We start from the raw sequence: 55,387 nt of genomic DNA on the forward strand, positions 1-55,387 counted from the left end.
GTGGGATGGTTCGAGCCTCGGCTGCTACTCCGATGGCGAGGCCTCTCTGCCGATCCGCCGGGAGCTGGAGCGCGGCCGGACGCTGACCTCGATGCTCGGCTACACGCTGACCTACAACACCCTCGATAACAACAAGAACCCGACCGCTGGTCTGCTGATCGATTTCAGGCAGGATTTTGCCGGCGTCGGCGGCGACGTCAAATACCTGAAGACGGCGCTCGACGCGAAGTACTATCAACCACTGGTCTCCGACATTGTCGGGCTGATCCATCTGCAAGGCGGTATTCTGAACAATGTCGGCGCCTATGCCGGACAGAACGGAATCCGCATGCTGGATAACTTCCAGATGGGACCAAATCTGGTGCGAGGCTTCGCGCCGTACGGCATCGGTCCGCGCGATATCAATTTCCTGAGCACGAGGGATGCTTTGGGCGGCACCAAGTACTGGGGCGCGTCGGTCGAGTTGCAGATGCCGTTCTGGTTCATGCCGAAGGAAGTGGGCTTGAAGGGCGCCGTTTACGCGGATGCCGGCTCCCTCTGGGGTTACCAGGGACCGACGTCGTACGCACTGACCAATGAAATCAATGCGCCCGGTTGTGTGCGAAGCACGTCGAGCACCAGTCCGGGTACCTGCGCGGGTCTTCAATTTGACGACACCAATGTGATCCGAAGCTCGGTCGGCGTCGGCTTGATCTGGCAGTCTCCGTTTGGCCCGCTTCGCTTCGACTACGCCGTGCCGATCACGAAGGGCCAGTACGACCGCGTGCAGGAGTTCAGGTTTGGCGGCGGAACCACGTTCTGAGCGTGACCACTGCGCGAACCGCGACGGATGGAATGACGCAACCGGCATTCTTTAAGCGGCCGCCGCCGCTGACTTTGGCGGAGATAGCCTCATCGACGGGAGCGCAGTTGGTCGATGCGTCCCGGAGCGACCTTCGGATTGTCGGCTTGGCCTCACTCGATCAGGCCGGCCCTATGCATCTCGCGTTTTTTGACAACCACAAATATACCGCGCAACTTGCGGCGACGAAGGCGGGTGCCTGTCTGGTAGGTCCGCGTTTCGAAGCTGATGTTCCGGCTCATGTGGCGGTTCTGCGTTCGAAAGCTCCGTTTCGTGCGTTCGTAAGCATCGCTCGTGATTTTCATGACGATGTGTTGCGACCGCAGTCCTGGTTTGATAACGCGGCTATCGCTGAATCCGCCGTCATACATCCGTCTGCGCATCTCGAAGACGAAGTCGTGATCGATCCGTTGGCGGTGATCGGTCCGGAAGTGCAGATCGGGACTGGTTCGGTTATCGGTTCTGGTGCTGTGATTGGCCCAGGCGTCCGGATCGGCAGAAACTGCAACGTCGGTGCAGGAACGACGATTCAGGCTGCCTTTATCGGCAACAATGTTCTCATCCACCCGGGCTGCCATATCGGGCAGGACGGTTACGGTTTCATTTTCTTTGGCTCGGAAGGTCATGTGAAGGTCCCGCAGACCGGACGCGTGCTGATCCAGAACGATGTCGAAATCGGCGCGGGTACGACCATTGACCGCGGCAGCCTGCGCGACACGGTTATCGGAGAGGGGACAAAAATCGATAACCAGGTTCAGGTCGGGCACAACGTGACGATCGGCCGGCGTTGCCTGCTGGCGGCGCAGATCGGCCTGGCGGGCAGCCTGACGATCGGCGACAATGTGGCGTTGGGCGCCAAGGTCGGGATCAACAACCACCTTCACATCGGTGATGGCGCGCAGGTCACTGCCATGAGCGGGGTCAAGGACGATATCCCCCCGAACGGTCGCTGGGGCGGTTATTTCGCGAAGCCGACCAAGCAATGGTACCGCGAACTCTTTGCAGTGGAGCGCCTGGCGCGCAATGGTGCTCCTAATGCCGGATCGGCCAAAGCCGCTCCGAAGGATTGAATTACCGAATGAAGGATCGAGGTGCTGAGTAATGGAGTCGCCGGTCAGGTTCGAGCATGTGGACATTGCCACCATTCTCAAGACCCTTCCTCATCGTTATCCGTTTTTGCTGATCGACCGGGTTCTCAATATTCGGGCCGACCATAGCGGGGTCGGCGTGAAGAACGTCACGGTCAACGAGCCTGCGTTCCAGGGGCATTTTCCGGAACGACCGGTTTATCCGGGAGTGCTTATGATCGAGGGGATGGCGCAGACGGCGGGCGTCATCGGCATTATGTCGGTGGAGGGCACGGAAAAGCCGCGCGCGGTTTATTTTCTGACGATCGATAAATGCAAGTTTCGCAAACCAGTCATGCCCGGCGATATTGTCGAGTATCACATGCGCAGCATCGGGCGCCGTAAGACGATGTGGTGGTTTCACGGCGATGCCAAGGTGAACGGCGTGGTCGTCGCCGAGGCGGACGTCGGCGCGATGCTGACCGACTGATGGGCAGGATCGATCCTACCGCCCGGATTGAAGCTGGCGCCGTGATTGGAGAATCGACCGAGATTGGGCCGTTCTGCACGGTTGGTCCCCACGTCGTCCTCGGTCCGAACTGTCGCCTGATCTCGCATGTGTCCATCACGGGACACACAACTATCGGGGCCAATTGCACGATCTATCCGTTCGCGGCGCTTGGTGGCGCGCCACAGGATATGGGTTATGGGAACGAGCCGACGCGCCTTGAGATTGGCGATGGCTGCACGATCCGTGAAAGTGTGACGATGAACGTCGGCACACCCAAGGATGTCGGCGTTACACGCATCGGCGCGCGTGGGTTCTTCATGAGTTACAGCCATGTCGGCCACGACTGCCAGGTCGGCGATGACGTGATTTTTGCCAATTCGGCAACGCTGGGCGGACACTGCAAAGTCGGGGATTTCGTCTATATCGGCGGTCTTTCTGCCGTGCATCAATTCGCACGTATCGGCAGGCAGGCTATGATCGGCGGCCTCACGGGCATCCGTGGCGATGTTATTCCCTACGGCTTCGTCAATGGCCAGCATGGGCATCTTGAGGGCCTTAACGTTGTCGGCATGAGACGCCGCAAGTTCACCCGCGAGCGTCTCGTCAAGGTCAGGTCGTTCTATCAGGAACTGTTTTACGGGCCGGGTCTCTTTGCAGATCGTCTCCAGCGTGTCCAATCACATGCGTCAGACGATCCTGCTATTGCGGAGATACTGACGTTTATTGGCGAGGATAAACATCGTCCTCTCTGTCTGCCGGAGGGCGGCGCGAACAGATCTGCATAGCGGAGTCGGCGTGTTAGTCATGACTGATCGTGTTTCGGGTATTTCCTCGCCGATCGGCTTGATCGCCGGCGGCGGAGTATTGCCGTTCGCGGTTGCCGATTCGCTGACCGCGCGAGGTCTCAAACCCGTCTTCTTCGCGTTGAAGGGCGTATGCGACCCGGAAAAGGTGTCGCATTTCACACATCACTGGATCGCGGTCGGCCAGATCGGAAAGGTTGTGCGGCTGTTGCGCGCGGAAAACTGCCGAGATCTGATTTTCATCGGGACGCTGGTTCGCCCGGCGCTGTCGGAGATTCGCCTGGACTGGGGAACCGTCCGGGTGATGGGACATGTTTTGGCGGCGTTTCGGGGTGGCGATGACCATTTGCTGTCAGGGATCGGTCGCATTCTGGAACGCGACGGTTTTCGAATGGTGGGGATCAAGGACATCGCGCCGGATCTGCTGATGCCTGCCGGATGCCTGACCCGGAAAACGCCGGATCAATCCGCGGCCAGTGACATAGCCAAGGGGCTGGACATGCTGCGCGCCCTCAGTCCCTTCGACGTCGGGCAGGCTGTCGTTGTAATCGACGGTCATGTGGTCGGCGTGGAGGGAATCGAAGGAACGGACGCGCTTTTGGCTCGTATCGCCCAACTGCGTGCCAACGGACGAATCCGTGCCAGGGCCCAGCGCGGCGTGCTCGTAAAGGCACCAAAGCACGGACAGGACTTGCGCTACGATCTGCCGACGCTAGGTCCGCAAACCATCAAAAATGCGGCCGCCGCCGGGCTAGCCGGACTGGCCGTTGTCGCCGGGAATACGCTCGTCGCAGAACCACAGGCGCTGGTCGGCGAGGCGGACGCATCAAACCTGTTCGTTGTCGGGCTGTCTGCATAATGCCGGACAAGGCGTCAGCAGATCACTCCCGAAAAATATTTCTCATTGCAACGGAAGAGTCCGGCGACCGCCTCGGCTCCAGCCTGATGAAAGCTTTGCGGCGGCGGCTCGGCGACACTGTGCGGTTCGAAGGCGTCGGCGGTCAGTCAATGGCGCGCGAAGGTCTCGTGTCGTTGTTCCCGATCGAAGATCTGTCGATCATGGGATTCGCGGCCGTGGTGAAGCAGCTTCCCATGATCCTGCGGCGGATACGCGAGACAGCGGATGCCGTTATCGCGGCTGCGCCGGACATGCTCGTCATTATCGACAGTCCCGACTTCACCCACCGCGTGGCGCGACGCGTGCGCGCCCGGCGGCGCGGCTTGCCGATCGTGGATTACGTCTCCCCCTCGGTGTGGGCCTGGCGGCCCGGCAGGGCGCGGGCCATGCGTAGCTATGTCGATCACGTATTGGCGCTGCTACCATTCGAACCGGAAGCGTATCGCAGGCTTGAAGGTCCGCCCTGCACCTATGTCGGCCATCCGCTACTCGAGCAGGTTGGAGTGCTGCGGCCGGACGCCGAGGAACGTCGGCGGCGCGATGCGGTAGCTCCGACGCTTCTGGTATTGCCCGGGAGCCGGCGTAGTGAAATCCGCCATCACCTCTCCGTCTTCGGCGAGACCATCGAGGTGTTGCGACAGAGCGCCCCCGAGATCGATGTAATTTTGCCCACAATGCCGCATCTCGTCGACGAGATCACAATAGCCGTCGCGAACTGGCCGCGTCGGCCAAGGATCCTGGTCGGCGACGATGACAAGCGCGCCGCGTTTCGCGCGGCGCGCGCGGCACTCGCCAAGTCAGGCACCGTGACGCTCGAGCTTGCCTTGGCCGGCGTTCCGATGGTTGCTGCTTACAAAGGGGGCAGGGTGGAAGCGTGGATCGCGCAGCGCGTCGTTCGTGTATCATCGGTCATTCTGGCCAATCTCGTGATCGGTGAGAATGTCATCCCGGAATTCCTCCAGGAAAATTGTACAGCCCGGAATCTTGCGCCGGCGCTGCGGGAGGTTCTGACAGATTCACCGATGCGGCAGCTTCAGCTCGAGGCTTTTGCCAAGCTCGATACGATCATGTCCACAGGGCAGCGTTCGCCGAGTGAGCGCGCGGCCGATATCGTGCTCGAGGTCATACGGGAGTCGCGCGGGCGGAAACGGTAGAAGACTCCAGCTTTTGGATTTGACGCGTTTTCTTCACGCGAACCGGATTCCACTTCGCTCGAAAACTACTTGCGGTTGGCCATGTCGATGTAATCGCGCCGGGTCGCGCCGGTATACAGCTGCCGTGGGCGACCGATCTTCTGCTGCGGATCCTCGATCATCTCGCTCCACTGGCTGATCCAGCCGACGGTGCGCGCGACCGCGAACAGCACCGTGAACATCGAGGTCGGAAAGCCCATCGCTTTCAGAGTAAGGCCCGAATAGAAGTCGACGTTGGGATACAGTTTGCGATCGATAAAATATTCATCGTTCAAAGCGATCTTTTCGAGCTCCAGCGCTACCTTGAGCATGGGATCATTGCCATGACCCGTTTCGTTGAGCACCGCGTGACACATTTTTTGCATGATCTTCGCGCGGGGATCGTAGTTCTTGTAGACCCGATGTCCGAATCCCATCAGCCGGACGTCGCTGTTCTTGTCCTTCACCCTGTCGATGAATTCCGGAATCCTGTCCACGGTTCCGATTTCAGAAAGCATGGTTAGCGCCGCCTCGTTGGCGCCGCCGTGTGCGGGTCCCCACAGGCAGGCGATGCCGGCGGCAATGCACGCGAATGGATTCGAACCTGAGGAGCCTGCGATGCGCACGGTCGATGTCGATGCGTTCTGCTCGTGGTCAGCATGCAGAATGAAGATCTTGTCGAGCGCGTTCGCCAGAACAGGGTTGATGTTGTAGTCCTCGCACGGCACGGCGAAGCACATATAGAGGAAGTTCTCGGCAAAGCTCAGGGAGTTCTTCGGATAGATGAACGGCTGGCCGATCGTATATTTGTAGGCCATCGCAGCCAGTGTCGGCATTTTCGCGATCATACGCATGGACGCGACCATGCGCTGCTTGGGATCGTTGATGTCAGTGGAGTCGTGATAAAAGGCGGCAAGCGCGCCGACCGCAGCCACCATGACCGCCATGGGATGAGCATCGCGGCGGAAGCTTTGGAAGAACCGCGTCATCTGCTCATGGACCATGGTGTGGTGGATGACACGCTTGTCGAAATCGCTCTTCTGCGACGTCGTGGGCAGCTCACCGTAGAGCAGCAGATAGCAGGTCTCGAGGAAATCGCCTTTTTCCGCGAGTTGCTCGATCGGATAACCGCGATATTCGAGTACGCCTTCGTCACCATCGATATAGGTGATCTTGGATTGGCAGCTGCCGGTGGACGTGAATCCCGGGTCGTAAGTAAACAAGCCGGCCTGCGCGTAAAGCTTGGCGATGTCGATGACATCCGGTCCGACCGTGCCACTCAGGACGGGGAACTCGTAACTCTTATTCTCGACCGTCAACGTTGCGGTTTTTGTGCTCGTTGCGTTCATCGTGAAGCCCCCCCGATGAGATCGTTGCGGATCGCCTGGTCTCTCGATGAGGAGACTAGTCGGCCGTTACAAAGCGCCGCGCAAAGGGGTATCGTATTGCTATGTGCACCGCAAGATCGCCAAAAATCGGATGGTGGGCGTTACGGTGAACTTTGATCGCCAAGCCGAGCCAAACACGTCTCTTTTCCGAGCGTAGCGAGGACGTCGAATATGCCGGGCGATGTCGTTCGACCGGTCAACGCGATTCGAAGCGGCTGCGCGATAGCGCCGAGTTTGAGATTGTTTTGTTCAGCAAAAGTCCGCATCGCGGCTTCGGTCGTTTCCGCGCTCCACGAAGTAACCGATTCAAGGACCGCGCGAAGCCTTCCGATCAGTGTGCGTATCTCCGGCGTCAGCAACGCGGCGGCTTTGGATTCCATCGTCAAAGGTCGATCTGCGAAGATAAATCGAGCGCCCTCGATCAATTCGATCAGGGTTTTGGCCCGCTCTTTGAGTCCCGGCATCGCGCGCAGGAGTTGCGCTCGTGTAACCTCGTTGAGTTTCGGCTTGATGTCCGTTCCGCGCGGAACGTAATCGAGCGCATTCTCGAACAAGGTCACCAGAGCACGATCGTCACAACTGCGAATATAATGGCCGTTGAGGTTTTCGAGTTTGGCAAAGTCGAAGCGTGCAGCGGAGCGTCCAATGGCAGACAGATCGAACGCGTCGATCATTTCCTGTGTGGAGAAGATCTCCTGATCGCCATGGCTCCAGCCGAGCCGAACCAGATAGTTGCGAAGTGCCACCGGTAAATATCCCATCGCGCGATAGGCATCGACTCCCAAGGCGCCGTGACGCTTGGAAAGCTTCGAGCCGTCGGGGCCATGGATAAGCGGAATGTGGGCCATCGTCGGGAGAGACCATCCAAGGGTATCGTATATCTGCTTCTGGCGGGCTGCATTGATGAGGTGGTCGTCGCCGCGAATGATGTGTGTCACGCCCATGTCGCGGTCGTCGACAACGACGGCGAGCATGTAGGTCGGCGTGCCATCGCCGCGCAGCAGCACGAGGTCATCGAGGTTCTCGTTCTGCCAAACAATGCGTCCCTGAACTTGATCCTCGATCACGGTTTCACCGGTCAGAGGCGCCTTGAGGCGAATGGTTGGCTTGACGCCTGGCGGTGCTTCGGACTCGTCGCGATCGCGCCAACGGCCGTCGTAAAGCTTGGCACGACCTTCGGCCCGCGCCTTCTCGCGCATCTCGGACAGCTCTTCCGGCGTTGCATAACATCGGTAAGCCTTGCCTTCGGCGAGCAACTGCTCAGCGATCTCGCGATGGCGCGCAACGCGGGAAAACTGGTACACGACTTCGTCGTCCCACTCGATACCCAGCCACTTCAGCCCGTCAAGGATCGCATCGATGGCCGCCGGCGTGGAACGCGCGCGATCGGTGTCCTCGATCCGGAGCAGCATCATGCCGCCGTGCTTGCGCGCATAGAGCCAATTGAACAGCGCAGTTCGCGCCCCCCCGATGTGAAGAAAGCCGGTCGGTGACGGGGCGAAACGGGTGACGACGGGTGCGGTCATTTTTGGTGGATCTGACACTTCGGAAGAGGGTATCGGGATTCGCATGAACGGCTAACTGGCCTGCTTCGCGGCGTCAATGTAGTGAAGGGATATTTTGTCCGTTTCTATCTCTACGCGGAACGCCGGGACGGCGCCGTTTCCCAGTTTGCCGGTATCTCAGCCCTTGGCGGCTGCGCGTGGATTTGGCACATAGGCCCGGAGTGAAAGGCACACAATGACCGACGAATCGACTGCGGAAGCGGGCCGGGATTTCATACGCGATATCGTGGCCGCTGACCTTGCGTCCGGAAAGCACAAGAGCATCGTCACCCGGTTTCCGCCGGAGCCGAATGGCTATTTGCATCTCGGGCACGCCAAATCGATCTGCCTGAATTTCGGCATTGCCGATGATTTCGGCGGACGTTGCCATCTCCGCTTCGACGACACCAATCCGACCAAGGAGGAGCAGGAATACATCGACGCGATCCAGCGCGACGTCCGCTGGTTGGGCTTCAATTGGGGAACACACCTCTATTATACCTCGGACTATTTCGAACAGCTCTACGCCTGGGCGCAGCACCTCATTCGCGCAGGAAAGGCCTATGTCGACGATCAGACACAGGAGGAGATCCGCCAGGCTCGCGGTACGCTGACCGAACCTGGCAGACACAGCCCGTTCCGCGACCGGCCGACTGATGAGAATCTTGACCTGTTCGCGCGGATGCGGGCCGGAGAATTTCCCAATGGCGCGCGGGTACTGCGTGCGAAAATCGACATGGCGTCCGGCAACATCAACCTGCGCGATCCCGTGCTCTACCGGATTCTACACGCCCATCATCCGCGCACGGGAAACACGTGGAACATCTACCCGAGCTACGATTTCGCCCATGGACAGTCCGACTCGATCGAACACATCACGCATTCCGTCTGCACGCTGGAGTTCGAAGATCATCGGCCACTCTATGACTGGTTTCTCGACAATCTTCCGGTGCCGTCGCGACCGCATCAGTACGAATTTGCACGGCTCAACGTCACGTATACGCTTTTGTCGAAGCGGGTGCTGACCGAACTGGTTCGCGGTGGTCACGTTGCGGGCTGGGACGATCCTCGCATGCCCACGCTTGCGGGCCTCCAGCGGCGCGGTGTGCCGGCTGAGGCGCTGCGAGAGTTCATCAAGAGGATTGGCGTTGCGAAAGCGAACAGTACCGTCGATGTCGGAATGTTCGATTTCGCCGTTCGAGAGGCTCTCAACAGGAACGCGCCGCGTCGCATGGCCGTGTTGCGTCCACTCAAGGTCGTGATCGAGAATTATCCGGAAGGCCAGAGTGAGGAGCTTGAGGCAGTGAACCATCCCGATGATCCCTCGCAGGGCACCCGATGGATGCGGTTCGGGCGCGAGATTTATATCGAGCAGGAAGATTTCATGGAAAATCCGCCGAAGAAGTTCTTCCGCTTGTCGCCGGGCAAGGAAGTGCGGCTGCGATATGCGTATTTCATCACATGCCGCGATGTGGTGAAGAACTCCGCGGGTGAAGTGCTCGAACTCCGCTGCACCTACGATCCGGCGACCAAAGGTGGCAATGCGCCTGACGGCCGAAAGGTGAAGGCCACAATGCATTGGGTGAACGCGGCGGACGCCGTGCCGGCCGAGATCAGACTTTACGGTCATCTGTTCGATACCGAGCAGCCCGACGCGGCGAACTTCGTATCCCAACTCAATCCGCAATCGCTTCAAACTCTGTCCGGCTGCATGGTTGAGCCCGCTCTCGCCCGAGAGGATGACGGAGGTTCAGTGCAGTTCGAACGGCAGGGCTATTTCTGCCGGGATAAGGATTCGTCTCCCGGCAGCCTTGTGTTCAACCGGACGGTCGGCCTGCGCGACACCTGGGCCAAGGTTGCGGCGACCGGCTCCTGATTTCGCCGGTATTCCGTATCCGTTCCACTGTTCGCCGTGCAGCCTCTTCCGCTAGCATCGCCGCGAGGGCGTGAAGGGGCAGCCGGATGGCGGAGCGGGGCAGGGCTCGCGATCGGAGGGGAGGGTACGCAGGAACGTGGCCGACGCGGCAAGCCGTCGCTGCTCCTTCACAAACGCCTTCGGGCACCTTACCGGCAATGGTGGCGCGGCTGCGAGCCTGGGCTGGCGCGGAAGCGGCAGCCGGCCAACTCTTGCCGTGGGTACCGGTGGCATTTGGCACAGGTATTGCGATCTATTTTTCGGCCGATCACGAGCCCGTTCTCTGGGTTGTCTCCGCGACCGCCGTAGCTCTGTTTGTGGTGGCGCTGCTCTTGCGCCGGCATCGGATGTTTGCCGCCGCTGTCATGGTCGCGGCGGTCGCCGCAGGATTTGCCGTCGCCACGATCAAGACGGCCCAGGTTTCCCACGTTGTCCTGACGCGGCCGATGTACACGCCCTTGCTCCAGGGCTTCGTCGAAACCAGCGAGGTGCGCGAGCGGACCGATAGATTTGTTCTGCGCGTCGTTCGGATGGATAATCGGCGGTCGCACATCAAGCTCGATCGCGTGCGGCTGTCGGTCAGGAAGGGTGCCGCGCCCGCCGTTGGGAGCTTCGTGGAGTTGAAAGCGCGATTGCAGCCGCCGCTTACGCCTGTACGGCCAGGAAGCTACGACTTCGCCCGCGATATGTATTTTCATGGCATTGGCGCGTCCGGCTTCGTCATGGGCACCATCAAGACCGTGAGCCCTCCGCATGGTGGTGGGCTCGCGTTGCGCTATGCCGCGCTGATGCAGGAGTTGCGCGATACCATCGACGCCCGCATCCGTCTTGTTCTCAGCGACGACTCGCGGGCCATTGCCACCGCGCTTCTGACCGGACGGCGCGACGCCATCACGACGCCGGTTAATGAGGCGATGTTCATTTCGGGATTGGGCCATGTGCTTTCGATTTCCGGCTAGCATATAGCCTAACGCGTCACGAATATTCAGGGCGCGTCATAATCCGCAGATATCAATGGCTTAGCGGGTATCAGCACGTGACTGTTCGTGTCGCGAAGGGCCACAATTGGTCATTCTAGGCGTCCCAGATGCTTCCCATATGCTTCCCCGCGGCCGATAAGGACTGCTTCCCATGATCGCTATTGCGAAAGGTCAAAGGTGGACTGACGCCTCCGTCCGGAAACTGACGGCGCCAGTCGGAGCGGCCGACTACATTCGCTGGGATCCCGAGCTTCCCTCATTCGGAGTGCGCCTACGGCGCGGGAAGGCCACCTACGTCGCGCAATACCGGATTGGCCGGAAGCAGCGCCGGGAGAGCCTCGGTGATGTCAGGAAGGTCAATCTGGCGGATGCCAGGCAGGCGGCGCGGACGCGATTTGCCCAGGTTGTGCTAAATATCGATCCAGGCGCGGCGCGGACCCGCCTGAAGGCTGAGCAGACCGCGGCTAGGGACACTTTCCTGCAGGCCGCCACGGACTACTTGGCAGCCCGAAAACCGAAAATGAGGCCGAACACCTACGTCGGGGCGGATCGGTACCTGATCAAGCATTGCGTCCCGCTGCATAAAAAGGGCGTGTCAGCGGTCACCTTTGAGGACATCGCCGACCTGATCCGGGACTTGGTGAAAGAACGTGGGGAGACGTCGGCCGCGCGAGCCCGCAGTACGCTGGGGGCGTTCTTCAAGTGGGCCATGCAGCAAGGTCGAGCGAAAGGCAATCCCACGATCGGCACCGCAAACCCGCTCGAAGGCAGGGAGCCGCGGGACAGGGTTTTGAACGACGACGAAATCAGGCTGATCTGGCATCATGCCGGAGAGGATGACTTCGGTCGGATTGTTCGGCTGCTCTTTTTGACCGGTTGCCGGCGCGACGAAATCGGGTGTCTCCGGTGGCCGGAAATCGATCTGGTTGCCGGCAAGATCACGCTGCCGAAGGAGCGGGTAAAAAATAAACGCGCTCACGTGCTGCGGTTGCCGACCACGGCGCTCGATATACTGACGGCAGTGCCGCGGAGGTTTGCTCGGGAGATGGTCTTCGGTGGCGGAGAGAACGGCTTCTGCGCGTGGAGCTACAGCACCATCCGCCTCAATAGTGCCATCACAACGACGATCGGGAAGCCTCTGCCGCCGTGGCGCTTGCATGACATTCGCAGGACTGTGCGAACGCGCCTCGGCAAGCTTGGCGTGCTCCCGCACATTGCTGAGCTGGTGCTAAACCACGTTGGTCACAAATCAGGGATCGGCGGCATTTACGATCGTCATTCCTATGAGGTCGAGATAGGTGAGGCGTTGCGGATTTGGGAGGCACATCTCATTGAGATTGTGGGCTCGGTCGATAACGTGGTTTCTTTGCGGCGTAGTGAGGTCTGACTATGCTTGCACCACCCATCGGTTTTATTCCCCTCAGAGTTGCCCTCGACATTATCCGGGCTAAGCTTCCGCCAAAGGTCGATGCCGAGCGCGAGATCGCGGAAGCTTGTCACGGCGGAAAGCTGAAAGCGGCCTATCGCACATGGGACGGCGGCGCCGATGATCTCGATCCAAAAATTTGGTGGCGTCAGCGTTGGCGAGAGTTTTTCGAGCACGGGACCGTAGATCTCGAGTTGCCACTGATTGACGAAAATGGGAGGCCCATGCCCGATGGGCGCACCGGCAAGTGGTTCACCGCGAAAGGGTGCACAAGGGAAATTTTTATCACCAGCGATAGTCTCGCTGCGTTCCTAGCTGAAATTCCACCGCTACCGCCAATCGACAGCCCGAAAGCAAAACGAGGTCCCAAGGCCGGCACGCTAAATCGTGTGGTGGCCGAGATGCAGCAAGATTTGATGGTCGGGAAAATTACGGTTGATGGCCTAAGGGCCGAGCCGGAGAAGGCGCTCGCAGCTCGCTATGGTGGCGTGTCTCGCGACACAGCGCGAAAGGCGCGGATCTGCGCGACCTCTGGAGCCGTGTCGAAACCTGCCCGCAAATAGTCGGCTAACGACAAATAGCGACACTCGGAAATCGCTGAATACTCCCTCAGCATCTTAGATGCTCAAGGAGAGTGTTTCGTGACTGACGACCTCGCGTTATCTGACCTCCGGATTTTGTCTTTTGATGAATGGTGCCGCCTCAACGGCTTTAGTCGTAGCACCGGCCAACGCTTGATGCGGGACGGCAAGGGACCAAAGTTCGTACGAATCTCAACCCGCCGCATCGGAGTTGCCCTCGGCGAAAATCGCCGCTGGCTCGCGGCGCGGTCTGAAGAGACGGCGGCTTGATCATGGGAGCCCGCAAACCCGAACTCGCTGAGCCGGTCGTGGTCAATCGGTTCTTTTCGAATCGCCGCAAAGACGTGATCACCACAACGCTTCAGTCCTATAAGGGATGCAACTTAATTGACCTTCGCAAGTTCGTCGCGAATCGCGAAGGGATCTCAGTCCCGACATCGAAAGGAATCACCGTCAAAGTTGCGCGCCTGCATGATCTTAAGAAAGCGATCGATGCAGCGGTGATTAAAGCAACCGAGCTCGGTCTCCTCGATGACAGCGAGGCCGAATAATGGATGCGGCAGCCGAATTTGGTCAGGCAGCCGCTGTCCTGCGTTGGTTCACTGACATGCAGTGGCTCGACAAACGCATCGCTATCGACTGCCTGCAAGCGCTTGCGGAGTCCGCTGGTGTTGTCGACGAACTCGGTCATGACGAGGTGCAGCGTCGAGTTGCTGATGCTTTCGCGCCGACGGAGATGATGGAATTCGACTGCGACGCGCTACTCGTCATGCAGTGGAAGTTGGCCGACCCGCGAGACCGCTGGCGGCGCCCCGGCGAGTTGCCGGAGAACCGCAAGACTTTGCCGGCGAAGTATCGGACGCCGCAATCGACCGTCGACGCGTTCAAATTCATTGTCCGCACCGGGAGCGCGGATGATCTCGCAGCATGGCTGCGCAGGCATCCAGATGATGCACCGGCGCTTGTCGGATTACTCGAGGCTGCCTGATGTTGGACTCCGTAAATCGCGCAATGGCGCTCCAGGTTTTTGAGGAGCTTGGATACAGGCGGGACGGCGCGCCTCGCGACGAAGAGCTGCCGGTGGATCCCTACGAGGATATCGGTCCTCAGGATGACATCCCGCCGGTCGATAACTTCGAGGCATACGGAGAGGCAACCGCCCGAAATTGCTAATGATCAACCGGCGGGGGCTACGGCCCGCTATGCCACAATCACGTCGGCAGCATGGAAGGGCACCGAGTCCGAGGAGCAGCGTTGGCTGGCTGGTGGCCGGGTTCCGAGCGGTGACCTGACCATCCTGTCAGGGAATGGTGGTAGCGGCAAAACCGAGATCATCAGCCAACTGCTGGTTTACGTCGCCGCGGAGCTTCAGGACTGGCTTGGCTGCTTGATTGAGAACGGCGGCGCGCTTGTTCTCTCATGCGAGGAGCCCGAGCATAACATCCGCGATCGTGTCGAGCGGATATGCCGGCACCGCGGCATTGATCCTTACAATCTGCCCAACCTGCACATGTTGTTTCCAGACCTTGAGAGCACTTGGCTGGTGCACGCCAACAAAGACGGCCGGTTGTCGCGGGCGCCACTGCTGGACTGGCTGGAGGCTTGGATCAGAAATAGTAAGCCGCGCCTGGTTGTAATCGACAACATTGCCGCGGTGTTCGATGGCGAGGCCATCGCGCGCCGCCAAGTTCGGGCCTTTCTCGCCATGCTGCGAAAGATTGCCCGCGAGCATGACGTCGCTATCGTGTTGCTTGATCACCCATCGGTGCGCGGCATGGCCGACGGCAGCGGGACCGCGAACTCGGTGGACTGGCGCAACAGCGTACGGTCGATGCTCCACCTCAGCGACCCGGACAAAGACGATCCGGATCAGCGCACGCTCACCGTCACCAAGAGCAACTATGGCCGCACCGGCGAGAAGGTGACGCTCCGTTGGAACGGGCTGACATTCACGACCACCTTGGCCGGCTCAGCGTCACCGTATCGGGCTGCGGTCGATCGTGACGTGGATGAACGGTTCCTGCGGCTTCTCGACAGATTTACTGCCGAAGGCCGTTTCGTTCGCTGCACCACCGGATCGGGATACGCGCCAGCCGCATTCGAGCGTCATGCGGAGGCGAACGGTGTGAAGTCGAGGGCATTTGCGGCTGCAATGGAGAGGCTGTTCGCAGCCGGCTCCATCGTTGTCGTGGACGGTAAGCGGTCGAAGCACATCGCGAGGGCTGATCGATGAGCATGCAGACGCCCCTACAAACGCACCCGCAAGACGACAGACGCCCCTACAAACGCCCTAACAATCGCCCATGCGGACGGTTGCAAGCGCCCCTACAAACGGGTGCACACGTCTCCCCCACACCCCCTAGCGCGTCTGCAACGCTTGACGCGGCCTTGGTGGCCGCTGGCGTTTCGCCCGCTTGGAAGGGAAGCGCAGAAGGACATCAGTGTCAGCGTGTGTGCGATAACTGCCGCGCGACCAATATCCTCGTGAGCATTATCCCGCCGGCCATGGGCGCGAGTAACGTGTTATTCGCGTTAGCTTCTGGCCCCCACGCGGCGCACCTATTGCTTCCCGGCGAACGCAGCCCGAGGTCATCGGACTGGAAAGACTGCGCTTTCGACGCGTCGCCTCATTTCCCATCGTCATCGGCACGGTGTGGCGGGTGTCGTTCGGCGGGCAAGAGCGCTCGCGATATGGCTGGATTTCTCCATTGGCTTGGGTTTTCCAGCAAAAACACCCGGGTAGGGGGTGGTGGCAGGAAAAAATCAGGCCTGTCCTCATATTCGATGTCTCCTTCCTGTTTCGCGCCGGCTTCAAAAAAATAGCGGCGGCCGTTTTTGAACATCCGAGGCTGATCGATGGCTGAAGTTCTGATCCGTAGCACCGAGGATTTGGTTGCGGCGTGGCGCGCGCGCATTCGCGAGCTTGGCATTACGCATCAGACGGTGGATGCAATCGCCGGCTGGGCTGACGGGTACTGTTCGAAATTGATGTGCGGCATGAAGAAGCCAGGCGGACTGTCGATTTCGTTGATGAATGCTGCGCTTGGTCTCGGGTTCGTTGCCGTTGTCGACGAGATACAGGCGGATCGCGTTCGCGGTCAGTGGGAAAAACGAAAGCGCCCGCTATTCGATCCGACGCACTCAGGGACGTTGCTCATGGATTGTGTTCGTGGCGAACATCCAAGCAGCGAAAGGATGGGCCATGAGCGAAATTTGTGTGATGTCGGTTCACCTACCGAAGGAACTCCGCCAAAAGCTGGAAGCTAAAGCGAAGGCGACGGATCGGTCGCTGGCCGCGGTTGTGCGAGTGCTGCTCAACCAGGCGCTGAAACAGCAGCACGATGAGGTAGCTGCATGAGCGAACCAATTCCGCAGCGCGCGCCGCCTATCGCCGAGAAGCTTGAGGCCGCAAGGTCCGTGCTTGCGGCGCTCGAAGGTGAGCTTGCCCAGCATGTCCTCGACGCCGCGGAGGGGTCTCCCGGATCGGCGAAACGCCTCGCTGAATTGCGGTCGCAACTCGCAACGAGCGAAAGTGCTGTCGCAGAGCTTGAGAAGGCTCTTGAGCTTGCCCGCCGGATTGATCGTCAGGCAGTCGCCGGCGCAGCGACCGAGATGCGCGCCGCACAGTTGATAGCCTTCAAGGCTGCTATGGCGACCCGCGACCACGCCATGTCTCGGACGTTGGAAGCGGCCGCGGCGATGGCAATTGCCTACGGCGAGTATTCGGAAGCGACTTTGACGGCATCGGCCGCGATTCCGACAGGCACGGTCATGCCTGCAATGAACATGGGACCGAACGGCCTATTCGGCGCTGCCTTCGGGCAGTGCGAGCGGCTGCTCTTGACGGAGCTTTTCCGATTGGCGCCACGACGCGCTGACGGTAGCGGCACGCTTTTGTTGCCTTTCGCAAAGCCATCGGCTGAAGCCTTCCGCAATCACCCGGAAAAAATACCGGCTGCGGTTGAGGAATTCATGCGGGCAAGCGATGCAATCGTTCGCGACATCGAGCGCCAGGTCGAGAAATTTGACCAAGCCGCTATGCGCGCAGCGCTGACTGAGCAGCCACAAGAGGCCCTCGCATGACCAGCGAGAATCTTACCGGTCTGACGATGACCGAATGCGCCAGCGCCTGCAACGCCGACCGTTGCGCCCTAACCGGACTCGCGAGGTGTTGTCATCCTTGCACGAGCGGATTGCCGATCGAGCGGCTGAGCGATCCGATCGTTATGGCCGGTTTTACTGACGCGTGCGCGGCCATCGGCGTTGCGAACACCTATCTCGGGAGGACACGATCGTGAGCGAACAGCAAGAGCAAGCTTCGATATCCGCTGACGAAGCGACTGCACGTCTCGCGACGCTGACCTCGGATGACGCATGGCGTGACCGCTTCCTGGAGTCTGGCGCTGCCGAGGTGAAGGAATTTCACGAGCTAAACCAAATCATCGTCAAGGGCGATCCCGTTGAAGCCGCAATGGCCGGCATCCTCGACAGCCCCGACGTTCCTTCGTCGCAGAGCAAGCTGCTGGCCGGCACGGTCGACATGCTGCGAGCGGCTGGGATCGCGGATCCCATTGTACGTGACTTCATCGAGGGTCAAGGCGTTACTGCTGCCGAGATGAAGCTCGTCGAAGGCTGGAAACAGCGGCAGATGGCAGACAGCTCCTTTGTCGAGCGGTACCTCTCCGGCGATGCCGAGGCACGGCGGCTCATGACCATCGCCAACAGCGTGATCGCCACCGGTATCAAGAAGGAAAAGCAATCATGATCTACGAAGTCCGATGCGTGAATCCTCGAACCAACGAAGAGCGTTCGATCACTGTCAAGGCCGATCCTCCTGCGGCTGGCGTTTGCATCCAGACATACGCACAGAAGCTTGCGAAGCCGATTCTGCCGGCCGGCTACCTACCGATCGGCAACGGCGTCCGTCCCTTGCCGCAATAGGACGTTCCGAACATGATCAATCTCGGCCTCAACCACGTCAGCAGCCTGGACAATCCAGCACCCACCGCACCGCGCAGCGGCTTCGAGCACCTCATGGAGCTCGTTGCTTTCTTTAACAACACTGATGCCGTCAAATCGCGCATCACCGAAATTTTCGACGCCGCCTCTGAAGCCCAGGAAGTGATCGCCTCGGCCGATAGTATCAAGGATGAAATCGCCCAACAGCGTCTCGCTCTGCAAGACGAGAGAACTGCTTTCGAAACGAGCATGGAAGCAGAGAAGAAGGCCTTCGAGCGGGCGTGCAAGTCGCGCCAGCACGATCTCAACCTCCGCGAGCGCGAAATCGAAAAGCTCCACAAGGCGGCGGAGGACGATCGCGTCAAGGCTGCGGAAATCACGGCGGACCTGGAACGACGTGTTGATGCCTTGAAAGCTGCCGCCGCTTCTTCAGCACTCTAGTTCGCACTTGTGTTTGAAGTTTCTTGAGCTCCAGCGCGCATGGCAAGCACCGCATCCGGTGTAGGACCGAACCGGTGGAGATTCGGTCCCATTTTTTGCTGGTTGGAAACGTAAATGAGAGATTCGGAGACAACCATTGTTGGCCTCAAGCGAGAGCTCAAGGCGACCCGCGCGAGGGCCCGCGAGTTAAGGGGACAGAATGAGGGCTGGCGCCGCGTCGCACAGACGTTGCGAAAGCTGGCAGGCTTGGACGAAGCTAGGTTCAAAAATCTGCTCTCGTCGGAATCTCTGCCTAGTGAATGAGTAGGCTGCGTTCGCCCAGAACGTTTCGGTTGAGCTTCCGTTACCAGCTTCGCCTCTGAGACATTGGCGAAAAACCGTCTTTCCAGCGACTGCACTGATTGCAGCCGAGCCCGTCAGGGCAATCGGAAAGACGCCAATGTTTCGCCGCCACTCAATTGTCGCGACTCTCATCCTCGCTCTGCAGCCGGCACTCGCCGCTGCTCAGCAGCAGACCTTGCCGCCGAACTCTGTCGTGGGGAGACTCGGGATAAGCGCCGGCCCGGCGCAGGCGATCCCGATCCCGCAGCTTCTCAAGAACGTGATCGGGCCGAATAGCATTCCGAACTCGGCGCTGGCTCAGATGCCGGCTGCCACGTTCAAGTGCAATCCGTCGGTTTCGACCGCGGATGCTCAGGACTGCACGATCCAGGGGCTGCCGTTCACGGCGAGCCCGGACACGAATAACGACCGCGTGCTGCTGTACAATGCGGGCACCGGCACGTTCTACACCACGTCCCCTGGCAACCTCGCGGCGGGCGGCACGGCAGGCGTTACCTCGCTCGGGTCGCTTACCGGTGTCATTGGCCTAGCCAACGGCCTGAAGGTCACTGGATCGGATATCGATCTCAATCTCGGCAACGGCCTTTCCACGTCCGGCGGGACTCTCGCTGCCTCCCTCGGCGCCGGTCTCACGTTCTCAGGTAGCAACATCGCTTGGACCTCATCGACCGCGCCTTACACGAGCGCGCGAACCGGCGGTGTCTCGCAAACTGTTCAGAGCCGCTTCGATAGCGGCATCCTCTATTCGGCTGACTTCGGAACGGCGTGCGACGGCTCGACCAACGATGGCGTGGCGATGGACAAGTTCCTCGCCGCTGTCGCCGTATCTCCGTCCAAGACGGGCATCGTGACGGGGACGTCGACGACTTCCGTATGCAACATGAACACGAGCCAGTTTCAGGTTCGCCCCGGCACCACGATCATGTGTAGCCGTGGCGTCACGCTCAAGTTCAACCGCGCTGGCTCGCTTGTCGTTCCTTACGGTCATGCCTCTGGCCGAACCTATCAGGGTGTATTCAAGGGCTGCACGGTCGACGGGTCGTCGGTGGTTGGGTCAATAGGCGTTTATCTTTTTGATACCTCCGATTGGGTCGTCGAAGACACGGCTATCGCGAACGTCGACACCGGACTTTATATCAGGGGCAATATCGCCGCATACTATAATCGAGTTACGAATGTTGTCGCGCGCGACATTAGGCTAGACGGGTACTATCTGGACCCGGTCGCCAACTCCAATACTTTAGTAGGCGACCGGGTCACGAGCCTTGGGCAATACGGTTTCTACTGCCGCGGCAACCAGAACACGTTCGTCGGAGTGCAAATCGAGACCGGGTTCTCCGAAGCCTTTACCACTGATGGAAATTGTATCGGCTCGACGATATCCGGGATTCGCATGGAAAACGGTGGGACCGGAATCCATCTCGTTTCCGGCGCAAATTACAACACCGTCGTCGGGGCCTATTGTCAGGCGTTGAGCGGCACGAGCTACATCAACAGCGGCACCGGCAACAGCAAGACCGGGGGCAACTGCTGAGTTGGGCAGGATGGCCGTTGCGCGGTGCGCAACGGCCGGCCCCGATATCGACCCGCGAGGTCGCCAATGTGCCGTCAACAGGGCTGAGCTCAAGCGAGCGCGCGAAACAATTATCTCGTGACGATCACTTCGGAGGCTGACGCTCCGGCGAGTTGATCCAGTTGTAAAGTTCTGTGGCTTGGTCGGCCTGGGCGATTTTCTTGAGCAGTGCATCTTGCTCTGGCCCCGGCGCCATCGTCGCTGCTTGCTCCCGCACCTCACCGGCCCAGGCGGTAAGGCGATCCACGAGAGTAAGTTGCTTCAAACCATGACGCTTGGCCATCGCCGCACCTCCACCGTTTGAACCGACGGAAATTCTAGTGCCGAACTTTTCCCGCGCGAGCTATTTCTTGGTTGAGCTGCCAATTCGGGGGTGTGGTGGATCGTCTCGCTGAGCGAGTTCGGGGTCCACCCGTCTATTCGCCAAGCGTAGCAGCGTTCCCTTGGGAAACCCGCCGGCGGGGGTGGTAAATCTCACCGGCGGGAGTCGATGGATCGAACGGAGGACGCCGTCCGTCCAAGGGTCAATGTTAGGAATGAGGGGACGTTCCTATCCGGGAATGCCAATCGCTTCATATCCTGCGTCCGTCAGGACGAGCTTATCGTCATCCACGGTGACCAACCCGAGCTCTGCAAGGGACCTCAAATCATCGCTCGAGGGCGCGATCAGCTTTAAGCGACCCGCTCGAATGTCTCGCAGCACCCAGCGAAGCCTAATCGCGATGTCAACCGGGAGATCGTAAAGAGATCTCGGCTCCGCCGGTGGGCTTTTGCCCTCATCGTCACTCATCGGATCCCCTTGCGCGTCCTCGGCAGCGCCTTATCCACCAGCGTCAAAATCATCTCGATGTGCTTTTGCGCTAAGTCCATGTCGGTGCTGTCCTGCGCGGCGCGAGCCAATGTCTTGATGTGCTGCAAGGCTTTGACGGAATCGATGGGAGGTTCATTATCGACCGGGGAGGGTAGTTCCCGCCTGCGCGCCTTTATTAGGCTCTTAATGTGGATCAAGGCTCTACGTTCGTTCATCTCGTCCCCTGTGCTGCCCCATCAACGCTTCGGAGCCCTACATCCCGCGGCTTCGGCTTCTTTCTCTGAGCAGAACCAGTGCCGGTCTGGCTTATCCATCGTCATCTTCGCGTACCAGCGATCACCGGTAAGGTGATAAATGCATTCGCCGTCGTGCACGCCGGCCTTGATGGTGCATGCCGGATCGGGAGCGTCCTGTGACGACATCCCTTCCAGCAAGAGCTTTTGAGCAGTCGCTGGCACTGAGATGGAGCCGAGAATGACGGTCTGTTCGCTCCGGGATCGCCAGTCCCATGGGGCGATAAACGCGCCCGACCAAAGTCCGGCGTGTATGTCACGGGACCATGATTCATCGGCGACATAGCGGTTGGAATAGCTAACGAATGCGAGTGCCCATCCGTTCTGGACGATCCATTGATTGATGTCCTGGCTACCGATGGAGCAAAAAGCGAGCGACCGATCATAGCGATCACGACCCTCGACTTCACAGGACCAAGGCCGATTCTTGGAGAAGGCCGAGAGAGCATCGCGCGCAGCGATGCCACATGCCCATTTCTCACCTTGGGCATCCAGACACAGCTGGTCCGATTCCGGGGCATCGATACCCTGAAGCCGGATCTTTTTCCCTCCAATATCAACGGTATCACCGTCGACAATGCGCGGCTCGCCGACGATGGTCTCAGCGTGAGCTGATATGCCAGATAGACAGAGAAATCCCGCCAAACTAGTGGCAGCGACCGTGTGTGACAGGGTGAACATAGGTACCGCCTGGGTGGGTGTTTAGGAGATCTAGGTCCGGGCTCAACTGTCCGCTTTTTTCTTTTTCGGTGGCGAGTGCGGCTCGGCAGCCTCACGAGCGAGGCGCTCTTCTCGTAGACGCTCCCGGTTTTTCGCGAATGCCTCCGCGGCATTCTCGTGCTCGGCCATTGCCACTCTTGCGTCGGCCTTCCGTAGCACTTTGCGGGCTGCACGCTCCTCTTTCGAAGGGAGCTTGCGTCGTTCAAACTCCTCGGGCTTCTTCATTTCATTTGCCCTTTTTTAGACCAAGCTCGACAAAGCGGCGGCGGGCTTTGGAGCATCCGCTTGAACTGAATTGGCTGATAAAAATCGGTGATTGGTAAGTCCCCACTCTGTAGTGGAAGGCCGAGGAGGTTCTGGCATAACGGCCCCTGTACTACCGGCGGCCTATCTTGCATTTCCTCACAGCTTAAGGCTGTACTCGCATTTCAATGTTTTGGGGATGACTAAAGTGGCAATTGGTACTGTGAAGTGGTTCAACGATCAAAAGGGCTATGGCTTTATTCAGCCCGAGGACGGCGGCAAGGACGTGTTCGTCCATATCTCGGCCGTGGAGAAGGCTGGCTTCAACGGCCTGGCAGAGGGCGCCAAGGTGTCTTACGAGATCATTTCGGACCGGGGCAAGGAGAGCGCAGGCAACCTGCGGATAGGTTAGTGAGCTGAGCCGGATGTACGCTCGCTCGCGATGTGGATGGCCCGGGCATTGCTTCGGGCCATTTGCTTTTTCGCCGGGAGCGCCAACTTGCAAACTCAGCCCCGCTTCTGCGGGGTTTTCTATTCCGGGTCCCGCGGATGCAGCGCCTTCTCCACGATCGTCAGGATCATCTCTAAGTCGTGCCGCATGACGACAGGGTCTGCGCTCTCTAGAGCAGCGCAAACCAGTGCTTGGATTTCGGCCAATGCCTTCCAAGGGTCTATAGTCGGCTGGTTGTCATTCATCAAATCCACCTGTGCCGTAGCGGTCAGTTCGCTCTGGCACTACCAAAAGCTTAAAAAATGCGAACGAGACCAGGCCGATGACGAACCCGAGAACTTGACGCTCACCAAAGTACTCGCCAATCAGCGCACCAACGAAACCGCAAATAACTATACCGAAGAGCCAAATGAAGAACGTTTTCATAAATTCACTTCGCTCCCCAATCACACGACCTCCAACGTCAACGCTTCGGCGGCCTGCATCCCGCGGCCCCGCTTTGCCCAGCCCAATCAGACTCGGTCGTGTTCTTTTACGAAAACGACCTGAGCGTTTCGTGCTTGCCAAGAGGTAGGCGCGATATTTAACCCATTATCTCGGCGCCTGAAGGCCTGGGGATGACAGCCACTTGTCCATGTGGGACGCTGTTTCAGCCTGTCGGGCCTCTCGGATTAGCCGCTCTCGCTCAACGCCGGGCTGAGTACCGCGCGCCTCTTTTCGTAGACGCTGAGCTTCGTCGTTGAGACGTTGATAGAGCGATTTTGGATTCGGACGAAAGCGAGATCGAGTCTGCATGGCGTGGCTCCTTTGTTGGCAGAAGGCGGAATCGCAACGCTTTCAGTCACCGATAAATGCAGAGGTCCGGGCAGCGAAGCGATGGCGAGCGCTGATAACGGTTCAAGCACCGTCATATGCGGCGTTGTGACGAGAACTCGAATCAGGGGAGGAGTTGACGCGTTAGCTGCACGGATTGGATGCTTCGGTCGTCCACCGAGCGTTGCACTTGGTGCAGTGCCATTCGTTAGCGACGATATGAGGCGAATACCGCGAGTTCACGGGTGCTGTTACAGCATTCCCACAAGCGCAGGTATCAGTCCCTTCGGGGCGTGATCTTCGGAGGGGTATTTCACGAGCGACGCGATTTGCCCATCTGCGTTCCGAACTTCTCTGAAGATGAATCGGATAGACCATGGCGTACATAGCTTGCTCCCTTCGTGGGCGGGAGCACAGGAGCGTCTCTCTGTCGCCAGTGCCGGTTGGTTAGCGTGCTGGCAATAATAACTATATGGGCAGTCCCACCGGTCATAACTAGAGCCGCACAACAATACTTAGAAAGAAAAGAAGTGGTTGAGTTTGACGGGCAGAGATTCCGTCGCGGAAGGCTGCACCAATATTCTTAGGGGCGATGTAAATAATCCTGATTTGGAAGAGCAACCTTATGCCAGTTGGGGTTTGGCTGTTGGGGGTGTTGCCCATGACACCCCGCCTGTGGCGGTCTCGGCACTTGCAGGCTGCCGGGGCCGTCGCTTGGTCAGGTAGCGCATCTCCTTCTAAACCGGCTTATGTGGTTCGGACTCTCCGGACGCCTTACTCATTTCGTTTTACCCTTCAGCCCGATCTCCACAAGGCGGCGGATGGCTTCGGAGCGACCGGCACTCATCGTCAGAATTGGCGGGCAGGGGCTAGACGCGCGGCGTTGGCTTGCGCATCCGCTTGAGCCCGTCAAAGCTTCCTTCTATTCCGTTCGGGGCTAGTGCGGTAACGGCCTTTGTCACACCGTTTTGACCATCCAGGAACAGCTTGACGGCTGGGACGTAGCGGCCACCCCACACAGGCGACATTCTCGGCATCCCTTGCCGCTCGTGCAAGACGGCCAGCCCTTTGAACTCGCCCTTTCGTGCCCAACCAAGCACGGCTTCGCCGATCTCCTCGTCGGTCGCGTAGAGGGGCAGATCGTTCAACGTGAGGTTCTTTCTGCGGGCCATGATGCTCTCCGGGACCGCTGCAAATCGCGTCGCTAGTGCGACGCTGCTAATTTCCCTGACGTGTCGTAGATGAAATACCAAATTAGAGCCTGGAAAATAAAAATGCAGAGTAGATTGATCACTACGTCAATACCATGGGCTATGGAATTGTTTCGCCACAGCAGCTCTAAAATACGAACGCGCCATGGTAGGAGAAATGACGTTAAGTGCATGAAGAAAAGAGCGCAGCCGACCCAATAGAGAACTTCGATACCGGTCGCGGCTGTTTTATTGGCAGCATATTTTAAAGCGCCCAACAGGACGATGTTCTTCAAAATATCGAGCGCTGTTTTGCTGAATTCGCGCTTATCGTTTGCTGTCGCGAAGTCCGCGGCATCAAGCCTCCGAATCAATCGGTTCATCAGATTTTCCATCGTCGACTAGTAACCCAGCAACGCCAATACTGCCGATGGCAGCCCACGCGAAAGGTCTCCCCGCTGGGGAAAGCGTGGATTGTTTTTTTACCAAATCAGTGGGACTGTGAGGGCGGAGCGTGAGAACTCCCGCCAGCAGCCTAGCCGGGCTGCGCTGGCCCTAGAGCGGTGGCAGGGCGATCCTTGCCGGGATCAGACTTGCCAACGAGAACGAACGTGCCGATTGCCGTCGGCGCGACCGGCGTCACTATGCCGGGAGCGCGGCGGTTATACAAGACCCGCAAGGGAAAGGCCGTCGCGCATGGTCTCTAGCCATGTTCTCACCCTCCCGGCGCCAGCGACGCCCGCTGGCACCCGGCCGTGAGAAGCCGGTAATCTAGAGAAGCACCATGACAAACACGACCGATCGCCCAGCGACGTCCGCTGACGACCTCTACTATCCAATGGACGTTACACCCGAACAGTTCTTCCAGGCTTGGAGCCGCAGTGAGCGGGAGGCCTTGATCGAGCTGCTAATCGGCACTCTCGACACCACCGACGACTGCGACGAGGACCGCGCCGTCGACGACGGACCCTGCGACGAGGATCCGGACGCCGAGCCGCCGCTCGGCTGGACCGATAGGGAATCGCGATGGGGAAAGCCCGTCTTCACGGAAGGTGAGGACGAGCCGATTCTCGCCGCGGTGCCAGCAATCGATCAAGCGGAATGGGCCTCCGGCAACCAAGATGATCGCGAAGGTGATGGATGCGCCGATGACCGTGAGGACGTGTGCGAGGACGAAGGTGCGGAGCATGATGGCCGCGAGCCGAGTTTCGGCTGGTCTGACGTGGAGACTGCCCGCGGTCGCCATCCGAACCAGATGGGGGGTGATCAATGAGCAACGTGGTCACATTCCCAGGGAGCTCTACCGGCCGCGCACCGGCCAGCGAAAGCCCCAACAAGCCCTCGCAGGAAATGGCCTGGCGGAGCCGCGAACATGTTCAAAGCAGCATCAAGGAACACCGCGCGGCGTGGGATCGCTATGCGCAGGCGGTTGCCTGGGTGGCAGCAGTGGAATCGGGAAATCTGCCGGTAGGTCAGATCGAGGCCGCCAAACAGGACCTCGCGGAACTTCATGCTGAAATGGATTATTGCGCTCGAATGTTGCTCGTCTGCATGCCAACCGACGTGAAGGCGCTGATCGAGCTGCTTCTTTACCTGGAGCGAAATTTCACAATCCTACCGCAAGAGATCAGGCACGCTGGGGTGAGCTCGAACTCGCTCGCGTTCGACCTCTTACGCACTGTGCGGCTGAGCCTCCGAGAGGTGTTGAAGGCCAACAAAAGCTCATTGTAACGAGCGGCGGTGAGAAGCAAAGGAAGCCGCGATCGGCAGAGACTGGCGACACGCCGCTGGCCGCTCAGTCGGTGAGGCGAGGGCGCCGGGCTACGGCCCGGCGGCTACTTCGATTCACAAGTTAGCTTGCGCGTGTCTTGGCCGGCGGGTGCGCACCAGACCACTTCGCCGGTCCAATTGTTTAAGCGAAGGGCGGCGGGGCGGCCAGCACCGATCGCCTGCACGCTCCAATGCGAGGCGAGCATGATCGATGCGCCAATGATCAGCGCGGCGGAAACTATTGCAGCTGAGATATTCATCTATCTGACCGCGGTGTGTCGGGAGATACAACCACGCTGCAGCGATCGATGTCCATGCACACCGTGGCGGGGGCGCCAGTGCTTCCCACTTGCTTCCCAAGCAGCAAAACATGGGAAGCGTTTGCTATCCATCGCTTTGTAAACACAAGCCATTCTTAGTAGTTGACACATTTCCGGCTATCATATGGCCGTCGTCGCTGGCGTGGTCTTCTTCGCGGTGCGTGCGCTGTTGGCCCTGGTTCCAGCGTTGACGGCGACGTTTCCGATTAAGAAGTGGTCGGCGGCAGCGGCGCTCGTGGCAGCCGCTTTTTATCTTCTGCTGTCGGGCGCTGAGGTCGCGACCCAACGCTCGTTCTTTATGACAGCGGTGGTGCTGATTGCGATCATGGTGGACAGGCGCGCTATTACGTTTCGAACACTCGCGGTCGCGACGATGATCGTGCTTGCGATTGCGCCGGAGTCATTGATCCACCCGAGCTTTCAAATGTCGTTCGCGGCGACGCTCGGGTTGGTGGCGCTAGTTCAGGTCGGGATGCCGAAGATGCTTGCAACCCCCGATCACTCGCCGACGGCGAGGGCCGCTCTGTGGGGTGGACGCGAAATCGCCATGCTGGCGCTGGCGTCACTCGTGGCCGGACTCGCGACCACGCCGTATGTCGCGTTCCATTTCCATCGGGTGACGCCATACGGCATGGTTGCGAACCTGCTGGCGATGCCGGTGATCTCGGCGCTGGTGATGCCGGCCGGGCTTCTCGGACTTGCGGCCATGCCGTTTGGCTTCGACGGCGTGTTCTGGCGGCTGATGGACTTTGGCATCGAATGGATGGTCGCTGTGGCTCAATGGGTAGCGGCGCTTCCGGGCGCCATCGGTCATACGGCTGCTTTTGGAACGGGGCCGCTGCTCGCGGCGACCGCGGGCATCATTCTGCTCGGACTGTTGAGAACACCGCTGCGCTGGAGCGGCGCGGTTGTGGTCGCGCTGGCGATCGTGTGGTCATTTGCGGTGACGCCGCCGGATATCCTGATCTCCGCGGAAGGTCGCAATGTCGCCGTGAGGGGCGGGGACGGCCGGCTGCGCCTCATCAGTACGAGTAAGGACTCTTTCACGGTCAGGGAATGGCTTGCCGCCGACGGGGATGGGCGTGGGTCTGCCGACCCTACGCTGGCGGAAGGCGTCTCATGCGACGATGAGGGCTGCGTGGTCAAGGTGAGTGGAGGTGGACTTGTCGCGCTTACGCGGCGTCCGGAGGCGATGCAGGATGATTGTACGCGGGCGGAGCTCATGGTGACGCCGTGGCAGGCTCCGGAGGGGTGCCCAGCGCAGGTGATCGATCAAAACAGGCTGCGGCGTGAAGGCGCTCTTGCCTTGTGGCGAACCCCAAGTGCTTCAAGATCTGGTGCTTCAAGATCCGGCTTTGCTGTTGATGCCGTACGTCCTGTCGGCGTCGATCGTCCCTGGTCATCCGCTGCCGTCGATGAACAGTCGGCACAGCTGCAATCAAAACCGGAACCCCCGGCCGACGCCACGCCGGTGCCCGAGGATCTCCAGCCGGACGATTGAACGGCTTGTCCACGGTTGGAGCCTTTCGCTCCTGATGAAATCAGTACTTGCGGTAAATGCCGATCAGTCTGCCCTGGATCTGGACCCGATTGGGCGGAAGTATGCGAACTTCGTAAGCCGTGTTCGCCGGCTCCAGCGCGATCGAAGCACCGCGACGGCGGAAGCGTTTCAACGTCGCTTCTTCTTCGTCGATCAGGGCAACGACGATGTCGCCGGTATCAGCGGTCTGGTTCCGCTGGATCAACGCAAGATCGCCATCGAGAATTCCGGCATCGACCATAGAATCGCCGCGTACCTCAAGCGCGTAGTGTTCGCCGGTACCAAGCATGTCGGGCGGCACGCTGACGGTGTGGCTGCAGGTCTGCAACGCTTCGATCGGCGTGCCGGCTGCAATCCGTCCCATCACCGGTACGGCGACCGGACGTTCCACATCGTCGACGACAGCGCCGCCGCTGCGGCGGACTTTGCCCAGATTGCCTTCGATGACGCTCGGTGTGAAACCGCGACGGCCGCCGCCGCCGCTGGCGGCGAGTTCGGGCAGTTTGATGACTTCGATGGCGCGGGCGCGGTTGGGCAGACGGCGGATGAATCCTCGTTCTTCCAGCGCGGTAATCAGGCGATGGATGCCGGACTTCGAGCGCAGGTCGAGCGCGTCCTTCATTTCATCGAACGAGGGCGGCACGCCGGATTCTTTCAGCCGTTCGTTGATAAAACGCAGGAGTTCATACTGTTTGCGCGTGAGCATCCCGACCCAGTCCCTGGTTGATGGGTTCTTGCCAACTAGGGGACATCGGGCCTGCAGCCCTTATAACCCCGCGGCACGAACCTCGAAACAAATCATGAACATACACTATATGTTCGATATGTGTTCCGCAACCCTTTAATTTAAGGTCAACAAAGCGACGTTTTATGACAGCGAAAGCTTAATGATGGCGCAGGGCTCGCCTTTGCTTGCGGCCGGCGCAAATGGCGTGCGGATTACGAGAGCCTCTGCCGCAGCGAGTTTTCCCATCAGCGAGCTGTCCTGATGCCCGATCGGCGTCGCGACCGGCAAGCCGTCCGTCGAGGGTGTGAGTCGGGCGCGCAGATAATCCTGCCTGGCTTGATTGGCGCTAACATCGCTGCCGAGCAGCGCCGGTTCAATGCAGTGGTGCACATCTTCACGCCCCGATAGCGCGCGAATCAGCGGCACCATGAACAGAAACGCGCAGATGTAGGACGAGACGGGATTGCCGGGGAGGCCGATCACCCGCATCGGGCCTAGACGTCCGTGCATCATCGGCTTGCCCGGCCGCAGTGCGATCCGCCAGAACGCAATCTCCACGCCTTCCGCCTCCAGCGCACGCTTGACGAAGTCATGGTCGCCGACCGACGCGCCGCCGGTCGTAACCAGAATGTCGGCGCCGCTCTCGCGGGCGCGGCGGATCGCGGCGGTTGTGGCGTCCATTGTGTCGGCGGCGATACCGAGGTCGATCGCCTCGGCGCCTTCGCCTCGGGCGAGTGCGCGAAGCGCGTAGCCGTTGGACAAGATGATCTGGCCCGGACCGGGCGTCGCGCCCGGCAAGACCAGTTCGTCGCCCGTGGCGAGCATCGCTATTGTGGGACGGCGATGCACCGGCAGGTCCGGATAGTTCATGCCGGCAGCAAGGGAAAGATGGCGGTCGGTGAGATGGCTGCTGGCCCGGATCAGGACGTCGCCCTCACGAAAATCCACGCCGGCAGGACGAATGTTCTTTCCGGGAGCAGTGGCTTCCTTGACGATGACGTGGTTGCCGTCGCGTTCGGTGTCTTCCTGGATCACGACTGTATCGGCGCTGTCCGGCACTACGCCGCCGGTGAAAATCCGTAAGGCCTCGCCGGTTTGCAGCGCGCGCTCGAGCGGCCGTCCCGCAGCGATCTCACCGATCACCTGTAGCCGCGCTGGAATTGTCGCGATGTCCGCTGCGCGCACCGCATAGCCGTCCATCGCCGACATTGCGACCGGCGGCTGAGTCCGGCGCGAGGGGAGATCGCGCGCCAACACCCGGCGATGCGCGGATTCGAGAGCCACGGGTTCCTCCGGGAGCGGTTCGACTCCGGCAAGAACAGCCGCAAGGGCGTCGGCGACCGTCATCAGGGGCATGACCATTCTCCTAGAGCATTTTCCGGCCGTGCGATCAGCCGTAAGAAAATCCCCTCAATCAATAGCTTGCGCGTATTCTGATCGCAAAACCGGTATCCATTTTTGCGGAATACGCGCTAGGCGCGATGCGCCTGGCGGGCGCGTCAAACATCTACCGAACTCGCGGCTCGCATACAACGGTACTAAGAGCCAAAATGCCGCTTAACGAAGCGTTCGCGTGACGGCTATGGTTCTGAGGCGGTATCCGTCACAAGATAGTGGCCGGACTTGCCGCCCTTTTTCTCGACGAGGTGAATGCCCTCGATCCGGACGCCGCGTTCCACGGCCTTGATCATGTCGTAGATCGTCAGGCAGGCGACGGATACCGCCGTGAGGGCTTCCATCTCTACTCCGGTCGGGCCGGAGACTTTGACGCTTGCGCGGACGCGGCAGCCCGGAATTCTCCTGTCGGCCTCGATGTCGAGCGTGACTTTCGACAGCGCCAGTGGATGGCAGAGTGGGATCAAATCCGAAGTGCGCTTGGCGGCCATGATGCCCGCAATGCGCGCGGTGCCGAGCACGTCGCCCTTCTTGGCGTTGCCGCTTTCAATCAAGTCGAGCGTCGCCTTGGTCATGACGACCTGGCCCTCGGCGACAGCGACGCGCTCGGTTGCGGGCTTTGCCGAGACATCGACCATCCGCGCCTCGCCTTTGACGTCGATGTGGGTGAGGGCGAGTTTGTGTTTCCCGGCGGTCTTGTTTTTCTTGTCTGCCATGTCAATCAAATCCTGAGCTGGTTCTTCCCTCTCTCACGAGGGGAGAGGCTATTTTTTCAAGACCAGATTTTAACGTATAGTTTCAGCACTTTGTGAAGATTTTAAAATCTGGAAACGGGATAAAGCTACATATCGATAGCAAAACGGCTGATTGCTTTTTCAAGTTTCGACTTGCCTCTTTTGTAGAATTTAGATGTCGTTCTGGAAAGCAAAGAAAAGAATCTGAGGACAGGTTGTTCGAATCTGCTGATGCGCTCTTTGTGAACCCATCTATTGTCATGGCGACACGTGTCGTTGCCACGAGCTCCAGCAGGCCCTTCTGATCGGTTGCCGCCAATGCTGTCATGTCCCTGTTGAGCAAGGCGTTGAACGGTTGCTTCCGCGGCATCGTCATTTCACGACGGCAGTGGATCGTTTCGTGCGAACACCGATGAGATGCCGCTAGACCACACATTCGCTAGAAGGCCAAAATCTAATTGCCGTTGGCCGACCGTAGGATACGTCGAGCAGGGCAGGGTTGCTGATAAGGTTTGATGTTCGGCTGTTTTCATCGGCCGGACAAACGAAAACCCGTACGAGCCGCAGCATTGATTGAGAGAGGTATGGACGGCTGGTGGTTCTGAGGATTAATGTTGTTCCGGATACTGAAGGTTCTAATTTTAGACGCTTGTTACAAAAATGCGCTGATGCCCCGTTAATGTCAGTGGGTGTGGTCCGTGCTGAATGTGAGCAATATTGCGCTTCGCAATGCGGTTCGTGACAGCCGCATGATCTTAATTTCCGGCGGCACCTTCCGCATGGGATCTGACAAGCATTATCCGAAAGAGACGGCGGTGCACCGGGTTACCGTCGGCACTTTTTGGATGGACCGTGCTCCTGTCATCAATCGGCACTTCAGAGAGTTTGTGAGGGCGACCGGTCACAAAGTGGCGGTTGGGAGGTGGCTGCTGATTATCGTTCAGTTAGCAAGATGGTGAGTGTGGAAGTAGCGCGTCAATAGATTGGCCGGCCGTATTGCTGGCTGGTTGAAAAGTTCATCCAAAGGTACTCAAGAGAGGACAAGATGAGCAAGGACCATCAGAACACGTCGAAGATTGGCACCCTGGATCGTCGCAAGCTCTTGCTCGCCAGCACGTCGCTCGCAGCGGCGGCGCTCGGCGCTGCTGCGTCCACGCGCGTCGCTCAGGCGCAGGCGCAGCGGCATCCCCCGGCGCCGGCGGCCGGCCGCAAGCCGAACATCCTCGTGATCTTCGGCGACGACATCGGCGTTCCACAGATCAGCGCCTATACCATGGGCATGATGGGCTATCGCACACCGAACATCGACCGCATCGCGAACGAAGGCGCGATCTTTACCGATGCTTACGGACAGCAAAGCTGCACCGCGGGGCGAGCCTCGTTCATTCTCGGACAGGAGCCGTTCCGCACCGGCCTTTTGACTATCGGCATGCCGGGCGACCCGCACGGCATTCAGGACTGGATGCCGACCATCGCCGACGTCATGAAGACGCAGGGTTATGCGACCGGCCAATTCGGCAAGAACCATCTCGGTGACCGTGACGAGCACTTGCCGACCAAGCACGGCTTCGACGAGTTCTTCGGAAACCTCTACCACCTCAACGCCGAAGAGGAGCCGGAGGGCTACTTCTATCCGAAGGACGCTGAATTCCGGAAAAAGTACGGTCCCCGTGGCGTTATCAAATCTTCGGCGGACGGCAAGATCGAGGACACTGGTCCGCTGAACGTCGCGCGCATGCCGACGGTGGACGAGGAGTTCCTGGGCGCTGCCAAGGATTCATCGGCCGTCAGGCGCGCGCCAACCGGCCGTTCTTCGTGTGGTTCAATTCAACGCGCATGCACGTCTTCACCCATCTTAAAAAGGAGTCCCTGGGCAAGACCGGCAAAGGCATTCATGCCGACGGCATGGTCGAGCATGACGGGATGGTGGGAGAACTGCTCAAGCAACTCGACGACCTCGGCATCGCCGACAACACCATCGTGCTCTACACGACGGACAACGGCGCCGAAATTGCGCTGTGGCCGGATGGCGCGATGACGCCGTTCAAGAGCGAGAAAGGCACAACATGGGAAGGCGGCATGCGCATTCCGATGATGGTTCGCTGGCCTGGCGTTGTGAAGCCCGGCACGCAAATCAACGAGCCCATTTCGCTGATCGACTGGATGCCGACGCTCGCTGCAGCGGCGGGTATTCCCGATCTCAAGGAGCGGATGAAGACCGGATTCCACGCCGGCAACAAGACCTTCAAGGTTCATCTCGACGGCTACAACTTCCTGCCGTTCCTCAAGGGAGAAACGAAGGAGCCGCCGCGCGACACGATCTACTACTTCGACCAAGGCGGCAACCTGAATGCGATCCGTTGGAATGATTGGAAGCTGAGCTTCGCGACAGCGAAAGGTAACATCGCAACAGGCGTTCGCGAGACATCAGCATGGGCGTTAATCACCAACCTGCGAATGGATCCCTACGAGAGAGGGCTTGAAGAAGGAGGTGGCGCCATCGAATTCCTTGCGCGCAACATCTGGCTGCTCGTACCTGTTCAGGCGAAGGTCAAGGAGTTCTTCAGCGACTTCGATCAGTACCCGTACCAAACAGGCAACTCACTCAATGCGGGCGGCATCAACTATACGTTGCTGCGCCAGCAAGATGCGATGAAGCGGCTCAAAGATCTGGAAAGTATTAAGACACGCTGAGAGCCGAAATACCACATGCTGGCCGGGCAATGATGCCGGCCAGCATGTACGTTATTTGTCGAAGGGAACAAACCGATGGCTGATGCGAGCGTAGCGAGCCCTCCCACCGGTGCGGCGCCCGTAAAAGTGAGCTCATCCGCTGCCCGTGACGCCATCCTCGACCTGAAGGTGCGTATCGGCAAATCCGTCCTCGGCCAGGATCATCTGATCGAAAGCATGTTGATCGGGTTACTCGGCAACGGCAATCTTTTGATCGAAAGTCTGCCCGGCCTCGCGAAGACGCGCGCGGTGAAGTCCCTGGCCAAAAATCTCGCTGCTGATCTGTCGCGTGTGCAGTTCACGCCGGACCTGCTCCCGTCCGATGTCACCGGTGCGGAGATTTACGCGCAGACCGACAAGGGCGGGCAGTTCCAGTTTCAGAAGGGGCTGATCTTCGCCAACCTCGTGCTGGCAGACGAGATCAACCGAGCGCCTGCCAAGGTGCAGTCGGCGCTTCTCGAAGCGATGGAGGAGCGGCAGGTCACCGTCGCCGGCAAGACCTACAAGATGCCCGAGCTGTTCATGGTACTCGCGACCGAGAACCCGATTGAGCAGGAAGGCACCTATCCGCTGCCGGAGGCGCAGCTCGACCGGTTCTTGATGCACGTCGTCATCACCTATCCAGACGAGGACGTCGAGGGCGCGATCATCAAGCTCAACCGCGAGGAAGTCGCGCAAGCGTCAAAGGAAAAAGCAGCGGAGCCTGCCGCGGTGCCGCAGCAGGCAATCTTCGACGCGCGGCGCGAGATCGACGGTGTTTTCGTGTCGGATGCTGCGCAGCGCTACATGGTCGACATCATCTTCGCCACGCGGTTTCCGGCGCGCTACAAGGAGCCGCTCAGCAAATGGATTCAGGTCGGCGCGAGTCCGCGGGGCAGCCTTGCGCTCGACCGCTGCGCGCGGGTGCGCGCGCGGCTCGACGGCCAATCGTTTGTGACGCCCGATCATATCCGAGCGGTGATGCACGACTGCCTGCGGCACCGGCTGATCCTCACCTACGAGGCTTTATCCGAAGGCGTCACCGCCGATCAGGCCATCGACAAAATCGCGTCGCTGGTGGCGCCGGTGTGAGGAGCATGCGATGCCGGCAGCGAGCGCAGCGGCGGTTCCCGGCGTCTATGTCGATCTCGGCGAGTTGATCGCGCTGGAGCAACGAGGCCACCGGGTCTCGTTTCTTCCTCGTCAACCTGTCCACAGCCTGTTGTCGGGCCGATACGCATCGCGGATGCGTGGGCGAGGGCTCAACTTCGAGGAAATCAGAGACTATCGTCCCGGCGACGACGTGCGCTCGATCGACTGGAAGGTGACGGCGCGTTTACAGCAGCCCCACGTTCGCGTGTTCAACGAAGAGCGCGACCGCCAAGGCTTGCTCGTGGTCGACCAGCGGCTATCAATGTTCTTCGGTAGCCGCTTCGCCATGAAGTCAGTGACGGCCGCACAGGCTGCGGCGTTGGCCGCTTGGCGAATTCTCGCGGCGGGTGACCGCATTGGCGGCATCATTTTCAATGACTCGGAACTTGCCGAGGTGCGGCCGCAACGAAGCCGCCGGAACGTGCTCGAACTGCTGGGGCATATCGTTGGGCAGAACCAGGCGCTCGGCGTTGGGCGCGGCCTTTCGGGCGCACCGGCAATGATCAATCGTGCGCTCGACCGAGCGCGGCGGCTCGCGGTGCATGACTCGACCGTCATTGTCATCAGTGACTTCGATGGCGCCGACGACACGACCAAGCGTTTGGTCGGCGGCATGGCGCAGCACAACAGCGTGGTGGCGTTGCTGGTCCACGACCCGCTGCAAAGCGATCTGCCCTCATCGGCACGCATGACGGTCACCGACGGTGAATTGCAAATCATGCTGGAGGTCGGCCGTGACAGTGTTCGCAAAGGCATTCAGGAGGCGACTGACGCGCGGCTGCGTAACGTGTTCGCGTGGACGCGCGAGATCGGTGTGCCGGTGTTGCCTCTGAGCGCTGCAGAGAAAACCGCCCCTCAACTGCGCCGCCTGATGGGCCGTTTGCCGGGCGGCGGCGGCGGGGGAGGCGGAAATCCACCATCTCCGGAGGCGAGCCTTGGCTAGTTCTCCACAACCCGATCCAGTCGCCGGCCTGATCGACATTCCGCTGCCGCCGGCGATCAGTCTTTGGCCCCAGACATGGCCGCTGCGGATTGCGCTGGCCGTTGCCACGGCCGGCCTTCTCTTTGGTCTGTGGCGGCTGACCTATTGGTGGTATCGCAACCGCTATCGTCGAGCGGCGCTGACCGAGCTTGCGGCTATTCAACGCACGTGGAATCCGGAGAATCCTGCCGGCACGTCCATCGCGTTGGCGTCGTTGATCCGCCGCACCGCGCTGGCTGCTTTTCCGCGGGGACAGGTCGCATCGCTGGCTGGCCAGGCATGGCTGGCGTTTCTTGACCGAACCGCTAACACGCGAGACTTTTCCGAGGGTGTGGGGCGAGTGCTGGCGCGCGAAGCCTATCAGCCGATCGCTGACGATCCCCGCGCGCTTTTCGGTATTATCCGGCACTGGATCAAGGCGCACCATGCTTGAATTTGCCTGGCCTTGGGCCTTCGCCCTTTTGCCGCTGCCGTTGTTGGCCTGGTGGCTGTTGCCGCCTTATCGGGAGCGCCGCTCATCGGTCCAGATTCCGTTTTTCGCCCGTGTCGCCGAGGCGACCGGGCAGAAGCCGCAGCCCGGCGCGGTGATCTTGCGGCGCTTGCCCCTGCAGATGATTGTTGCCGTCATCATTTGGCTGCTGATGGTTTCCGCGCTGGCGCGCCCTCAATGGGTCGGCGATCCGATCACGCATAAAATCGCGGCGCGTGACATGATGTTGGCGATCGATATCTCCGGCTCGATGAGCCAGCCCGACTTCAAGGCGCCCGACCAGAAGATGCTGCAGCGGCTCGATGGCGTGAAGCAGGTCGTTCGCGACTTTATCGCCCGCCGTAAAGGCGATCGCATTGGCTTGATCTTGTTCGGGACGCGCGCCTTTGTGCAGGCGCCATTCACGCAGGATCTGCAGACTGTCCAGATGCTGTTAGATCAGACCGCAGTCGCCATGGCGGGCGAGCAGACGGCCATCGGCGACGCCATCGGCTTGGCGATCAAGACATTTGATACGAGCAAAACGAAGCAGCGCGTGCTGATCCTGCTCACCGACGGCAACGATACGGCAAGCCGGGTGCCGCCTGTGCATGCCGCTGAGATCGCCCAGCAGCGCGGACTCACGATCTACACGATCGGCGTCGGGGATACTGAAGCCTCCGGCGAAAACCGCGTCGATCTGCCGGCGCTCCGCGAAGTGGCGAGCACGACGGGCGGACGGTTTTTCCGCGCCGAGAACGGCGAGCAGCTCGGAGCGATCTATGCCGACATCGACAAGCTTGCGCCGGTAAAGGTGCAAACCGAGAGCTGGAGGCCGAAGCTGCCGCTGTTCCAGTGGCCGCTCGGTGTAGCCGTGGTGCTTGGTCTCGGACTTTGGACGGTATTGCTGCTGCGCGGCCTGACTTTCGGAGCGCCTAGCGATGCTTGAGCAGGCGGTCGAAGCATTTCATTCCTTCGGCCGTGGTGGCTGCTCGCGCTCGTGCCAACCGGGCTGATCCTGGCGCTTATCTCACGGCGAGACAGTGTCGATCTGCAATGGCGAGGCGTCATTGCACCCAGCCTGCTGAAGCACATGATCGTTACGCCGCAGCGGCGGTGGCATATCAAACCCTCCTATCTTGTTGCGCTGGCGTTAGGACTAGGCGCCGTCGCGCTCGCCGGGCCGACGTGGCGGCGCGAGTTGCCGCCCTTTGTCGAGGACAAAGCGCCATTGATGATCGCGCTGGATGTTTCTGCATCGATGGGGCAGTCCGACGTTGCTCCGATGCGGCTGGAGCGTGCCAAGCAGAAGATCCTCGACATGCTTGCCGCGCGAGGCAGCGCCCGCACCGGCCTCATCGCCTACGCCGGCAGCGCGCATCTCGTCATGCCGCTGACCGATGATCGCCGCGTCATCGAGCCGTTTCTGGCGGCGCTGACGCCCGGCTTGATGCCGGTGCAGGGTAAAAACCCAGTCGCGGCTCTCGCACTTGCCGCAACGTCTCTTCAAGGCGAACCGGTTGCGGGGACTGTTCTCTTGGTAGCCGATGGCGTCGGAACCACGGATGCAAGCGAAATGCGAAAGGCCGCAGGCCGCAACGGCGTGGTGATGCTTAGCGTCAGACCGCCGCAGGACACCGCTGGTATCCCAGTCGACAACGTTGAGGTCACCGTCGACAAGTCGGACATCCAAGCTTTGGAGCGCCGTATCGACACCCAATTCGAGAGCGCCCAGGCGGAAGAAAGTGGAACGCGCTGGCGTGACGAGGGATTTTGGTTGCTTTGGCCGATAGTGCTGCTCGGTGCGCTCTGGTTTCGCCGGGGCATGACGGTGCAATGGGTCTTGGTACTCTTCCTGCTATATGGACACCCAGCCAAGGCGCAGCCCGCCGAAGCGCTGGCACGCTTCGCGAGCCTTTGGTTGACGCCGGATCAGCAAGGACGCATTGCCTTCGACCGCGGCGACTATGCGAGCGCGTCAAAACTGTTTGCCGATCCGATGTGGCGTGGAATCGCCGCCTATCGCGCCTACGATTTTCTGGCTGCCGCGGAGGCCTTTCGGAAGGTCGAGACGGTCGAAGGCCGTTTCGCACTCGGCAATGCCGAGGCACAAAACCATGCCTACGAGAAGGCGATCAAAGCCTACGACGACGTATTGGCGCAGCAGCCAGACAACGTCGCGGCAAAGACTAACCTCGCCATCGTCAAGAAAGCTTTTGAGGCTGCCGAGGAAAAACGGCGCAAGGATGAGCAACAAGACGCCGCCCCGCCTGATCTCAAGCCCGATGAAACCAAGATCGACGAAAAGCAGAAGGGTGGCAAACGCATAAAAGTTGCACCGAACGACATGACGACAGCTGGCGCCGCCGACGCCTGGATGCGTCAGGTGCAGACGACGCCGGCGGATTTCCTCAAACTGAAGTTCGCGATACAGGCGAACAGCGGCTCAACGCCGGTCGGGAGTTCGCCGCGATGAGAACACTGGCCGCATTCGCGCTATTTGCGCTGTCTGTCGCTAACGCAGATGCGCAACAAACTGTGGCTACTGAGCCGATCGTGCGCGCCAAGCTCGATCCCGCGACGGTCGTCGTCGGCCAGAGCGCGACGCTGACCCTCGACGTTCTGGTGCCCAACTACATGACAAAGCCGCCGGTGCTGCCGGCATTCCAGATCCGCAATGCCGTCACGCATGACGGGTCGACGATCAACATGTCGGAACAGGTAGACGGCGTGAGCTTTGCCGGAGTGCGGTACGAATTTCTGCTCTATCCGCAAGAGCCGGGCGCTTACGCCATTTCGGAGCGGTCGATGACAGTTACTTACGCGGTCGACCCTCCAGACTCGCGCGAGACGGTTGTGCGCATTCCGTCTTTGTCGTTCCAGGCAGTCATTCCCGATGCGGCGCAGGCGCTCGATCCATTCGTCTCCGCCCAACGGCTTGTTGTTCACCAGGAGATCAAGCCTTCGTCCGATCATCTCAAGGTCGGCGACTCCGTTGTCCGCACCGTCACGATCGAAGCCGACGGCACGCCGGCGATGCTGTTGCCGCCTCTGCCTCTTGTCCGCTCGCCTGTAGCCGAAGCTTATCCGGCACAACCGGAGTTCCAGGACAAGTACGATTCCCGAACCGGGGTGCTTGTGTCGCGCCGTATCGATCAGGTCACGCACATGCTGCAACAATCGGGTCAATTCAGTTTGCCGGCAATCGACATCGGATGGTGGAATGTCGGCGCAGGCAAAGTGGAGACGGCGCACCTGGACGCGATGTCATTCCAGGTCGTTGCTAATCCGGCCGCGCAAGGGACAATTTCCGACGGAGCCCGCGCGCGATGGAATTGGTCCGCCGTTCGCGATGGTATTGCCGAGCACTGGCTGCTGGCAGCGCTGATTGCAACCGCATTTGCCGTGATCGCCTGGTTCGCGCCGGCCGCGGCAAGATCGATCACGGCAGCGTATCAGCAGCGGCGGAAGACATATCTGCAATCCGAAGCCTGGTCGTTCCGTCGCCTTCGCCGCGTAGCAGGCAGCGGCGATGCTCGCACGGTGTACTTTGCAATGCTTGACTGGCTGCAACGGTTCGAACCCGTTGCGTCAGATCGCACGATCAAAGCTTTTAAGGCCGCAGCGGCCGATCCCGTGCTCGACTCCGAAATCGGATCGATCGAGCAACAATTGTTCGCGTCGCACCGCAACGCCGGTGAATGGTCGTCACGCCGCTTGCTGTGGCGAGTTGGGGCCGCGCGCCGCAACTTGCGTAGGCAGGTGGCCAGTCGCGGCGCAAAGCGGCAGTTGCCTCAGCACATCAATCCGATGGGTATTCCGAAAGCGTCAACCGAGAGTTGGCGCAAGCCGGCCAGATAATAGGGGCACTCACAATCTCACAAGCTCGAACGCAGGCTTTCTTCACCCAATCATCGTACTGTTTTCAAACGTTCAGGAGTTTCAAATGAGCAGGGAAGAAAAGAATAAGGGTCATGTTGCTGGCCCTAACGCGTCAACCTTCAATCGCCGCGCCATGCTGCTTGGCTCGTCATCGCTGGTCGTAGCCGCGGCACTGACATCGGAAGCCATGGCGCAGGCACACAGGACCAAGCCGGCGTCTCCATCAAATGGGCCGGCCGGTGGCAAGAAACCAAACATCCTGTTCATCATGGGCGACGACATCGGCTGGTTCAATGTCAGCGCCTACAACATGGGCGTTATGGGCTATCGCACGCCCAACATCGACCGGATCGGCAAGGAAGGCGCCGTTTTTACTGACTGGTATGGCCAGCAGAGCTGCACCGCTGGCCGCGCTGCTTTCATCACCGGACAGACGCCGGTTCGCACCGGCCTCACCAAGGTCGGTCTGCCTGGTGCAGAACTTGGTCTCGGGCCGCATGATCCCAGCGTCGCAGACGTTCTTAAGACATACGGTTATGCCACCGGCCAATTCGGCAAGAACCACCTCGGCGACCGCGACGAGCATCTTCCGACCGCGCACGGCTTCGATGAGTTTTTCGGCAACCTCTATCACCTCAATGCCGAGGAGGAGCCGGAGAACCCTGACTATCCCAAGAATCCGGAGTTCCGGAAGAAGTTCGGACCGCGCGGCGTCATCAAGTCGACCGCCGATGGCAAGATCGAGAATACCGGTCCGCTCAACACCAAGCGCATGGAGACGATCGACCAGGAGTTTCTTGACGCTGCCAAGGACTTCATCAACCGGCAGCACAAGGCCGACAAGCCGTGGTTCTGCTATTTCAACTCGACGCGGATGCACATCTTCACGCATCTGAAGGCGGCGTCGCAGGGCAAGACCGGCCTTGGCGTCTATCCGGACGGCATGGTCGAGCATGATGGCATGGTTGGCGAATTGCTGAAGCTCGTCGATGATTTGGGTATCGCTGAGAACACCATCGTCGTCTACACCACCGACAATGGCGCGGAGGCGTTCACGTGGCCTGACGGTGGGTCGACGCCATTCCGGGGCGAAAAAGCTACCAATTGGGAAGGCGCTTTCCGGGTGCCTTGCCTGATCAAATGGCCGGGCGTGATCCAGCACGGAACTGTGGTCAACGACATCTGCGCGCACGAGGACTTCATCCCGACGTTCGCGGCGGCCAATGGTGATCCAGACCTGGTCGAAAAGCTCAGGACGGGCTCAACGCTCAACGGTAAGAGCTTCAAGGTTCATCTCGATGGATTTAACTTGCTGCCCTTCCTCAAGGGCGAGGTGAAAGAATCGCCGCGCAAAGAGTTCCTCTATTGGAGCGACGATGGTGACCTGATGGCGTTGCGGGTGGGCAATTGGAAGGCGTCGTTTTTGGAGCAGAACACGGAGCTCACTCCAAAGGCTCCCATGGGACCGTGGACGGGCCAGTTCACCAAACTGCGCGCGCCCAAACTGTACAATCTGCGCGCCGATCCATTCGAGAAGGGCGATGACAGCATCAACTATGGCAAGTGGTTAATCGACCGGACTTTCCTGCTGGTGCCCGCGCAGGCTGTCGTCGCGAAATACATCGAAAGCTTCAAGGAGTTCCCTCCGCGCGCCAAAGCGGCAAGCTTCACCGTCGGCGATGTGATGGAAAAGCTGACAATAGGGAATCCGAGCAAGAACTGACCAGCACAACGGTTGGCGACGGACCGCGATACTGCGGTCCGTCGCGGGTATGGAATAGTGCCGATGTTCCGAGAAGTAGATTGCGGCGGTCAATGGCCTTGACGGTGTGGCGTTGTCGCCTGCCTGGGATCGGCTTCACAGTTCTAATCGAATTGGAGACGACACAGGCAAGCGAGATTTTCGCCGACCTCGTTCGCAACCGCGTGGTGCAGCCGCCATCCTCACCCGGACAGCGCTATAGCGTGCCGGGATCAGCTAACAAAAGGGGAGAAGGAAGCAAGACGAGGCTACGCATGCTTGAGCAGCGTGCGGGTTGCGGCGGTGACGTCGGCTTGCCGCATTAGGCTTTCGCCGACCAGGAAGGTGGAGATGCCAACCCGTTCGAGCCGCGCGAGATCGTCCGGCGTGAAGATACCGCTTTCTCCCACCATCAGCCGATCTTTCGGAATGTGAGGCGCCAGCGCTTCGCTGGTTTCGAGCGTCGTCTCAAACGTGCGCAGATTGCGATTGTTAACTCCGATCATCGGCGAACGCAGCTTGAGCGCACGATCCAACTCCTCGCGGCTATGAATTTCGAGCAGCACATCCATGCCGAGTTCGAGCGCAGCCGCCTCGATGTCTTTCGCTGCAGCATCGTCGAGCGCGGCCATGATGATCAGGATGCAGTCCGCTCCATGCGCCCGCGCCTCGACAACCTGATAAGTGTCGAACATGAAATCCTTGCGCAGCACCGGCAGCGACGTCGCGGCGCGGGCGGCGACCATGAAGTCGAGATGGCCCTGAAATGATGGCGCATCGGTGAGAACGGAGAGGCAAGCGGCACCGCCGGACTCATAGGCGTGGGCGAGGGAAGGCGGATCGAAGTCGGCGCGGATCAAGCCCTTCGAGGGCGAGGCCTTCTTGACCTCGGCGATCAGGGCATATTCTCCCTTGGAGAGCTTGCTGCGGATGGCTTGGACGAAGCCGCGCGGCGGCGAAGCGGCTTTTGCGGCGGCCGTGACGTCACTGAGGGAACGTGCGCGCTTTGCGCTCGCAATCTCCTCGCGCTTATAGGTTTCGATCCTGATCAGGATGTCGGCCACGTCACCGTCCTTACCCGTTGGAAACCGCAACCAGCTGCTTCAGCTTGTTCATGGCGCCGCCGCCGTCGAGTGATTTCGTGCCAAGCGCGATGCCCTCCTTCAGGTCTTTCGCCTTGCCCGCGACGATCAGGGCCGCCGCCGCGTTGAGCAGGGCGACATCGCGGAAGGCGCCGGGTTTGCCTTCGAGCACCCCGCGTAAGGAAATTGCGTTTGCTTCGGCGTCGCCGCCTTTCAGCGCATCGCCACCCGCGCGCGACAATCCCGCGTCCTCCGGCGTCACCTCGAACGAGCGGATACTGCCGTTCTCGAGTGCGGCCACGAAGGTCGGGCCGGTGAGGGTGATCTCATCCAAGCCATCCGAGCCGTGAACGACCCATACCGATTCGGAACCGAGGTTCTTCAGCACCTGCGCCAGCGGTTGCACCCATTGCCGCGAGAACACGCCAACCATCTGCCGCCTGACGCCGGCGGGATTGGACAGTGGCCCCAGCAGATTGAAGATGGTGCGGGTCGCGAGTTCGACGCGTGTCGGGCCGACATTCTTCATCGCGGGATGGTGCGATGGTGCGAACATGAAGCCGATGCCGGCCTCGTTGACGCAGCGGCCCACCTGTTCAGGGGTGAGGTCGATCTTGATGCCGAGCGCAGCGAGGCAGTCGGCAGCTCCGGATTTAGAGGATAGCGCGCGGTTGCCGTGCTTGGCGACGGGCACGCCGGCACCTGCGACAATGAACGACGCGCAGGTTGAGACATTCACTGAGCCTGAGCCGTCGCCACCGGTGCCAACCACATCGACCGCGTCCGTGGGCGCTTTGACTCGCAGCATCTTCGATCGCATCGCCGAGACCGCCCCGGTGATTTCGTCGACGGTTTCGCCGCGCACGCGCAGCGCCATCAAAATCCCGCCCATTTGCGAGGGCGTTGCTTCGCCGGACATCATACGGTCGAACGCGGATGCAGCTTCCTCACGCGTCAGAGTCGCGCCGGTAGCGACTTTTCCAATGAGAACCTTGAGATCGTCCATCGGATGCTTTCGGAATACGGGAGCGCGTCGGTCCCCGTCAGAAGTTGCTGGCGCCGATGATTTGCGCCACGGCCGCCTGGTTGATCGTGGTGCCAATCTCGCCTTCGAGCTTGACGATGTACTGGCCGACATATTCATCCGACAGGCTGCGCTGGATGCCCTCACGCAGCTTCTTCATCTCATCGGAGGCAAGATTGAGCGGCGGCACCGTCACGTCGGTGACGCGGAAAACGATCCATTCCTCGTGACCCGCGCCCGGAGCCTGGCCGGCTCCGCCTTTGACGACGCGGAATGCGGCGGCGACCACGGCGGCAGGCAATTCGGTCGTTGTGGCGTCGCGTTTAATAGCACTCGCGCTTTCGACCTTGAGACCGAGTCCGGCTGCCTCGTCGGCGAGCTTGCCGCCCTGGTCGAGCTTGCGGACCATGTCCGTGGCCTTGGTTAGTAGACGGCCGCTGATCTGGTCGTCGCGCCACCCCGCCTCGACCTTGTCCTTGACCTCGTCGAGGGTACGGTCGCGCGAGGGTGTGACGCCGAGAAGGTCAAACCAAACGAAACCATTATTACCGAGTTGCAGCGTTTCGTTGTCGACGCCGACATCGCTGGCGAATGCCTGCGCGATCAGGTCGACTCCCTGCGGAAGCCCTGTAACGGGTTTGCCGTCCGGTGCACGTCCCGACCGGTCGACGGCCTCGATAGTGACCGCGGTCAGTCCAAGCTTCTTGGCGGCCTCGATGACGGTTGCGCCGCCGCCGCGCTCGTCCTCCATTTTATTGTGGAGGTTGTTGATCTCGGAGCGCGCGCGTTCAACCGCGACATCGTGCTTCAGTTTTTCGGCAACGCTTTCGTACGTCGGCTGATTTCCTGGCTCGATGCGGCCGACCTTGATCAGCGCGACACCGAATTTGCCCTGGATCGGCTGACTGATTTCGTCGGTCTTCATCGCAAACCCTGCGTTGGCGATGGCGGGATCAACGATCTCGGATCTCGGGATCGTACCAAGGTCGATGTCGGACGCTGCAAGGCCGCGCTCCTTGGCGATATCGTCGAATGACGCGCCGCTGGTGATCTTCTCCCGTGCGGCCTGAGCGTCTGTGATGTTGGGGAACATGATCTGCCGGAGTTGCCGCCGTTCGGGCGTGGACAGCTTGTTCTTGCGTTCCTCATAGACCTTTCTGGTGTCGTCGTCGGACACCGCCGTCCATTTGGCGACCTCCTCGGGCGTCAGCATCACCAATGCGATCTTGCGATATTCCGGCGCGCGGAACTGCACCTTGTGGGCGTTGAAATAACTGGACAATTGGTCCGCCGTGGGAGGATCGATGCTTCCGGCCTGTGCCGCGCCGAGCTTGACGTAATCGATGGTCCGTTGCTCGTTCTGGAAGCGGTTCAGCGCCTCCAGCAACTTCGTTGAAGGTTCGACGCCGGCCGTCACCGTTCCCGCGATCTGGCGACGCAGCGTCGTATGCCGCTGCTCGGCGACATAGCGTTGCTCGGTGTACCCCAGCTGTCGGATCAGGCCGGCGAAGCGCGCCGGATCGAAGGCGTCATGAGCCCCCTTGAAGTTGGGATCGGTCATGATCTGGCGGCTGATTTCCTTATCCGAAACTGCGAGGCCCTTGCGCCGGGCGTCCTCATCGAGCGCAGCTTCCGCAATCACTTGCTGCAAAATCTGACGGTCGAGGCCGAGGGCCCTGACCTGATCGGGAGGCAGCGCGCGGCCGAACTGGCGTGCGATCTGTTGCAGACGGTCGGTGTAGATTTGCCGAAACTGCTCGGTCGAAATCTCGGTGCTGCCGACCGTAGCCAGCAACGACTGGCCGAAGCCATGAAAGATATCCGCGATGCCCCAGATGCCGAAGGCGACGATCAACAAGCCCATCACGATCGTCATGATGGCCTTGCCGAGCCAGTTTGATGAGGCGTTGCGTATTCCTCGAAGCATGGGTCCGTCTTTTGTAGGAGGGAAGCGGGTCGCACCTGAGCGGAAGCCGCGCGAGGGCGTCACCGAGTTGATAACGCATCATAAAGTGGCAAGCGCGCCGTCGCAACCTCAGTGGAACGCCTCGACCATAAGCCGCACCGGGTACCGGAGACTGGCCCCGGCCGATAACCTCTGCTAGCAAGGTCCGCCAACTTCGGCGTCGGATCGCCGGTATACCGAGGTGGCGCAACGTCAAAATCATCCATGAGAGATCCATGACCGGGCTGCGACCGCTGATTGCTGGAAACTGGAAAATGAACGGCCTCAAGGCTTCGGCCAGCGAGCTCGGCCAGATGATCGCAGGTGCGGACGGCCCCGCGCAAAAAGCCGATCTGCTGATCTGTCCGCCGGCGACGCTGGTATTGGCGTTTGTGGGTGCGGTCCAGGGCTCACCGGTGCGGATCGGCGGGCAGGATTGTCATCCCAAACCCTCCGGTGCTCATACGGGCGATATTTCCGCCGAGATGCTGGCGGATGCGGGCGCCACCGCCGTCATCGTCGGCCATTCCGAGCGCCGCGCCGATCATGCAGAGACCGACGCTCTGGTGCGGCAAAAAACCGAAGCCGCCTGGCGGGCGGGGTTGATCGCCATCGTCTGCGTCGGTGAAACCCAGGACCAGCGTGATGCCGGTCAGACGCTTGAGGTGGTCGGACAACAGCTTACGGGTTCGCTGCCGGACGGCGCGATCGCCACCAATCTCGTCGTGGCCTACGAGCCGGTCTGGGCGATCGGCACCGGACGCACGCCGACATCAGAAGATGTTCAGGAAGTCCATAGATTTATCCGCGAACAGCTCGCGGAACGGTTTAGCATGGAGGGGGCGAAAGTTCGTATCCTCTATGGCGGATCGGTGAAGCCGTCGAACGCTGCGGAGTTGTTGGCGGTTCCGAATGTAAACGGGGCGTTGATCGGCGGCGCCAGCCTCAAGGCGGCAGATTTCCTTGGGATCGCCCAAGCCGTTGCCTGACCGTTCATCTCGTGGTGCCCAGCGACCCTGCGGGGGTGACAACGTCGCGCCTGATCGTGTAGATACCGCCGAGTGTGGCGGTTCAGAAGTTCGCTTTCAGTGTCAGCGAGTCCGTCAGGCGAACTTCTCAAGCCCCGCAAGCAAGCCCCGCAAGATCGTGACTCCGGCTGGCGGGCGCGCGCTGTGATGGAAGGCCAAGATGCAGACCGTTGTTATCGTAATCCACCTGATCATCGTTTCGGTACTGACCATCATCGTGCTGCTGCAAAAGTCCGAAGGCGGCGGCCTCGGCATGGGCGGCGGCGCCGGATTTATGTCAAGCCGGGGCACCGCGAATCTGCTGACGCGTACTACGGCCTTCCTTGCGGCTGGCTTTTTCGTGACCAGCCTGTTCCTGTCATGGCTTGCGGGCGTCCATCAAAATCCGGGTTCGATCCTGGATGGAGCCCCAGCGTCGCAGTCCCAGCCGGCAGGAGGCGCGACCCCGGTAACTCCGCCCTCCGGCGGCGGCCTTCTCGATTCGCTGAAACAATCGGACCAGCCGGCCCCGCCGGCGCCCGCCGGTCCGCAAGCGCCGCGTTCGCAATAAAGCGGGGCATTGATGCAGAACCGGGATTACCGCTCTGCATCAAAAGCCTTTGCCAAGAGACTGCAATCGTTTGAATTTTGAAGTCACCCATAGCCGATCCGATTTCGGCTGACGGCTGGGATTGGTTTTGGCGAATCGTCTCGGGAGCCTTAAAGGTTGAGACCCATGGCGCGGTATATTTTCATCACCGGCGGCGTGGTTTCCTCGCTCGGAAAAGGTCTGGCTTCGGCAGCGCTCGGCGCGCTGTTGCAGGCGCGTGGCTACAAGGTTCGCCTTCGCAAGCTCGACCCCTACCTCAACCTCGATCCGGGAACGATGTCGCCCTACCAGCACGGCGAAGTGTTCGTGACTGACGATGGTGCTGAGACCGATCTCGATCTCGGTCATTACGAGCGCTTTACCGGGCGCCCCGCGACCAAGCAGGACAACATCACCACCGGCCGCATCTATCAGGACATCCTGACCAAGGAGCGCCGCGGCGACTATCTTGGGGCTACGATCCAAGTGGTTCCCCATGTCACCAACGCCATCAAGCATTTCATCCTCGACGGCAATGATGGCTATGACTTCGTGCTGTGCGAGATTGGCGGCACGGTGGGTGACATTGAGGGGCTACCGTTCTTCGAGGCGATCCGGCAGATCAAGAACGATCTCCCGCGCGGTGCTGCGATTTACGTTCACCTGACGCTGCTGCCGTTTATCCCGAGCGCTGGCGAGTTGAAGACCAAGCCTACGCAGCATTCGGTGAAGGAATTGCGATCCATCGGCATCCAGCCCGATATCCTGCTGTGCCGCACCGACCGGGAAATCCCCAAGGAAGAGCGCCGGAAGCTCGGATTGTTCTGCAATGTCCGGGAAAGCGCCGTGATCGAGGCGCGCGATGCAGATAACATCTATGCCGTGCCGGAAGTCTATCACGCCGCAGGCTTCGACGACGAGGTTCTGGCGGCGTTTGGAATCGAGCCGGCTGCGCCTCCGGCGCTGCAAGGCTGGCATGAGATCAACGAGCGCATCCGCAATCCGGAAGGAGCGGTGACAATCGCGATTGTCGGCAAGTACACCGGCATGAAGGACGCCTACAAATCGCTGATCGAGGCGCTGTCCCATGGCGGTATCGCCAACAAGGTGAAAGTCAATCTCGACTGGATCGAGAGTGAAGTGTTCGAAAACGAAGATGCCGCACCCTTCCTCGGACATGTCGATGGCATTCTGGTGCCGGGAGGTTTTGGCCAGCGCGGCGCCGAGGGCAAGATCAAGGCGGCGCGGTTCGCTCGCGAAAGGCGTGTACCGTATTTCGGCATCTGCTTTGGGATGCAGATGGCCGTGATCGAGGCGGCCCGCAATCTGGTTGGAATTGCAGACGCTAACTCGACCGAATTCGGTCCGACCAGCGAGCCGCTGGTCGGACTGATGACCGAATGGCTGCGTGGCAACGAATTGGAGAAGCGCGCGAAGGCTGGGGATCTCGGCGGCACCATGCGGCTTGGCGCCTATCCGGCGGCGCTTAGGCGCGGCAGCCGCGTCTCCGGAATCTACGGCGGGGCGCTGGAGATTTCCGAGCGGCACCGTCATCGCTACGAAGTCAACACGGCCTATAAGGACCGCCTGGAGCACCACGGACTACTGTTCTCGGGCCTCTCGCCTGACGGTGTGCTGCCGGAGATCGTCGAGTACGAAGATCATCCCTGGTTCATCGGTGTGCAATACCATCCAGAACTGAAGTCACGGCCGTTCGAGCCGCACCCGCTATTCGCCTCGTTCATCCAGGCAGCGGTGGTGCAGAGCCGGCTGGTGTAGCTAGAGCATCTCCGCTTCCGACCAAATTAGAAGCGACGCTCTAGATTGTTGTTTTGACGCGTTTTCTTCACGCGAACCGGTATCCACTTCGCTCGAAAACGCTATAGCTATTTTGCACACCCGGATGTCCGGTCGCCCTGACGCGCCATCGGCTTGCCGTTGATGAATACGCCATGGCCGCTAGAAGTGACCGAGCCGCCGCATCCGGTTCGGTCGCCGGTCACCGTTGCGGGTTTGCCGTTGATGAAGACGTTAGACGATCCCTCGATCAACGCGCCGCCGGTCGTAGAGTCGCCCTGACGTGCGGCGGGTTTGCCGTTGACCATCACGTCCTGACTTCCGCCGGTCACAACGCCCGACGATTGCGATGCTGGGTTTGGCGTCTGGCTCCGCGCCGGTCCCAGTTGAGCCGCACCGATAAAGGCATATGCAGAGACGGTAAAAACAATAAGGGGCAGTCGCATTTGGCCTCCGGGACAATGCCGCAAAGCTTATCAAACCGGTCCCGAGGGGGCTATGCTTCGCGCGCACGCTCGCATTCCGCGCATGCGGGTTGATCCCGCCGCTGCGGCCCCGCATGGTCCGCCGATAAAGGAATTCACCTTGAACCAGTCCGTCTCCGCAGCGCCCGTCGTCTCCGTCGGCTCCGTAACTTTCGGCCAGGACCAGCCCCTGTCGATCATCGCCGGCCCGTGCCAGATGGAAAGCCGTGCTCACGCAGTCGAAGTGGCCGGCGCGCTGAAGGAAATCGCCGCGCGGCTGAACATCGGCCTTGTCTTTAAGTCCTCGTTCGACAAGGCCAACCGCACCAGCGCTTCGGGCGCGCGGGGGATCGGGTTGAAGCAGGCGCTGCCGGTTTTCGCAGAGATTCGGTCATCGCTCGGATTGCCTGTGCTGACCGACGTCCACGAGGCAGCCCAATGCGCCGAGGTCGCGCAGGCGGTCGATGTGCTGCAGATACCTGCATTCCTGTGCCGGCAGACTGACCTTTTGCTGGCAGCGGCGGCGACCGGCAAGGTCATCAACGTCAAGAAGGGGCAGTTTCTGGCGCCATGGGATATGGGGAACGTGGTTGCCAAGATCACCGGCGGCGGCAACCGCAACGTGCTAGTGACCGAACGCGGCGCATCGTTCGGCTACAATACGCTGGTGTCCGATATGCGCGCGCTGCCAATCCTTGCGCGCACCACCGGCGCGCCCATCATCTTCGATGCGACTCATTCCGTGCAGCAGCCGGGCGGCAAGGGTACCTCGTCTGGCGGTGAGCGCGAATTCGTGCCGGTGCTGGCGCGTGCGGCGGTCGCGGTCGGCGTCGCCGGCGTGTTCATCGAGACCCATCCAGATCCCGATCATGCGCCGTCGGACGGCCCCAACATGGTGCCGTTGCGTGAGTTCGAGGCGTTGGTGCGAAGGCTGATGGCGTTTGATGCGCTGGCGAAGGCGACCGATCCGGCCCACCCGAAATGACATCGGTGCCCCCGGCAGCGGCCGAAAAGCACAGACTGCCGCCGCTCCTCAATATCATTGCTCTGGCCACCTTCGCGGCGAGCCTGTCGACGCGTGCGATGGACCCGGTGTTGCCGCATGTCGCCGACGATTTGTCGGTGACGGTCGCCACCGCAGCCGGCCTTTCGGCGGTCACCGCATTTTCGTTTGCAGTCGTGCAGCCGCTGATCGGCGCTGCAGCCGATATCTTCGGCAAGGGGCGGCTGATGTTGATGTGCCTGGTGCTGCTCGGCATTTCGAACGTCGTCGGCGCATTGTGCTCGTCCTACAGCGCGCTGTTCGCGACGCGCGTCTTTGCGGGGATAGCATCGGGCGGTGTTTTCCCGGTCGCGCTCGGCATGGCGAGCGACCTGGTGCCGGTGCCGCAGCGCCAGGTGGCGATCGGCCGGACCATCGCGGGTACGATGGGAGGCAACCTGCTGGGCGCCTCGTTTTCCGGCGTGATTGGCGATCTCGTCGGCTGGCGCGGTGTGCTTGTCGTGCTCGGAGCGCTGGTTTTTGCGGCCTCGATTGCTGTTGGGTTTGGATTTCACCGCGGCGACGCGATCGCAACCTCGCGGCGGATGAAGTTTGCCGATCTGCGACAAGGCTATCGGCAGATCTTCAGCAATTCCAACGCCAAGGTCTGCTACTCTGCTGTTTTCATCGAAGGCTGCTGCGTACTTGGACTGTTTCCCTACGTCGCGGCGTTTCTGTTCGAACTCGGTGAAACCCGGCTTTCGATCGCGGGCATCGTCATCGCCGGATTTGCCGTCGGCGGCCTGTTCTACACCATGACGATATCGCAGTTCCTGTCGCTGCTCGGCGTACGCGGCTTGATGATATCAGGCGCAATGATGGTGGCGGTGCAACTTGTCGCGGTAGCCTTCGGTCCGGACTGGCATATCCAGATGCTCAGCTTCATCCTGATGGGCTGGGGCTTCTACATGCTGCATGGCTGCCTGCAGGTGTTCGCCAGCGAATTATCCGAGCAGGCGCGGGCGACGGCATTGTCGCTGCATTCGTTCTTCTTTTACATGGGGCAGACTGCCGGTCCGATCGTCTATGGAGTGAGCCTTTCCTGGGCCGGAAAATTTCCCACGCTTGCCGCGAACGCCGTCGTCATCGCAATTCTCGGGTTGGCTTGTGCGGGGCTACTGACCGGGAGGGCCGCCTCACGCGCGCGTTAAAGAACCTCTGTCCGCTCAACCTCGGCCTCGGTAGGACGGGACGGCCTGATCGGGAATCCAGACGCCCTTCGGCGCCGTGCCTGTCTGCCAGAATACGTCGATGGGAATGCCGCCGCGCGGAAACCAGTAGCCGCCGATACGCAGCCATTTCGGCCTGACCGCGCTGACGATGCGCTTGCCGATTGCCACCGTGCAGTCTTCGTGGAAGGCCCCGTGATTGCGAAAACTCGCGAGATAGAGCTTGAGCGATTTCGACTCCAGCAGCCAGGACCCCGGCACATAATCGATTACCAAATGCGCAAAATCCGGCTGACCGGTGACCGGGCACAGCGCGGTAAACTCCGGCACCGTGAACCGCGCGACATAATTGGTGCCCCTCTGGGGATTGGGCACACGGTCGAGTTTTGCCTTCTCCGGAGAATCAGGCCACGCCACGGCGCGGCCGAGTTGCAAAGGAGACGATTTTGGCGAAGAGAGGAGCTTTCCTGGCATGATCGTCTCTGTCAAAGCGGGAGCAACAGAAGTGGAGCCGGTTTTGCATCGATTACGCTGCAAATAGATTTATTCGCGCATGATCTTTTCGCGAATCTCTGCTGATAGCCAATCCTGACGGGCTCGTCACGAGGGCGTCACGATTCACAGCCTTTCCCCCCCCCAAGCATTGCTGTAGAAGCAGCGCAAAATCTAGTGATTCAAGAGGTTCTTATGACTGCCATCGTCGACATCATCGGCCGCGAAATTCTCGACAGCCGCGGCAATCCGACCGTCGAGGTCGATGTGGTGCTCGAAGATGGGGCGATGGGCCGGGCTGCGGTGCCGTCCGGCGCGTCTACCGGCGCTTATGAGGCGGTCGAACTGCGTGACGACGACAAGAGCCGCTATAACGGCAAGGGCGTAAGGAAAGCGGTCGACGCCGTGAATGGCGAGATTTTCGATGCGATCGGGGGCATGGATGCCGAGCAGCAGGTGCAGATCGACGAGATTCTGATCGAGCTTGATGGGACCGCGAACAAGGGGCGACTCGGCGCCAACGCGATTCTCGGCGTGTCGCTGGCGCTCGCCAGGGCAGCGGCGGACTCTTTGGACATACCGCTGTACCGCTATGTCGGCGGCGTCACGGCGCGAACGCTTCCGGTGCCGATGATGAATATCGTCAACGGCGGTGTGCACGCCGATAATCCGATCGACTTTCAGGAATTCATGATCATGCCGGTCGGCGCCAAAACGTTCTCGGACGCGCTGCGCTGCGGTGCCGAAATCTTTCACACATTGAGAGCCGAGCTGAAGAAGGCCGGTCACAACACCAACGTCGGCGACGAGGGTGGTTTTGCACCGGACCTGCCATCGGCCGGTGCGGCGCTCGATTTCATCATGGGTGCGATCGTCAAGGCTGGGTACAGGCCGGGCGATGACGTGGCGCTGGCGCTCGATCCGGCTTCGACTGAATTCTTCAAGGACGGCAAGTATGTTTACGGAGGCGAGGGCAAGACCCGTTCGATCGAGGAACAGGCAAAATATCTCGCCAAGCTGGCCTCTGACTATCCAATCGTCTCAATCGAGGACGGTATGGCCGAGGACGATTTCGAGGGCTGGAAGATCATCACCGACATGATCGGCAAGACGTGCCAACTTGTCGGCGACGACCTGTTCGTTACCAACGTGACCCGGCTCGCCGACGGCATTCGAAATGGGCGTGCCAATTCCATTCTCATTAAGGTCAACCAGATCGGCACGTTGACCGAGACGCTTGCCGCTGTCGAGATGGCGTACAAGGCCGGCTACACCGCCGTGATGTCGCACCGCTCGGGGGAGACCGAAGACTCCACCATCGCTGACCTCGCGGTCGCCACCAATTGCGGACAGATCAAGACCGGATCGCTGTCGCGTTCGGATCGTGCCGCTAAATACAATCAGCTACTTCGCATCGAGCAGCAACTTGGCTCGCAGGCGAGGTACGCGGGCCGTGCGACGCTGAAGGCGTTGGCATAGCGCGACTACCAGGCGGAAGCAGCGGCGGACGCAGGATTTCCTTCAGAACGAGGACTCGCGCAGCATCTCGCCGCTTGAAACGGCGAAGAGGTTGCTCCGCTTACTGCACTGGGGCTTCGGAGACATGATCGCGCTTGGCAGGTCGCTTGACGCGATATGTGCCCCGGCCGACGGCCTGAAGCACGGCAGCGATCGCCTTGCGGTGGAGGGCTTCACCCTTGTCGACGTCAAAATGGCTGTATTGCCCGCCTTCGTTGAGGTTAGACAGGCTACCATGGAATTGCTTGCTTGCCTCGACCGGGCGCCCCCAGGCGGTGGGCACGTAGAAATTAATGATCCGTCGGACATTAGGTGGAACCCGGTCCGGCGCCGTCGGATCGAAGTTTACGATCAGCGCGACCGGAATTCTGCGCTCGTTGAGCTTGCGTGCCAGTGAGATCGTCGTATCCGCGCCGTAGGAATGGCCCATCAGGATGATCGGTTCACGGTTTCCGGCACGAAAATTAGCGGTAATGCTGTCGGCAAGCGAGGACCAGGACGTGTAGGACACGGCTTCGGCCTTCACGCCCGCTCTCTGAAGCTTCGCGGCCAGTTCGTCCATGCCTAGCGAAAATACGTTGAACAGGCCCCGCATAAGATAAACATGACCTGGCCTGTGTGGCGCTACAGTTTGCGCGAGGGCTGAATTCGCCATGAATCCGCCTAGCGCAAACAGGATAAGACCTCCGATTCCGGCACGCAGGCCGCGGCGAGCAGACGGACAATCAGTAGCCATCAATAAGTTCCATTTTGAATCGCTTGAAGACTCTATATTTCGCCTTCGCATTCTCTCGTCAATTGTGTGTTGCTAGAAATCTTGTGTGTTGTGATTGAAACGCCACAGATGGAGTGTTTCCAGGGAAGTATTCGAG

57 protein-coding genes and 4 pseudogenes (1 of these 61 only partly in view) are annotated in these 55,387 nt (G+C 60.2%); 41 read left to right on the forward strand and 20 right to left on the reverse strand.

Going from position 1 to position 55,387, the window contains the following annotated elements:
• The 6 genes in view from bamA to lpxB are tightly spaced (at most 32 nt apart) and all read left to right on the forward strand, a layout consistent with a single transcriptional unit that may run on beyond the window.
• Nucleotides 1-802, forward strand: the final stretch of a protein-coding gene (gene bamA, locus AC1RT6_RS02080) for an outer membrane protein assembly factor BamA (RefSeq protein WP_079446749.1). 1,727 nt of this gene lie to the left of the window's left edge; 802 of the gene's 2,529 nt are visible here — the last part of the coding sequence; its start codon lies beyond the left edge, outside the window; it ends in the stop codon at nt 800-802.
• Between the two features lie 32 nt (nt 803-834).
• A complete protein-coding gene (gene lpxD / locus AC1RT6_RS02085; RefSeq protein WP_079446748.1) occupies nt 835-1,911 on the forward strand; it encodes a UDP-3-O-(3-hydroxymyristoyl)glucosamine N-acyltransferase in 1,077 nt (358 codons plus the stop codon).
• 31 nt (nt 1,912-1,942) lie between these two features.
• Complete coding sequence (fabZ, locus tag AC1RT6_RS02090; protein ID WP_079446649.1) at nt 1,943-2,398, forward strand: 3-hydroxyacyl-ACP dehydratase FabZ; 456 nt, start codon at nt 1,943-1,945, stop codon at nt 2,396-2,398.
• On the forward strand, nt 2,398-3,204 hold the full coding sequence (gene lpxA / locus AC1RT6_RS02095) for an acyl-ACP--UDP-N-acetylglucosamine O-acyltransferase (protein WP_079446648.1): 807 nt from the start codon (nt 2,398-2,400) through the stop codon (nt 3,202-3,204). Before fabZ ends, lpxA begins: the two co-directional genes overlap by 1 nt.
• 19 nt (nt 3,205-3,223) lie before the next feature.
• A complete protein-coding gene (locus AC1RT6_RS02100; protein ID WP_079446647.1) occupies nt 3,224-4,081 on the forward strand; it encodes an LpxI family protein in 858 nt (285 codons plus the stop codon).
• Nucleotides 4,081-5,274: a lipid-A-disaccharide synthase gene (lpxB, locus tag AC1RT6_RS02105; RefSeq protein ID WP_079446646.1), complete on the forward strand. Its 1,194-nt coding sequence runs from the start codon at nt 4,081-4,083 to the stop codon at nt 5,272-5,274. Before AC1RT6_RS02100 ends, lpxB begins: the two co-directional genes overlap by 1 nt.
• Before the next feature lie 65 nt (nt 5,275-5,339).
• Here the strand turns inward: lpxB and gltA are convergent, their stop codons facing one another.
• Together gltA and gltX are read right to left on the reverse strand one after the other, a co-directional pair.
• Complete coding sequence (gene gltA / locus AC1RT6_RS02110; protein WP_079446645.1) at nt 5,340-6,641, reverse strand: citrate synthase; 1,302 nt, start codon at nt 6,639-6,641, stop codon at nt 5,340-5,342.
• A 140-nt stretch (nt 6,642-6,781) separates the two neighbouring features.
• Nucleotides 6,782-8,206 (reverse strand): glutamate--tRNA ligase, encoded by a 1,425-nt coding sequence (gene gltX, locus AC1RT6_RS02115; RefSeq protein WP_079446644.1) that lies wholly within the window; start codon nt 8,204-8,206, stop codon nt 6,782-6,784.
• Nucleotides 8,207-8,420: 214 nt separating this feature from the next.
• On the opposite strand from gltX, the gene AC1RT6_RS02120 reads away from it, so the two are divergent.
• The 16 genes and pseudogenes from AC1RT6_RS02120 to AC1RT6_RS02195 all read left to right on the forward strand — a co-directional run bounded on the left by AC1RT6_RS02120 (nt 8,421) and on the right by AC1RT6_RS02195 (nt 20,402).
• The gene (locus tag AC1RT6_RS02120) at nt 8,421-10,100 is read left to right on the forward strand and encodes a glutamine--tRNA ligase/YqeY domain fusion protein (protein WP_079446643.1); all 1,680 of its coding nucleotides are present in this window, start codon (nt 8,421-8,423) and stop codon (nt 10,098-10,100) included.
• A gap of 86 nt (nt 10,101-10,186) precedes the next feature.
• Nucleotides 10,187-11,095, forward strand: a pseudogene (locus AC1RT6_RS02125) (ComEC/Rec2 family competence protein); the annotation flags it as partial.
• A gap of 175 nt (nt 11,096-11,270) precedes the next feature.
• Complete coding sequence (locus AC1RT6_RS02130) at nt 11,271-12,506, forward strand: tyrosine-type recombinase/integrase (protein ID WP_079446641.1); 1,236 nt, start codon at nt 11,271-11,273, stop codon at nt 12,504-12,506.
• Nucleotides 12,507-12,508: 2 nt separating this feature from the next.
• Nucleotides 12,509-13,108, forward strand: a complete 600-nt coding sequence (locus tag AC1RT6_RS02135; RefSeq protein WP_472790023.1) for a hypothetical protein — start codon at nt 12,509-12,511, stop codon at nt 13,106-13,108.
• Nucleotides 13,109-13,186: 78 nt separating this feature from the next.
• A complete protein-coding gene (locus AC1RT6_RS02140) occupies nt 13,187-13,396 on the forward strand; it encodes a helix-turn-helix transcriptional regulator (RefSeq protein ID WP_079446639.1) in 210 nt (69 codons plus the stop codon).
• 38 nt (nt 13,397-13,434) lie between these two features.
• Nucleotides 13,435-13,677: a PC4/YdbC family ssDNA-binding protein gene (locus AC1RT6_RS02145; protein ID WP_158081518.1), complete on the forward strand. Its 243-nt coding sequence runs from the start codon at nt 13,435-13,437 to the stop codon at nt 13,675-13,677.
• Nucleotides 13,677-14,114, forward strand: coding sequence for a hypothetical protein (locus tag AC1RT6_RS02150; RefSeq protein WP_079446637.1), 438 nt, complete (start codon nt 13,677-13,679; stop codon nt 14,112-14,114). The genes AC1RT6_RS02145 and AC1RT6_RS02150 overlap by 1 nt, the downstream gene beginning before the upstream one ends.
• Nucleotides 14,115-14,237: 123 nt before the next feature.
• Entirely contained in the window at nt 14,238-15,359 is a 1,122-nt protein-coding gene (locus tag AC1RT6_RS02155; RefSeq protein WP_472790021.1) for an AAA family ATPase, read from the forward strand.
• Between the two features lie 623 nt (nt 15,360-15,982).
• Nucleotides 15,983-16,393 carry a hypothetical protein gene (locus tag AC1RT6_RS02160; RefSeq protein ID WP_079446635.1) on the forward strand — a complete coding sequence of 137 codons (411 nt, stop codon included), beginning with the start codon at nt 15,983-15,985 and terminating at the stop codon, nt 16,391-16,393.
• Nucleotides 16,347-16,484, forward strand: a complete 138-nt coding sequence (locus AC1RT6_RS02165; RefSeq protein ID WP_493029252.1) for a ribbon-helix-helix protein, CopG family — start codon at nt 16,347-16,349, stop codon at nt 16,482-16,484. The genes AC1RT6_RS02160 and AC1RT6_RS02165 overlap by 47 nt, the downstream gene beginning before the upstream one ends.
• Nucleotides 16,481-17,209, forward strand: a complete 729-nt coding sequence (locus AC1RT6_RS02170) for a TraB/GumN family protein (protein WP_079446634.1) — start codon at nt 16,481-16,483, stop codon at nt 17,207-17,209. The genes AC1RT6_RS02165 and AC1RT6_RS02170 overlap by 4 nt, the downstream gene beginning before the upstream one ends.
• Nucleotides 17,206-17,424 carry a hypothetical protein gene (locus AC1RT6_RS02175; protein WP_079446633.1) on the forward strand — a complete coding sequence of 73 codons (219 nt, stop codon included), beginning with the start codon at nt 17,206-17,208 and terminating at the stop codon, nt 17,422-17,424. Before AC1RT6_RS02170 ends, AC1RT6_RS02175 begins: the two co-directional genes overlap by 4 nt.
• Nucleotides 17,421-17,891: a hypothetical protein gene (locus AC1RT6_RS02180; protein ID WP_079446632.1), complete on the forward strand. Its 471-nt coding sequence runs from the start codon at nt 17,421-17,423 to the stop codon at nt 17,889-17,891. Before AC1RT6_RS02175 ends, AC1RT6_RS02180 begins: the two co-directional genes overlap by 4 nt.
• On the forward strand, nt 17,888-18,067 hold the full coding sequence (locus tag AC1RT6_RS02185) for a hypothetical protein (protein WP_079446631.1): 180 nt from the start codon (nt 17,888-17,890) through the stop codon (nt 18,065-18,067). Before AC1RT6_RS02180 ends, AC1RT6_RS02185 begins: the two co-directional genes overlap by 4 nt.
• A gap of 12 nt (nt 18,068-18,079) precedes the next feature.
• A complete protein-coding gene (locus AC1RT6_RS02190; RefSeq protein ID WP_079446630.1) occupies nt 18,080-18,526 on the forward strand; it encodes a hypothetical protein in 447 nt (148 codons plus the stop codon).
• A gap of 439 nt (nt 18,527-18,965) precedes the next feature.
• Nucleotides 18,966-20,402: a right-handed parallel beta-helix repeat-containing protein gene (locus AC1RT6_RS02195; protein WP_472790018.1), complete on the forward strand. Its 1,437-nt coding sequence runs from the start codon at nt 18,966-18,968 to the stop codon at nt 20,400-20,402.
• Between the two features lie 124 nt (nt 20,403-20,526).
• Here the strand turns inward: AC1RT6_RS02195 and AC1RT6_RS02200 are convergent, their stop codons facing one another.
• The 5 genes from AC1RT6_RS02200 to AC1RT6_RS02220 form a co-directional block, all read right to left on the reverse strand.
• Nucleotides 20,527-20,724, reverse strand: coding sequence for a hypothetical protein (locus tag AC1RT6_RS02200; protein ID WP_079446627.1), 198 nt, complete (start codon nt 20,722-20,724; stop codon nt 20,527-20,529).
• Nucleotides 20,725-20,991: 267 nt separating this feature from the next.
• Nucleotides 20,992-21,231, reverse strand: coding sequence for a hypothetical protein (locus AC1RT6_RS02205; RefSeq protein ID WP_079446626.1), 240 nt, complete (start codon nt 21,229-21,231; stop codon nt 20,992-20,994).
• Nucleotides 21,228-21,467 (reverse strand): hypothetical protein, encoded by a 240-nt coding sequence (locus AC1RT6_RS02210; protein WP_079446625.1) that lies wholly within the window; start codon nt 21,465-21,467, stop codon nt 21,228-21,230. The genes AC1RT6_RS02205 and AC1RT6_RS02210 overlap by 4 nt, the downstream gene beginning before the upstream one ends.
• A gap of 21 nt (nt 21,468-21,488) precedes the next feature.
• Nucleotides 21,489-22,226 (reverse strand): thermonuclease family protein, encoded by a 738-nt coding sequence (locus tag AC1RT6_RS02215; protein ID WP_493028998.1) that lies wholly within the window; start codon nt 22,224-22,226, stop codon nt 21,489-21,491.
• A 42-nt stretch (nt 22,227-22,268) separates the two neighbouring features.
• A complete protein-coding gene (locus AC1RT6_RS02220; RefSeq protein WP_079446623.1) occupies nt 22,269-22,490 on the reverse strand; it encodes a hypothetical protein in 222 nt (73 codons plus the stop codon).
• Nucleotides 22,491-22,707: 217 nt separating this feature from the next.
• Between AC1RT6_RS02220 and AC1RT6_RS02225 the strand changes: the two genes are divergently transcribed.
• Nucleotides 22,708-22,920: a cold-shock protein gene (locus tag AC1RT6_RS02225; protein WP_079446622.1), complete on the forward strand. Its 213-nt coding sequence runs from the start codon at nt 22,708-22,710 to the stop codon at nt 22,918-22,920.
• A gap of 119 nt (nt 22,921-23,039) precedes the next feature.
• On the opposite strand, the gene AC1RT6_RS02230 is transcribed toward AC1RT6_RS02225, so the two are convergent.
• From AC1RT6_RS02230 to AC1RT6_RS02245, 4 genes are all read right to left on the reverse strand, one after another.
• Nucleotides 23,040-23,204 carry a hypothetical protein gene (locus tag AC1RT6_RS02230; protein WP_158081516.1) on the reverse strand — a complete coding sequence of 55 codons (165 nt, stop codon included), beginning with the start codon at nt 23,202-23,204 and terminating at the stop codon, nt 23,040-23,042.
• A complete protein-coding gene (locus AC1RT6_RS02235; RefSeq protein ID WP_079446621.1) occupies nt 23,197-23,385 on the reverse strand; it encodes a hypothetical protein in 189 nt (62 codons plus the stop codon). The genes AC1RT6_RS02230 and AC1RT6_RS02235 overlap by 8 nt, the downstream gene beginning before the upstream one ends.
• A gap of 1,256 nt (nt 23,386-24,641) precedes the next feature.
• Nucleotides 24,642-24,944, reverse strand: a complete 303-nt coding sequence (locus AC1RT6_RS02240) for a hypothetical protein (protein WP_087881142.1) — start codon at nt 24,942-24,944, stop codon at nt 24,642-24,644.
• A gap of 32 nt (nt 24,945-24,976) precedes the next feature.
• Nucleotides 24,977-25,357, reverse strand: coding sequence for a hypothetical protein (locus tag AC1RT6_RS02245; RefSeq protein ID WP_079447011.1), 381 nt, complete (start codon nt 25,355-25,357; stop codon nt 24,977-24,979).
• A 389-nt stretch (nt 25,358-25,746) separates the two neighbouring features.
• Between AC1RT6_RS02245 and AC1RT6_RS02250 the strand changes: the two genes are divergently transcribed.
• The 3 genes and pseudogenes from AC1RT6_RS02250 to AC1RT6_RS02260 form a co-directional block, all read left to right on the forward strand.
• Complete coding sequence (locus AC1RT6_RS02250; RefSeq protein ID WP_079447010.1) at nt 25,747-26,235, forward strand: hypothetical protein; 489 nt, start codon at nt 25,747-25,749, stop codon at nt 26,233-26,235.
• Complete coding sequence (locus AC1RT6_RS02255; protein ID WP_079447009.1) at nt 26,232-26,693, forward strand: hypothetical protein; 462 nt, start codon at nt 26,232-26,234, stop codon at nt 26,691-26,693. Before AC1RT6_RS02250 ends, AC1RT6_RS02255 begins: the two co-directional genes overlap by 4 nt.
• Before the next feature lie 468 nt (nt 26,694-27,161).
• Nucleotides 27,162-28,553: pseudogene (locus tag AC1RT6_RS02260) on the forward strand (ComEC/Rec2 family competence protein); the annotation flags it as partial.
• Nucleotides 28,554-28,593: 40 nt separating this feature from the next.
• On the opposite strand, the gene lexA reads toward AC1RT6_RS02260, so the two are convergent.
• The 3 genes from lexA to moaC all read right to left on the reverse strand — a co-directional run bounded on the left by lexA (nt 28,594) and on the right by moaC (nt 31,430).
• Nucleotides 28,594-29,298: a transcriptional repressor LexA gene (lexA, locus tag AC1RT6_RS02265; RefSeq protein WP_079447006.1), complete on the reverse strand. Its 705-nt coding sequence runs from the start codon at nt 29,296-29,298 to the stop codon at nt 28,594-28,596.
• A 162-nt stretch (nt 29,299-29,460) separates the two neighbouring features.
• Nucleotides 29,461-30,675: a molybdopterin molybdotransferase MoeA gene (locus AC1RT6_RS02270; RefSeq protein ID WP_079447051.1), complete on the reverse strand. Its 1,215-nt coding sequence runs from the start codon at nt 30,673-30,675 to the stop codon at nt 29,461-29,463.
• A gap of 224 nt (nt 30,676-30,899) precedes the next feature.
• Entirely contained in the window at nt 30,900-31,430 is a 531-nt protein-coding gene (gene moaC, locus AC1RT6_RS02275; RefSeq protein WP_079447005.1) for a cyclic pyranopterin monophosphate synthase MoaC, read from the reverse strand.
• A gap of 767 nt (nt 31,431-32,197) precedes the next feature.
• Between moaC and AC1RT6_RS02280 the strand changes: the two are divergent.
• From AC1RT6_RS02280 to AC1RT6_RS02320, 9 genes and pseudogenes are all read left to right on the forward strand, one after another.
• A pseudogene (locus AC1RT6_RS02280) lies at nt 32,198-32,353 on the forward strand (formylglycine-generating enzyme family protein); the annotation flags it as partial.
• Nucleotides 32,354-32,493: 140 nt separating this feature from the next.
• Nucleotides 32,494-34,142 (forward strand): annotated as a pseudogene (locus AC1RT6_RS02285) (arylsulfatase).
• A 75-nt stretch (nt 34,143-34,217) separates the two neighbouring features.
• Nucleotides 34,218-35,252 (forward strand): AAA family ATPase, encoded by a 1,035-nt coding sequence (locus AC1RT6_RS02290; protein WP_472790009.1) that lies wholly within the window; start codon nt 34,218-34,220, stop codon nt 35,250-35,252.
• A gap of 10 nt (nt 35,253-35,262) precedes the next feature.
• Nucleotides 35,263-36,255, forward strand: coding sequence for a DUF58 domain-containing protein (locus AC1RT6_RS02295; protein WP_079447001.1), 993 nt, complete (start codon nt 35,263-35,265; stop codon nt 36,253-36,255).
• The gene (locus AC1RT6_RS02300; protein WP_201789017.1) at nt 36,248-36,727 is read left to right on the forward strand and encodes a DUF4381 domain-containing protein; all 480 of its coding nucleotides are present in this window, start codon (nt 36,248-36,250) and stop codon (nt 36,725-36,727) included. Before AC1RT6_RS02295 ends, AC1RT6_RS02300 begins: the two co-directional genes overlap by 8 nt.
• Nucleotides 36,720-37,712, forward strand: coding sequence for a vWA domain-containing protein (locus AC1RT6_RS02305; RefSeq protein WP_079446999.1), 993 nt, complete (start codon nt 36,720-36,722; stop codon nt 37,710-37,712). The genes AC1RT6_RS02300 and AC1RT6_RS02305 overlap by 8 nt, the downstream gene beginning before the upstream one ends.
• A gap of 51 nt (nt 37,713-37,763) precedes the next feature.
• The gene (locus AC1RT6_RS02310; RefSeq protein ID WP_472790006.1) at nt 37,764-39,239 is read left to right on the forward strand and encodes a VWA domain-containing protein; all 1,476 of its coding nucleotides are present in this window, start codon (nt 37,764-37,766) and stop codon (nt 39,237-39,239) included.
• On the forward strand, nt 39,236-40,624 hold the full coding sequence (locus tag AC1RT6_RS02315) for a BatD family protein (protein WP_079446997.1): 1,389 nt from the start codon (nt 39,236-39,238) through the stop codon (nt 40,622-40,624). Before AC1RT6_RS02310 ends, AC1RT6_RS02315 begins: the two co-directional genes overlap by 4 nt.
• 85 nt (nt 40,625-40,709) lie before the next feature.
• Nucleotides 40,710-42,368, forward strand: a complete 1,659-nt coding sequence (locus tag AC1RT6_RS02320) for an arylsulfatase (protein ID WP_079446996.1) — start codon at nt 40,710-40,712, stop codon at nt 42,366-42,368.
• A 287-nt stretch (nt 42,369-42,655) separates the two neighbouring features.
• Here the strand turns inward: AC1RT6_RS02320 and trpC are convergent, their stop codons facing one another.
• The 3 genes from trpC to AC1RT6_RS02335 are packed head-to-tail and all read right to left on the reverse strand — an operon-like array spanning nt 42,656 to nt 46,419.
• Nucleotides 42,656-43,450 (reverse strand): indole-3-glycerol phosphate synthase TrpC, encoded by a 795-nt coding sequence (trpC, locus tag AC1RT6_RS02325; RefSeq protein WP_079446995.1) that lies wholly within the window; start codon nt 43,448-43,450, stop codon nt 42,656-42,658.
• Between the two features lie 10 nt (nt 43,451-43,460).
• Nucleotides 43,461-44,474 carry an anthranilate phosphoribosyltransferase gene (trpD, locus tag AC1RT6_RS02330; protein WP_079446994.1) on the reverse strand — a complete coding sequence of 338 codons (1,014 nt, stop codon included), beginning with the start codon at nt 44,472-44,474 and terminating at the stop codon, nt 43,461-43,463.
• 37 nt (nt 44,475-44,511) lie between these two features.
• The gene (locus AC1RT6_RS02335) at nt 44,512-46,419 is read right to left on the reverse strand and encodes a peptidylprolyl isomerase (RefSeq protein WP_079446993.1); all 1,908 of its coding nucleotides are present in this window, start codon (nt 46,417-46,419) and stop codon (nt 44,512-44,514) included.
• 254 nt (nt 46,420-46,673) lie between these two features.
• On the opposite strand from AC1RT6_RS02335, the gene tpiA reads away from it, so the two are divergent.
• From tpiA to pyrG, 3 genes are all read left to right on the forward strand, one after another.
• A complete protein-coding gene (gene tpiA / locus AC1RT6_RS02340; RefSeq protein ID WP_472789998.1) occupies nt 46,674-47,426 on the forward strand; it encodes a triose-phosphate isomerase in 753 nt (250 codons plus the stop codon).
• Nucleotides 47,427-47,625: 199 nt separating this feature from the next.
• Nucleotides 47,626-48,015, forward strand: coding sequence for a preprotein translocase subunit SecG (gene secG, locus AC1RT6_RS02345; RefSeq protein WP_079446991.1), 390 nt, complete (start codon nt 47,626-47,628; stop codon nt 48,013-48,015).
• A 165-nt stretch (nt 48,016-48,180) separates the two neighbouring features.
• Nucleotides 48,181-49,812 (forward strand): CTP synthase, encoded by a 1,632-nt coding sequence (gene pyrG, locus AC1RT6_RS02350; RefSeq protein ID WP_079446990.1) that lies wholly within the window; start codon nt 48,181-48,183, stop codon nt 49,810-49,812.
• Between the two features lie 107 nt (nt 49,813-49,919).
• On the opposite strand, the gene AC1RT6_RS02355 is transcribed toward pyrG, so the two are convergent.
• The gene (locus AC1RT6_RS02355; protein WP_139372882.1) at nt 49,920-50,276 is read right to left on the reverse strand and encodes a PAAR domain-containing protein; all 357 of its coding nucleotides are present in this window, start codon (nt 50,274-50,276) and stop codon (nt 49,920-49,922) included.
• Between the two features lie 139 nt (nt 50,277-50,415).
• Between AC1RT6_RS02355 and kdsA the strand changes: the two genes are divergently transcribed.
• Together kdsA and AC1RT6_RS02365 are read left to right on the forward strand one after the other, a co-directional pair.
• Nucleotides 50,416-51,279: a 3-deoxy-8-phosphooctulonate synthase gene (gene kdsA / locus AC1RT6_RS02360; RefSeq protein ID WP_079447050.1), complete on the forward strand. Its 864-nt coding sequence runs from the start codon at nt 50,416-50,418 to the stop codon at nt 51,277-51,279.
• Nucleotides 51,276-52,487 carry an MFS transporter gene (locus AC1RT6_RS02365; RefSeq protein WP_079446989.1) on the forward strand — a complete coding sequence of 404 codons (1,212 nt, stop codon included), beginning with the start codon at nt 51,276-51,278 and terminating at the stop codon, nt 52,485-52,487. Before kdsA ends, AC1RT6_RS02365 begins: the two co-directional genes overlap by 4 nt.
• 15 nt (nt 52,488-52,502) lie before the next feature.
• Here the strand turns inward: AC1RT6_RS02365 and queF are convergent, their stop codons facing one another.
• Nucleotides 52,503-52,979: a preQ(1) synthase gene (gene queF, locus AC1RT6_RS02370; RefSeq protein WP_079446988.1), complete on the reverse strand. Its 477-nt coding sequence runs from the start codon at nt 52,977-52,979 to the stop codon at nt 52,503-52,505.
• Between the two features lie 213 nt (nt 52,980-53,192).
• Here queF and eno point away from each other — a divergent pair, with 213 nt between their 5' ends.
• Complete coding sequence (gene eno / locus AC1RT6_RS02375; RefSeq protein WP_079446987.1) at nt 53,193-54,476, forward strand: phosphopyruvate hydratase; 1,284 nt, start codon at nt 53,193-53,195, stop codon at nt 54,474-54,476.
• 100 nt (nt 54,477-54,576) lie between these two features.
• Here eno and AC1RT6_RS02380 read toward each other — a convergent pair whose 3' ends face one another.
• A complete protein-coding gene (locus AC1RT6_RS02380; protein ID WP_309772742.1) occupies nt 54,577-55,170 on the reverse strand; it encodes a thioesterase domain-containing protein in 594 nt (197 codons plus the stop codon).
• Nucleotides 55,171-55,387: the final 217 nt, after the last annotated feature.

Source organism: Nitrobacter sp. MLSD-S21 (assembly GCF_058809865.1).

Bases quoted from the DNA above. Each gene is read 5' to 3' on its own strand.
- lpxD (WP_079446748.1), top strand. From the start codon at position 835: ATGACGCAACCGGCATTCTTTAAGCGGCCGCCGCCGCTGACTTTGGCG.
- AC1RT6_RS02225 (WP_079446622.1), top strand. From the start codon at position 22,708: ATGACTAAAGTGGCAATTGGTACTGTGAAGTGGTTCAACGATCAAAAG.
- AC1RT6_RS02100 (WP_079446647.1), top strand. From the start codon at position 3,224: ATGACTGATCGTGTTTCGGGTATTTCCTCGCCGATCGGCTTGATCGCC.
- secG (WP_079446991.1), top strand. From the start codon at position 47,626: ATGCAGACCGTTGTTATCGTAATCCACCTGATCATCGTTTCGGTACTG.
- AC1RT6_RS02295 (WP_079447001.1), top strand. From the start codon at position 35,263: ATGCCGGCAGCGAGCGCAGCGGCGGTTCCCGGCGTCTATGTCGATCTC.
- tpiA (WP_472789998.1), top strand. From the start codon at position 46,674: ATGACCGGGCTGCGACCGCTGATTGCTGGAAACTGGAAAATGAACGGC.
- AC1RT6_RS02150 (WP_079446637.1), top strand. From the start codon at position 13,677: ATGGATGCGGCAGCCGAATTTGGTCAGGCAGCCGCTGTCCTGCGTTGG.
- eno (WP_079446987.1), top strand. From the start codon at position 53,193: ATGACTGCCATCGTCGACATCATCGGCCGCGAAATTCTCGACAGCCGC.
- queF (WP_079446988.1), bottom strand. From the start codon at position 52,979: ATGCCAGGAAAGCTCCTCTCTTCGCCAAAATCGTCTCCTTTGCAACTC.
- AC1RT6_RS02200 (WP_079446627.1), bottom strand. From the start codon at position 20,724: ATGGCCAAGCGTCATGGTTTGAAGCAACTTACTCTCGTGGATCGCCTT.
- AC1RT6_RS02365 (WP_079446989.1), top strand. From the start codon at position 51,276: ATGACATCGGTGCCCCCGGCAGCGGCCGAAAAGCACAGACTGCCGCCG.
- AC1RT6_RS02120 (WP_079446643.1), top strand. From the start codon at position 8,421: ATGACCGACGAATCGACTGCGGAAGCGGGCCGGGATTTCATACGCGAT.
- AC1RT6_RS02170 (WP_079446634.1), top strand. From the start codon at position 16,481: ATGAGCGAACCAATTCCGCAGCGCGCGCCGCCTATCGCCGAGAAGCTT.
- fabZ (WP_079446649.1), top strand. From the start codon at position 1,943: ATGGAGTCGCCGGTCAGGTTCGAGCATGTGGACATTGCCACCATTCTC.
- AC1RT6_RS02210 (WP_079446625.1), bottom strand. From the start codon at position 21,467: ATGAACGAACGTAGAGCCTTGATCCACATTAAGAGCCTAATAAAGGCG.
- AC1RT6_RS02205 (WP_079446626.1), bottom strand. From the start codon at position 21,231: ATGAGTGACGATGAGGGCAAAAGCCCACCGGCGGAGCCGAGATCTCTT.
- AC1RT6_RS02305 (WP_079446999.1), top strand. From the start codon at position 36,720: ATGCTTGAATTTGCCTGGCCTTGGGCCTTCGCCCTTTTGCCGCTGCCG.
- AC1RT6_RS02335 (WP_079446993.1), bottom strand. From the start codon at position 46,419: ATGCTTCGAGGAATACGCAACGCCTCATCAAACTGGCTCGGCAAGGCC.
- AC1RT6_RS02195 (WP_472790018.1), top strand. From the start codon at position 18,966: ATGTTTCGCCGCCACTCAATTGTCGCGACTCTCATCCTCGCTCTGCAG.
- AC1RT6_RS02320 (WP_079446996.1), top strand. From the start codon at position 40,710: ATGAGCAGGGAAGAAAAGAATAAGGGTCATGTTGCTGGCCCTAACGCG.
- AC1RT6_RS02160 (WP_079446635.1), top strand. From the start codon at position 15,983: ATGGCTGAAGTTCTGATCCGTAGCACCGAGGATTTGGTTGCGGCGTGG.
- AC1RT6_RS02380 (WP_309772742.1), bottom strand. From the start codon at position 55,170: ATGGCGAATTCAGCCCTCGCGCAAACTGTAGCGCCACACAGGCCAGGT.
- AC1RT6_RS02245 (WP_079447011.1), bottom strand. From the start codon at position 25,357: ATGGAAAATCTGATGAACCGATTGATTCGGAGGCTTGATGCCGCGGAC.
- trpD (WP_079446994.1), bottom strand. From the start codon at position 44,474: ATGGACGATCTCAAGGTTCTCATTGGAAAAGTCGCTACCGGCGCGACT.
- AC1RT6_RS02235 (WP_079446621.1), bottom strand. From the start codon at position 23,385: ATGAAAACGTTCTTCATTTGGCTCTTCGGTATAGTTATTTGCGGTTTC.
- AC1RT6_RS02240 (WP_087881142.1), bottom strand. From the start codon at position 24,944: ATGGCCCGCAGAAAGAACCTCACGTTGAACGATCTGCCCCTCTACGCG.
- AC1RT6_RS02175 (WP_079446633.1), top strand. From the start codon at position 17,206: ATGACCAGCGAGAATCTTACCGGTCTGACGATGACCGAATGCGCCAGC.
- pyrG (WP_079446990.1), top strand. From the start codon at position 48,181: ATGGCGCGGTATATTTTCATCACCGGCGGCGTGGTTTCCTCGCTCGGA.
- lpxA (WP_079446648.1), top strand. From the start codon at position 2,398: ATGGGCAGGATCGATCCTACCGCCCGGATTGAAGCTGGCGCCGTGATT.
- AC1RT6_RS02220 (WP_079446623.1), bottom strand. From the start codon at position 22,490: ATGAAGAAGCCCGAGGAGTTTGAACGACGCAAGCTCCCTTCGAAAGAG.
- AC1RT6_RS02185 (WP_079446631.1), top strand. From the start codon at position 17,888: ATGATCTACGAAGTCCGATGCGTGAATCCTCGAACCAACGAAGAGCGT.
- AC1RT6_RS02255 (WP_079447009.1), top strand. From the start codon at position 26,232: ATGAGCAACGTGGTCACATTCCCAGGGAGCTCTACCGGCCGCGCACCG.
- AC1RT6_RS02130 (WP_079446641.1), top strand. From the start codon at position 11,271: ATGATCGCTATTGCGAAAGGTCAAAGGTGGACTGACGCCTCCGTCCGG.
- AC1RT6_RS02290 (WP_472790009.1), top strand. From the start codon at position 34,218: ATGGCTGATGCGAGCGTAGCGAGCCCTCCCACCGGTGCGGCGCCCGTA.
- AC1RT6_RS02315 (WP_079446997.1), top strand. From the start codon at position 39,236: ATGAGAACACTGGCCGCATTCGCGCTATTTGCGCTGTCTGTCGCTAAC.
- moaC (WP_079447005.1), bottom strand. From the start codon at position 31,430: ATGGCAGACAAGAAAAACAAGACCGCCGGGAAACACAAACTCGCCCTC.
- AC1RT6_RS02155 (WP_472790021.1), top strand. From the start codon at position 14,238: ATGACATCCCGCCGGTCGATAACTTCGAGGCATACGGAGAGGCAACCG.
- gltA (WP_079446645.1), bottom strand. From the start codon at position 6,641: ATGAACGCAACGAGCACAAAAACCGCAACGTTGACGGTCGAGAATAAG.
- AC1RT6_RS02250 (WP_079447010.1), top strand. From the start codon at position 25,747: ATGACAAACACGACCGATCGCCCAGCGACGTCCGCTGACGACCTCTAC.
- AC1RT6_RS02135 (WP_472790023.1), top strand. From the start codon at position 12,509: ATGCTTGCACCACCCATCGGTTTTATTCCCCTCAGAGTTGCCCTCGAC.
- AC1RT6_RS02190 (WP_079446630.1), top strand. From the start codon at position 18,080: ATGATCAATCTCGGCCTCAACCACGTCAGCAGCCTGGACAATCCAGCA.
- AC1RT6_RS02355 (WP_139372882.1), bottom strand. From the start codon at position 50,276: ATGCGACTGCCCCTTATTGTTTTTACCGTCTCTGCATATGCCTTTATC.
- AC1RT6_RS02215 (WP_493028998.1), bottom strand. From the start codon at position 22,226: ATGTTCACCCTGTCACACACGGTCGCTGCCACTAGTTTGGCGGGATTT.
- lpxB (WP_079446646.1), top strand. From the start codon at position 4,081: ATGCCGGACAAGGCGTCAGCAGATCACTCCCGAAAAATATTTCTCATT.
- lexA (WP_079447006.1), bottom strand. From the start codon at position 29,298: ATGCTCACGCGCAAACAGTATGAACTCCTGCGTTTTATCAACGAACGG.
- AC1RT6_RS02270 (WP_079447051.1), bottom strand. From the start codon at position 30,675: ATGCCCCTGATGACGGTCGCCGACGCCCTTGCGGCTGTTCTTGCCGGA.
- AC1RT6_RS02165 (WP_493029252.1), top strand. From the start codon at position 16,347: ATGTCGGTTCACCTACCGAAGGAACTCCGCCAAAAGCTGGAAGCTAAA.
- AC1RT6_RS02230 (WP_158081516.1), bottom strand. From the start codon at position 23,204: ATGAATGACAACCAGCCGACTATAGACCCTTGGAAGGCATTGGCCGAA.
- gltX (WP_079446644.1), bottom strand. From the start codon at position 8,206: ATGACCGCACCCGTCGTCACCCGTTTCGCCCCGTCACCGACCGGCTTT.